Genomic DNA, 57,671 nt, shown 5'->3' with positions numbered 1-57,671 from the left:
CGTGCGCACACTGGAAGAGTGTTTGCTCGAGGGGTTAGCCGACCTCACTGTCGCCACCAATATGATTGAGTCACGCTTGATTTGCGGTGATGTAGCCCTGTTTTTACAGATGCAGAAGCACATTTTCAGCGACAATTTCTGGCCCTCTCCGCAATTTTTCCATGCCAAAATCACCGAACAACAAGAACGGCATAAACGCTACCATGGCACCAGTTATAACCTAGAGCCTGATATTAAAAGTAGCCCTGGTGGGTTACGGGATATCCACACCCTACAATGGGTAGCCCGCCGCCATTTTGGTGCCACATCCTTAAGTGAGATGGTTGATTTCGGTTTTCTGACCAAAGCTGAGCGCAATGAGCTGATTGAAAGCCAGAGTTTTCTGTGGCGCATCCGTTTCGCGCTGCATTTGGTATTAACTCGCTACGATAACCGCCTGCTGTTTGACCGCCAACTGAGTGTGGCTCAGCTTTTGCAATATCAGGGCGAAGGCAATGAACCGGTCGAACGGATGATGAAAGATTTTTATCGTATGACGCGCCGGGTCAGCGAACTGAACAACATGCTGCTACAACTGTTTGACGAAGCCATATTGGCGCTGGGTACCAATGAAAAACCACGTCCACTGGATGATGAATTTCAGTTACGCGGGGATTTGATAGATCTGCGTGATGAGAACTTATTTATCCAGCAGCCTGAAGCTATTATGCGCATGTTCTATCTGATGGTGCGCAATCAGGATATCAAAGGCATATATTCCACCACAGTACGCCGCTTACGCCATGCCCGGCGGCATCTGAAACAGCCTTTATGTAACATTCCTGAAGCCCGCAAGCTATTCATGGCCATTTTGCGCCACCCAGGTGCGGTTTCCCGAGCATTATTACCGATGCATCGCCACAGCGTGCTGTGGGCCTATATGCCACAATGGGGCAGTATCGTTGGCCAGATGCAGTTTGACCTGTTTCACGCCTACACCGTAGATGAGCACACTATCCGCGTGTTACTTAAACTCGAAAGCTTTGCCGATGAAAAAACCCGGCCACGCCATCCTCTCTGCGTCGAGCTTTACCCACGCCTGCCTCAACCTGAATTATTGTTGCTAGCAGCGCTGTTCCACGATATTGCCAAAGGGCGTGGGGGCGACCATTCAATACTGGGCGCTCACGACGTATTGGAATTTGCCGAGCAGCACGGCCTTAACTCGCGCGAAGCTCAACTTGTGGCTTGGTTAGTTCGTTGCCATCTCTTGATGTCAGTGACAGCTCAGCGTCGGGATATTCAGGACCCTGCGGTTATTCAGCAATTCTCCGCCGAAGTACAAAGCGAAACTCGCTTGCGCTATTTAGTCAGTCTGACGGTGGCTGATATTTGCGCCACCAATGAAAATTTGTGGAATAGCTGGAAACAGAGCCTGTTACGCGAACTTTATTTCGCTACAGAAAAACAGTTACGCCGTGGTATGCAAAACAGCCCGGATTTGCGCGAACGTGTCCGTCACCACCGGCTACAAGCTCTGGCGCTGCTGCGGATGGATAATATCGATGAAGAAGCATTGCACCGCATCTGGAGCCGCTGCCGGGCTGATTATTTCCTGCGTCATTCACCCAATCAATTAGCCTGGCATGCCCGCCACTTATTAGAGCATGACTCAACCAAGCCACTGGTGTTAGTTAGCCGTCAGGCAACACGGGGGGGAACCGAAATATTCATCTGGAGCCCTGACCGCCCATCACTGTTTGCTGCGGTGGTCGGTGAGCTGGATCGCCGCAATCTGAGTGTTCATGATGCACAGATTTTCACCAACCGTGATGGTATGGCGATGGATACCTTTATCGTATTGGAGCCAGATGGCAGTCCACTGGCTCAAGATAGACATCCCATCATTAGTCATGCCTTAGAACAAGCGATGACCCAGCCGAATTATCAACATCCGCGCGTCAGGCGGTTATCACCTAAATTACGGCATTTCAGTGTACCGACTGAAACCAATTTCTTGCCAACCCATAACGAGCGCCGTACTTATCTGGAGCTAATTGCACTGGACCAGCCGGGCTTACTGGCTCGGGTAGGTGGGATATTTGCAGATTTAGGGTTATCGCTGCATAGCGCACGTATCACAACTATTGGCGAGCGGGTGGAGGATTTATTTGTATTAGCAGACAAAGATCGCCGCGCTTTAAGTATTGAAACCCGCCGCGAATTAGCACAACGGTTGACAGATACCCTCAATCCGAACGATAAACTGTGATACAAATAACTTTTTAGTCATTAATTTTTCTTACAACCCATTTTGAAGGGAACAGGATGCAGCAACTACAGAACGTTATTGAAACCGCCTTCGAACGCCGTGCAGATATCACGCCGGCCAACGTTGATACCGTAACCCGCGAAGCGATTAACCACGTGATTGATCTGCTTGATACCGGTGCACTACGGGTGGCAGAAAAGATTGACGGCCAGTGGGTTACCCATCAATGGCTGAAGAAAGCGGTACTGCTGTCTTTCCGTATCAATGATAATCAGGTCATGGAAGGCGCAGAAACGCGTTACTACGACAAAGTACCAATGAAATTCGCCGGTTACGATGAAGCGCGGTTCCAACGTGAAGGCTTCCGTGTCGTACCACCAGCAACCGTACGTAAAGGCGCATTTATCGCTCGTAATACCGTACTGATGCCTTCTTATGTGAATATTGGCGCTTTCGTTGATGAAGGCACCATGGTCGATACCTGGGCAACTGTCGGTTCTTGCGCGCAAATTGGTAAGAATGTGCACTTGTCCGGTGGTGTCGGCATTGGTGGCGTGCTTGAGCCACTGCAAGCCAACCCAACCATCATTGAAGATAACTGCTTTGTCGGTGCGCGTTCAGAAGTGGTTGAAGGGGTTATCGTCGAAGAAGGTTCCGTTATCTCTATGGGCGTATTTATTGGGCAAAGCACCCGTATTTACGATCGTGAAACTGGTGAAATTCACTATGGCCGCGTTCCGGCCGGGTCTGTTGTCGTTTCCGGTAACCTGCCCTCGAAAGACGGTAGCTACAGCCTGTACTGTGCAGTTATCGTGAAGAAAGTTGACGCGAAAACCCGTGGAAAAGTCGGTATTAATGAGTTATTACGCACCATCGACTAAGATGAATATAGCGGGCTAATCACCCGCTATTTTTTTGCTTTGTGAAGTTATCGCCTGCAATCACATACTTTGGCGAAATTTACCGTCATAATCATAAACTGTGGAATATAAAATCAAAAAGGTGGCGCTATGTATGACAATCTGAAAAGCTTAGGAATCACACAACCAGAAGATGTCGATCGCTATAGCCTGCGTCAGGAGGCCAATAACGACATTCTGAAAATTTATTTCCGCAAAGATAAAGGCGAGTTTTTTGCTAAGAGTGTGAAATTCAAATATCCACGCCAACGCAAAACTGTAGTGGCGGATAACGCTGGACATGGTTACAAAGAAATCAATGAAATCAATCCTAATCTCCGTTACGTCATTGATGAGTTGGATCAACTGTGTAAGCGCGATCAGATTGAAGTGGATTTGAAACGCAAAATCCTGGATGACTTACGCCATTTAGAAAGCGTTGTCGCCAATAAGATTTCAGAAATTGAATCAGATTTAGAAAAGCTGACCAACGGCCGCTAAATCTAGCTGAACACGTATTGTGGCAGCACACTGCACGCCACAATACGTCATTGAGCAGAAGCTATGTTACTTAAGCAAGCGGCCCCATTTTTCTACCCACAACGCTGAAACCACTTCTGGCTCAGGGTGTTCCATCGCGTCAATATCCAGTCGTTCACCAATCCGGGTCGCCCCTTGCTCTTGCAGCAGTTCATCAAATGCTCGCCCTGCGCCGCAGAAATTATCATAACTGCTGTCACCTAGTGCAATGACGCCATAACGTAGCTCTGGCTGAAACCCTACCTGATCACGAACAGCGACGAACAGTGCTGCTATGCTGTCAGGGAAGTCGCCTTGTCCGGTAGTAGATGTGATAACCAGTGCATAATGTTGACGATAATACTGCCAGGCTTCTAAAGTCCCCTCTTCAAACAGTGTTACCTCATGCCCCTGCTCTTTCAGTATGTTTTCAGCTTCTTCCGCCACTAACAACGCATTACCGTAGACAGTGCCGACAAAAATCCCGACCTGAGCCATAAAAGATATTCCCTTTTAACCAGAAAAAATTATTCACTATCCTGACCTTCGGTCGCCGGAAACTCAACCCTTTCAAGATAAGGGGTAATACCCAACCAGCCAAAGTGTGACATCAAGCCTTGCCAGGATTCATCCCAACGCGCCGTAAGCGAAAGCACCTCACCAGTAACTGGATGATTCAATTGTAAATGGCTAGCGTGCAACATGAGCCGTGAGCAATCAAAGTGTTGGGCAATGCCTCTATTCTGACGCAAATCACCGTGGGCACTATCACCAATAATTGGGTGGCGTATATGTGCCATATGTCGCCGTAACTGATGCTTACGCCCTGTTTCCGGTTTCAGCTCCAATAAACTGAAGCGTGATGTGTCATAGCGCCCAATAGCAACAGGAACTTCCACTTGAGCCAAAGGCTGATAGTGGGTAACTGACGGTTGTGGTGCTTTATCTTGTTTGGAATGTTTATCCGCGATTTTATCCAGTTCTTCGCTCATCGCGTAATCAACCGTACCACCTTCCAGCACATAGCCACGAACCACCGCATGGTATATTTTCTGAATCTGGTGCTGTTCAAACTGCGCCGAAAGAGCACGGGCAACATCACTGGATAACGCCATCAGCAGCACACCTGATGTTGGGCGATCCAGACGGTGGACGGTATAAACATGCTGGCCAATCTGGTCGCGCACCGTTTGCATCACAAATACGGTTTCATTACTGTCCAACCAACTACGGTGAACCAGCCAACCGGCGGGTTTATTCACCGCAACTATATATTCATCTTGGTAAATTATTTCCAGCATTAGTTACTTTCTTTATTCAACAGATCATCGAGACACTGTAATTGTGCCAGCAGTATGGTGCAATCTGGCCGACTATCACCACTTAATGCCTCTTCAAAGTATGGCGTAATGGCGAAACGTGTCGGAAGTGGGTTATTCGATTCCAGCAATGCATACATTCGGGGAATCAGTACCCATTGCAACCACTGCTCGGCATCCATGGTATCGATACTGAAAGGCTCATTACTTTCGAAGGCTGCCGCTGGCGGTGGAACAACTTGCCAAAGATCAATTGCTCGCATGGCAAGCTCAATATCCCGTAAGTTCTGACGCACCTGATTTTCTATACTCATGATTATGCTCTCAACCAAAAAACAGCCATTCGCCGGGCTGGTCCAACGGCGGCCAAGCATACCATTGAAGAAGGCGATGCCCAAACTCACGCCATAGACAACAGAAGGATATTGGGCAAAATAAGCATAAAAAAAGGGGTACTGTTTTACCAGTACCCCTCAATTCGTTTCATAGCTATCCCGCTAAAAGTGATGCTCCCTGCTCAATCCATGAAAACTTTTCCGTGTGGTTATCCTAACCAGCAATCCGTCGCAGTGTCCTACACCATCCCGATGCTAATCCTGAGGTTATCCTAACCCACCATTCATCCTGAACCGGCTCTCAATCTCCATCCTGGAGGTGTCCTTTGTTCCATCCTGAAACATCCCTTCACTCGTCCTAAGCAGTCCCAGTGTTCTTCATCCTGAAGTGGTAGCATCCAGATACCGTCCTTCTCCGCCAGATCCTATCCGGCGATTAGAAGGATCGCTTAATCGACAAAGGGTGGCAAGGCACTGTAAGAATAATGATGCTGATACTTTTACATATAAAAAATGAACGTTTATAACAAAATGATTTTATTGAAGATAAATTTGACACAAAAACTTTACAGTTAAAGAATAGAAGTTATGTCTCACAGCCGGTGTGAGAGATCTCGCACACCGACTTGACTAGAATAAACAATAACCACTCGCTTATTCAGGTAATACTGGACGCAATGCATCAAGAAAATGTATGAGAGTCGATGCCAGCAGGGTGCGCTTACTACTACCAAATTGCTCTAACACCACATTACCTGTGACATTGCACAATGAAGCCATTGTCATCTCTGACTCGGTGGTTGCTAAAAACAGCGTTGGCGAGAGTTTCAGCCTTTTTTGCGTGACCAGATGACCAATTAGATTCTCCTGTAAACGGATAAAATCATCTTCGCTCCACACTTGTAGCAGCGTAAAACGGTGATCACCTAAATCAGCCATCATGTCGCCAGCATATTGGCAGGTGTAAAACGCATGAATATCCGGGTGAAGCTGAATCTCCAACGCCCGTTCAATATTAGCCAATGTGGCATCGGCAACCGCTGGCTGTGGCAACCAAAATACCTGGCTGTCCTGAGTTTCCACGATGCAAGGTGAAGGAACACCATAAAGTTCTTCACTGGCGGGCAGATGCCCGGTCTGCTGCTGCCATAGATTGATATAACGTTGGGTAAAGCTATTCAGTGCCGTTGAAACATTCTGGTCCATTCTCGATTCTCAGTATCGCGGCGGCTTGCGCTGCATTTCTGAGTGTTACCCCCACTCAGAAATGCAGTTAAACGCGGCATAAATTGATAAACTAAAGCTATTGTACCTTTCTCTCATCATGGGAACAGCATGTCTTCATATCAAGACCATAAGGCTCTGGCGGAACTGACGCTGGGCAAACCAACCGCTTATCGCGATCACTATGACGTCACCTTGTTGCAAGCTGTGCCACGCAGCATGAACCGTGAACCTCTCGGTTTATATCCAGATAACCTGCCCTTTCATGGTGCAGATATCTGGACGCTCTATGAATTGTCTTGGCTAAACAGTAATGGCCTGCCACAAGTTGCCGTGGGTGAAATCAGCCTGAATGCGGATAGTACTAATCTGATTGAATCCAAAAGCTTTAAACTCTATCTCAACAGTTTTAACCAAACCGTGTTTGCTGATTGGGAAAGTGTTCGCGCCACATTGCAACGCGATTTGGCGGCCTGCGCTCAAGGTGATGTCAGTGTCACGCTATATCAACTCAATGAAATAACACATCAACCCATTGCCGATTTCTCGGGCGAATGTCTCGACCAACAGGATATTCGTATCAATAGCTATGAATTTAGCGCCGATTATCTGCAAGGGGCTACCACGGCCAACAGAGTAGAAGAGAGCCTGGTTAGCCATCTGCTCAAATCCAACTGCCTGATTACCCACCAGCCAGATTGGGGATCAGTACAAATCAGCTACAGTGGCCCACAGATTAACCGAGAGGCACTGCTACGCTATCTGGTCTCTTTCCGGCACCATAATGAATTTCACGAACAGTGTGTAGAGCGTATCTTCAACGACATAATGCGTTTTTGTCAGCCTGAAACACTGTCGGTCTATGCTCGTTATACCCGCCGTGGCGGACTGGATATCAACCCTTGGCGCTCCAATACTGATTTTGTTCCATCAACTGGCCGTATGGCCCGGCAATAAATATATGCGTACATGTACGCAACATTTAAACACAACGCACGTTAGTATTGGCAAAAACCGAGGGACAACGTTAAGGTTAATTACCGTATCTTCACGCTATTTTTCAGTAGAGAAATCAGGGATAGATACTTAAATATCTCTATGATATTCCACGGCAAAATAGAAAGCAGCATTCTGATATACCCAAAGTAATTGGTGTTGCTGGTAGGCAGCCAACACCCAGCAACGTTAAGTACGAAGGGTATACACGGACACTACCACCCTCCGGGGTGTAAAGGAGTAACTTTGATTACACATGTCAGCCCACTCGGCTCAATGGATCTGTTATCACAGCTCGAAGTGGATATGCTCAAACGTACAGCCAGCAGTGATCTGTACCGTTTATTCCGTAACTGCTCCTTGGCAGTTCTCAATTCAGGCAGCCTAACCGATAACAGCAAAGAGCTTTTATCGCGTTATGAAACTTTTGATATCAATGTATTGCGCCGTGAACGAGGTGTAAAACTCGAACTGGTAAATCCACCAGAACATGCTTTTGTTGATGGCAAAATTATTCGTTCATTACAGGCAAATCTGTTTGCGGTGTTACGCGATATTTTGTTTGTGAATGGTCAAATTGTTAGCGCTGGGCGTTTTCAACATCTCGATATGGAAAGCTCCAGCCATTTGACCAATCTGGTCTTTTCTATTTTACGTAATGCCCGAGCCCTCCATCTTGATGAAGACCCCAATATGATTGTGTGCTGGGGCGGCCATTCAATCAATGAAACTGAATACTTGTATGCCCGTAAAGTGGGGAGCCAACTGGGTTTACGAGAGTTAAATATTTGCACTGGCTGTGGGCCAGGAGCGATGGAAGCACCGATGAAGGGTGCCGCCGTTGGCCATGCCCAACAACGTTACAGAAATGGCCGTTTTATTGGTATGACTGAGCCTTCCATCATTGCAGCAGAGCCACCTAATCCGCTGGTCAATGAATTGATTATCATGCCGGATATTGAGAAACGGCTTGAAGCGTTCGTCCGCATCGCGCATGGCATCATTATTTTCCCAGGTGGCGTAGGGACAGCGGAAGAGTTGCTCTATCTGCTAGGCATATTAATGGATCCAGAGAACAGTGAGCAGGTACTGCCACTTATCTTAACCGGGCCAAAAGAGAGCGCGGATTATTTCCGAGTGGTGGATGAGTTCATCATGAACACTCTGGGTGATGGCGCGCGCAAATACTACAAGATAATTATCGATGACCCGGCTGAAGTCGCCCGTCAAATGAAGAAAGCGATGCCACTGGTGAAAGAAAACCGCCGTAATACGGGGGATGCTTATAGCTTCAACTGGTCTATCCGTATCAAGCCAGATTTACAGCATCCGTTTGAACCGAGTCATGAAAATATGGCGAATCTCAATCTGTCTCATAACCAGCCCCCTGAAGAACTGGCTGCGGCACTACGCCGTGCATTCTCAGGCATCGTTGCGGGTAACGTAAAAGAAGTGGGAATTCATGCCATCGAAGCCTATGGGCCTTATAAATTGCATGGCGATCCACAATTGATGAAACAAATGGATAGCTTACTGCAAGGATTTATTGCACAGCATCGAATGAAACTGCCTGGCACTGCTTATACCCCTTGCTACGAAATTTGCAGCTAAGCCTTAAATAGTAATACCTCACCGGGCAGCGCCAGCACTTAGTCGTGTGGCTGCCCGACATTAATCTGGCTTAATGACTATATAAGACAGGCTATGCAAATCCATCTTCTTATCGTTGATGCACTTAATCTGATTCGTCGCATCCATGCAGTACAAGGTTCACCTTGCATTAATGCCTGCCAGCATGCGTTGCAACAGCTTATTTCACATAGTTTACCCACCCACGCTGTCGCCGTGTTTGATGAGGATGATCGTTCCGATAGTTGGCGTCATCAATGCTTGCCTGATTACAAAGCTGGCCGCTCACCGATGCCGGACAACCTGCAACAAGAAATGCCGCAGATCCGTGAGGCGTTTAGTTCACTCGGGGTCGCTTGCTGGCATTCTCCTGGCAATGAAGCCGATGATCTGGCGGCAACTTTGGCGACCAAAATTGGTGGAGCCGGCCATCAAGTGACGATCGTTTCCACCGACAAAGGTTACTGCCAACTGTTAGCGCCAAATGTACAGATTCGCGATTACTTCCAAAAACGCTGGCTGGATATGCCATTTGTAAAACAAGAGTTTGGTGTATTGCCACACCAACTGCCTGACTATTGGGGGCTTGCGGGCATCAGCAGCAGCAAAATTCCAGGCGTCGCGGGGATAGGTGCCAAAACTGCCGCACTGCTATTGCAGCATGCCAGCAACCTTGAAGTGCTTTATCAAGATCTGGAATCAGTGCCGGAGAAATGGCGGAAGAAATTGCAGCAACACCAAGATATGGCATTTATCTGTAAGCAAATCGCTACACTGAAAACCGATTTGACATTAAGCGGTAATTTGCAACAACTTAGGTTACCTTAAAATTAAGGGGCCAAATGGCCCCTTGCGGATAACACGATACTCATATTCCAGTAATTGGAGCCACCGCTAAACCACTGCGGCTGCAAGTACCAAATATATATGACTATTGACGCTCATCCCGACGCCCCGGAACACCGGACCAAATACGACGCACATGCACCGTCACTTCTTCACGGTCATGATAGAGCTGTTTAGCTTGAATATGGGCATTGATACCGTTTTCTTTCAACTGTTCATCCATCATTTCCATATTTTCCAAAACGATTTCAAAACGTTTTTTCATCGGTAATTTCAAGTTGAAAATTGCCTCACGACACCAACCGTTTACCAACCACTTGATGATAAGTTGCGTCACTTTAGCCGGCTTTTCTACCATATCGCATACTAACCAATAGATATTGCTACGCGTTGGCTCATATTTAAAACCATCGACGCGATGATGGGTTACCTGTCCGGTATCCATCAGGCTTTGTGCCATCGCACCATTATCAATAGCCTGAACCATCATGCTGCGCTGCACTAATTGGTAGGTCCAACCACCGGGGCAAGCACCTAGATCAACTGCATGCATACCACTGGCCAAACGCTCCTCCCATTCATCCGCAGGGATAAACACATGAAAAGCTTCTTCCAGTTTTAAGGTTGAACGGCTTGGTGCGTCAGATGGGAACTTAAGACGGGGGATACCCATATAGAACGGCGAGTTATTATTGCTGTAAGAGTAGCCAACATAACAGCAGCCAGACGCGATAAAGAACACGTGTACTACTGGCCGATGAGGATTTTCACGGGCAGAAAGAATTTTTTGTTCCCGCATTGCGCTGCGTAAAGGTACCGTTAACTTACGGCAAAACTTAAGCAACTCTTTGCTTTCATTGGTATCAGGAACTTCAACACGTAACTCACCGGCTTTTTCAATAACACCGACTAACATCCCCACAATCGGTGAAACACGGTCTTCCGGCGGCAAATCTTTTAATAACTCACCCACCACCATCATCTGGCGGGCAAAAATCAACTCACGAAAAGGCACTTCACGAATCAAGCGATCGGCATCTTCCAACTGATAGCACTCAAACAGCACATAACCGCTGTTTTCTTTTACTCGAGCGAAACCAAAGATTTCAAGCTGTGCCGCTTTCGCGGTAATTTCTGCCGCACACTCTTTCTCAAAGCCAGAGCGGCAATATAAAGCAATTTTATTATTCATGGCGTTCTGCCCTTTTTCTTAGACGCAGCGCGCCAATCAACATCAAAATCCATCCCGCCAGAAAACATACGCCGCCGATTGGCGTGATATATACCCACAGTTTCAGGTGCGATAGAGCCAGGCAATATAAACTGCCGCTAAAGAGTAGCGTTCCGAGCGCTAACAAGGCACCACTCCAGTAAAACCAAATACTTACTTGCCGTTGCATCGCAACAGCTAACGCCAGAATCGCCAGCGTATGGAACCCTTGGTACTCCAGCCCAGTACGAACCCAGGCCATCTCATTCGGCCCCAGTGAGGCGCTCAATACATGAGCACCAAAGGCACCAAAAGCGACATAGAAAAAACCGCTCAGTGCGGCAAATATCAGCATTAAACGACCATTCATCGTCATTAACCTTAAATTAGATAGAGTTATACCCTTCGTACTCGACATTGCAGAAGTGCTAGCTGCGATTCCAATGACGTGGGTATATCGTTATATCGCCCGACAATAGCCCATTTTATCGTAGCGGGTTACCATCGTGAATGGGTTGTCATTACTACGCAGAATAGGGTGATTAATCAGTTCTCATAGCGAAAGCGTAACTTTTCTTGCTCGCTGGCAGCTCTTGCCAATATCCACTGACGAAAGGCGGCTATTTTACCTAGTTCTGCCTGACTGTCATGACAAACCAGATAAAAAGCATTTTTACTCACCAAAACATCATTAAACGGGCACACCAAGCGCCCTGCTTCAATCTCTGCCTGAGCCATGACGTTATTCACTAACGCAATACCTTGGCCGTGAACGGCAGCCTGAACCACCATCGCACTATGGCTGAATATCGGACCTTGTTGCACATTAATTTGAGGAACACCCAGTTGACGGGTATAGGCCATCCAATCCCGGCGGGAAGTATCATGCAACAACGTATGATTAGCCAGATCTGCCGGTACTTTTAATCCATGCTCACCCGTTAATAAAGTAGGCGCACAAACAGGAAGTAAGAATTCTGCATACAAACGCTCAGTACGCAAACCAGTCCAATTACCCCGGCCATAGAAAATAGCCACATCAACGTCATCAGCAAGTTTGTCCTCCTCCCGATCTACCGCCTGAATCCTGACATCGATCCCCGGATAAGCCGCATTAAATCCAGATAGACGAGGGACCAGCCATTGAATAGCAAAGCTAGGAGGGAGGCTTACAGTGAGCGCGCCTTTCGCGCTACGCGCCTGCAATTTACGAGTTGCTTCATTGATGGAGGTAAAAATCTCTTTAATATCGAGGTAGTAGCTTTGCCCCTCCTCAGTCAGTAACAGCGAGCGGTTACGACGGCGGAACAGTTTTAGCCCGAGAAAATCCTCCAGGGACTTTATCTGGTGACTAACAGCCGCTTGCGTGACAAATAATTCATCAGCAGCTTTAGTAAAACTCAAGTGGCGTGCGGCCGCATCGAAAACCCGCAAGGCGTTCAGGGGTGGTAATCGTTTTGACATGAATTGGATACTTTTTTTATAACGGCTCATCCTTAGATGAAACCCTTTGTTTACTTATTAGTTTTTATAATCCGAGACATTATAAATTGTCCGTTGATGATGCGCCAGCAAATACCTATAGTGGCGGCACTTCCCAAGCCGGAACGAAAAGTAGGTTTAGTATCCAGGTACTGAAATGCTTTTGGCTTTGTGGTTGTGATGTTGTGTTTGCAAATGGTCTGGTAGTCCAGACATAGTAGCTAAGCTACTGTTTTTTTTCACTTCCTGTACATTTACCCTGTCTGTCCATAGTGATTTTATGCAGCACCGCTATTTTAGCGGTGCTTTTTTTTACCCTATTTTCAGCGCTTAAATTTAAACGCGACTTTGCATTGCACATAGTCAGAGCTTAAATTTAAGTTGTTGCAGAGGGTTTGATTGCCGTATTAGGCATCTTTTGAACGGTGACTTCGCGTTAAACTACTTACCCTCAGCCATTTCTTTTACTTCTGAACGGTTAATTTGCTGCTCGGTGCCGTTGGCATCGGTGTAGCTTATCATCCCAGTTTCATCATCTACTTTAGGTTTACCATCAGCAACGATAGTGCGACCATCATTGGTATGCATAACATAGTTGCTTGAACAGGCTGCTAAGGTAAAAGTGAGCATAAGTGCAGAAATTACGGCAGCTGTCTTTTTCATGGGTGACTCCTTGCAGATTAAAATGCTAAAAAACTCATTTTCATTACCAGACAAATGGTTATGTCCGTTACTATTTAGCATAACTCACTTATGACATATTTCCAGTGAACCGAGCCATTAGCGGGCAAATTATGAACAAAATGAGTCAAAATGAGACAGTTCCGAAGTAACCCAAAGGATGAGAACAACAGTATGAAAGCTTTTAATCCCACGGATTTTCGTCAGGAATTCCCGGCTATTAGTGATGAGATAACCTATCTGGACAGTGCGGCAACTGCGCTGAAACCCCGCGCCATGATTGAGGCGACACAACAGTTTTATCAGCAGGACTCCGCAACAGTACATCGCAGCCAACATCAATCAGCATTGTCATTGACGGTTCGTTTTGAGGAAACCCGCCAACAAGTGGCTGACTTTATCAATGCACCCGCAGCAGAAAATATCATTTGGACCAAAGGCACTACCGAAGCCATTAATTTAGTAGCACAAAGCTATGCCCGCCCTCGTCTGCAAACGGGTGATGAAATTATTGTCAGTGAAGCTGAACATCATGCCAACTTAATCCCCTGGCTTATGGTTGCAGAGCAGACAGGGGCCAGAATGGTTAAATTACCCATCGGCCTTGATCATCTCCCCGATTTACAGCAATTACCGCAATTGCTTAATGATAAAACACGCATATTGGCGCTGGGCCAAATGTCTAACGTCACGGGTGGTAGCCCCGAGTTAGCTCAGGCAATCGAACTTGCCCATCAATATAACTGTGTAGTGATGGTAGATGGGGCGCAAGGTGTTGTGCATAACCCGGCAGACGTTCAAGTGCTAGATATTGATTTTTACGCTTTCTCAGCCCACAAGCTTTATGGGCCGACCGGCATAGGCGTGCTGTACGGCAAGTCTGAATTACTCGACGAGATGCCAGCCTGGCACGGTGGCGGTAAAATGCTCACTCATGCTTCCTTCGGTGGATTTACGTCCCATGAGGTGCCATACCGTTTTGAGGCTGGTACGCCAAATATTGCTGGCGTCATTGGTTTCTCTGCCGTTCTTAGTTGGCTCGAACATATTGATCTGACAGAAGCAGAAACCTATAGCCAAGATTTAGCCACATTGGCAGAGAATAAACTGGCTAAATTACCGGGTTTTCGCAGCTTCCGTTGCCAGCAATCCAGTTTATTGGCGTTTACTTTCGATGGTGTGCACCATAGCGATTTAGTAACGTTATTGGCCGAACAGGGCATCGCACTGCGCGCCGGGCAACATTGCGCACAACCACTCATGGCAGCATTAGGGGTGAGTGGCAGCCTGCGTGCCTCATTCGCACCGTACAATACCGCGAACGATGTTGATATATTGTGTAACGCGATAGCTAAGGCTCTGGAACTATTGCAAGATTAAGAACTAACAGATAATAATTTCGCCCAATAACCACCGGTCTAATTGAGAAGATGATGATTGCCCCACACCCTTTTGGTCACGATATTACTGCTGCTAAACTGCTGGAGACATTCAGCGTTCATAAACAGTGGGAAGATCGTTATCGTCAGTTGATTTTGCTGGCAAAACAGCTTCCGTCATTACCGGAGCCACTAAAACAGAATGAACTGGAGCTAACTGGATGTGAAAATCGAGTGTGGCTGGGGCATCAACGCCTGCCGGATGGTAGCTTACATTTTTATGGTGATAGCGAAGGCCGCATTGTTCGTGGATTACTGGCGGTTATTTTAACTGCGGTGGAGGGGAAAACCCCACAGCAGGTATTAGCAGAAGACCCATTGGCGCTGTTTGAGCAGTTAGGGCTACGCCAGCAGCTAAGCACCTCGCGCGCCAGCGGTTTACTGGCGCTGGCACAAGGTGTAAAGGCTATCGCCGCCCAATATATAGAGTAGGGGTTATTTCACCTGACGGGCTGCTTTCGCCATCATTTTTTTCAATGCATGGGACACAGCAACAAAACCAAAGGTCGCAGTAACCATGGTTACCGAGCCAAAACCTGAAGTACAGTCCATTTTTTTAGGTCCTTCCGCTGTACTGCGCGAAGCACAAACTGATCCATCAGCCTGGGGATAAACCAGTGGTTCGCTGGAAAAAACACAATCGATCCCCAGTTTACCTTTGCTGTTTTTCACCACATTAAAGTCACTTTTCAACCTTTCACGTAGCTTAGCCGCCAGCGGATCCTGAATGGTTTTTGCCAGATCTACTACCTCAATACGTGTTGGATCGAACTGCCCACCTGCACCACCGGTGGTGACTACTGGGATTTTATAGCGGCGACAATAAGAGAGTAGTGCCGCCTTAGGCCGTACACTATCAATTGCATCAATGACATAGCTAAAATTGTTATTTAAAAGCTCCGCGACATTATCCGCAGTAATAAAATCATCAATACACGTCACGCGGCATTCAGGATTGATAGCCAGAATACGTTCCGCCATCACTTCGGTTTTAGCTTGGCCGACATTGTGCCGTAAGGCATGGATCTGACGATTAGTATTGGTTACGCAAACATCATCCATATCAATCAACGTAATCGCGCCGATACCAGTGCGCGCCAGCGCTTCCGCTGCCCATGAGCCGACACCGCCAATACCAATGACACAGATATGCGCCTGCGAAAACAGTTCCAGCGCCTGCTGACCATATAGACGCGCTATGCCACCAAACCGCTGTTGGTAAGCTTCGGAAAAGGCTGTGTTCATCAATGTGTTACCTTAATTGCTTCGAAATGACGTTAATAATATCGATGATATGAAGACAAAAGCGGCCAATTGGCCGCCTGATAAAGAGTGAAACCGACCGTATACCGGCAATTGCAGGTAATAAGGAAACTTACTGACCCTGATTATTTACCAGTAATGATGAACCATTACCCGCTGGCGCGACTGTTTTGCCACCTTGATAAGCGGTAAATAGCGGTCCGCTGCTTTGGGCATTTTTCAGTACCCAAACCCGACCATAATGATTGTAGTACCCAGCAGCCTGCCCAGCTTCATGGCCAATCCCCTGATAGATATCAAAGTGCTGACCTTTAATCGCACCACCAACATCCAATGCCACCATCAGGCGCATCTGATATTGACCCGTGAATTTGCCCTGATTATCCAGCAAAGGCACTTCAGCTAGTAATGTGGTGCCTGGCGGAATCAAGGAACGATCAGATGCAACTGACGCTTTGGCAATCAATGGAACCGCACTGGCCCCTTTCACCGGCGCGTACATTTCTGGTTTAAAGAACACAAAGGACGGATTCTGCTCTAAAAGCTCTCTGACCTCAGCTTCACTATGGGTTTCAGCCCAGTGGCGGATGGCTTGCATCGACATATCTGCTTTAGCGACTTCGCCACGATCAATCAGCACTTTGCCAATACTACGGTAAGCATGGCCATTTTTACCTGCATAACCGAAGAAGGTCAGTGGTCGCCCATCGCCATAATCAACATAGCCGCTGCCCTGCACTTCCATCATAAAGTTATCCACCAGCGAATTGGTGTATGCGATAACTAAACTGCGGTTATCCAATGCACCTGCATAGATAGCAGCGCGATCGGGTAAACGGCGCTTTCCTTTAGCAGGCATCCGATAAAGTGGGTGGCGGAATTCACCTTGTGGCGTATAACGGGCCTGAAGCACCGGAGTGTAGTAGCCAGTAAACTGTACGTTACCGAAATTATCGACCCCCTCCATCTGATAGGCATTCAAACCAAATAAACTTAGCTTGCTGGTATCGGCCCCTGCCAACATCCAGTTTTCGACCGCATTGAATGTATTACTATTGCGGTTATAGAGACCCGGTGAAGATTGGTTAATCACTTTCACCTGATCAGAATAATCTTTTGCGTTAACTGGCTTACCTGTTGCATTTGGTTCATTCACCAGTTCCAGTGATTGCTCCAGACGCCCATCCTTATATTGCTGCCCACGATCGGTTGGCCGCGATTGGCACCCCGCCAGAACAGCAATCATTATTCCACTTAGTAGGTATTTGCCCCAACGACTTGTCATTTCACGCCTTCTTTTACTCATTTTATCTACTGGCGAACGATAACAAACGCCTATAGATAAAGGAATCGGCAGGTGGAAAAAAATCCTCCTGACCCCGTTATGGGGAAAAAGGAAACAGATAGTTGATAAATTAATCGAAAAAACCTATTTACCCTAATTAAGTGGCAAAAATACTTGCAACAGATCTCATCCAGAGTATAGTGCGCTCAATCGGACGCGGGGTGGAGCAGCCTGGTAGCTCGTCGGGCTCATAACCCGAAGGTCGTCGGTTCAAATCCGGCCCCCGCAACCAACCGATACTGGCTACCAGCAGTATCAAATGTCGTTCGATAGTCTTGAAAGTTAAGACGAATTAGGTAGAATAGTAGTGAGAAGCAAATAAAGTGTAGTGACGGACGCGGGGTGGAGCAGCCTGGTAGCTCGTCGGGCTCATAACCCGAAGGTCGTCGGTTCAAATCCGGCCCCCGCAACCAATTACACGACTAAGTAGTAAGATAGAAAATAGTATTAAGACGGACGCGGGGTGGAGCAGCCTGGTAGCTCGTCGGGCTCATAACCCGAAGGTCGTCGGTTCAAATCCGGCCCCCGCAACCAATTCTTAATCATTTTCATATCAACATCAGACACCCTCAAGGGTGTTTTTTTGTTTCTGGCTTTATACCCGTCATACTTCAAACCGCATGTGTGTTGGTTGCTTTCGTTCACCCGAATAATTGACTAACGTCAACTCAGCGGGATTATCTCAGTTGCCGCCTTCCTGCAACTCGAATTATTTAGGGTATATATCTCAATCAATAACAATGCCCTACGCGTTAAAGTCGGGCCATCGCCCCACCATTAGCAAAATAGGCTTTGATGCCAGCAAAAATAGATTCTGCGACTTGTTGCTGAAAACGGCTGGTACGTAGTTTGCGCTCTTCTTCCAGATTACTGATAAATGCTGTTTCAACCAAAATTGAAGGAATATCAGGTGCTTTCAATACAGCAAACCCCGCCTGATCGACACGGTTCTTATGCAGCGTATTAATCTTCCCCATGCGATTCAGCACTTCTTTACCAAACTTCAGGCTGTCATTAATCGTCGCCGTTTGCAGTAAATCAATCATGGTATGGTCCAGATAGCGATCACCACTTTTGCTAACCCCCCCAATCTGGTCGGCCTCATTCTGTGTCTGGGCCAGGAAACGCGCGGCGGTACTGGTTGCGCCCTTGGTTGATAGCGCAAAAACGGAGGAACCTCTGGCCGCCTGACTGGTAAATGCATCCGCATGAATTGAAATGAATAAATCTGCTCGCAGTTTGCGCGCCTTCGCTACCCGCACTTTCAACGGGATAAAAACATCTTCATTACGGGTCATAAACACCCGCATATTGGCTTCTTTTTGAATTAACGCCCGTAACCGACGGGCAATTTGTAGCACGATGTCTTTTTCACGGGTTTTATTTCTACCAATAGCACCGGGATCTTCTCCGCCGTGACCAGGATCCAGCATGATAACTATCGGTCTATCGCGCCCTGCTTTGCCTGCTTTTGGTGTCTCTGCGGGTAAGCTACGCTCCACGTCGCCTTTATTATAATCTTCCAATAATGCCAACAATGGATCGTCCTCAGCAGAGTTGTTGCCCTGAGCGGGATATAAATCCACCACTAAACGATTTCGAAATTCAGCAAAAGGTTTTAGAGTAAATAGCTGGGGGCTGATGCTCTGCTTCAACTCCAAAACCAAACGGACGGTATTTTTATCAAAATGCCCTACTCGGGCTTGCTTCAGATAAGGGTCACCGGACTGAACCTGATTAGTTATCTGTTTCAGGACGCTATTTAAATGTACCCCTTCAATATCAACCACAATACGATCAGGATTGGTAAGAGCGAACTGACGATACTTCAGCGGAGTATTGGATTCCAGCGTGACTCGGGTATAGGTTGAAGAGGGCCAAACCCGGACTGCAATAATATGTGAGGAAGCAGCAAATCCAACTCGACTAACACTCAGCATCCAGGCGCTCGCAGCACCTTGCAACAGACGACGACGCCCAGGATTATGATTTGAATCTGCCATGTAACTCCAAAGTAACTACCAAAATATGAATAAAAAGCGCACAAAAAAATTTATGTGCAAAAACTTTAACGAATCAATCCCACGCTGTCATTAGAAAAACATTTTTATGTTATTCAATTTATTAATACAGATACGCCATACATATGCATTTGATAGTAATTTGGTGCTTGCCATCTTGGTCAAAAAAGAATAAAAATACAAAAATACCGAATAAAAATTCAAAGAGGGTCTGCCGTGAAGGAACGTAGTACTGAACTGGTCCAGGGATTTCGCCACTCAGTTCCCTATATCAACGCGCACCGTGGCAAGACATTCGTTGTCATGTTGGGTGGCGAGGCGATTGAGCATGAAAACTTCGCGAATATCGTCAATGATATCGGTTTGTTGCATAGCCTTGGGATCAGGTTGGTCGTGGTATACGGTGCGCGCCCACAGATCGACAGCAATTTGGCACAGCATCATTACGAACCTATTTATCACAAGCATACCAGGGTAACAGATGCCCGAACTCTGGAAATGGTGAAACAAGCAGCCGGCCTATTGCAGTTGGATATCACTGCAAGACTATCAATGAGTCTCAATAATACCCCGCTACAAGGCGCGCATATTAATGTAGTCAGTGGCAACTTCATTATTGCTCAGCCGCTGGGGGTGGATGATGGTGTGGATTATTGTCATAGCGGGCGTATTCGTCGTATCGATGAAGAGGCAATTCACCGTCAATTAGATAATGGCGCAATCGTGTTACTAGGCCCGGTTGCTGTATCGGTGACCGGCGAGAGCTTTAATCTCACATCAGAAGAAGTTGCCACCCAGTTAGCTATCAAACTGAAAGCAGAAAAGATGATCGGTTTCTGTTCATCCCAAGGGGTGACTGACAGTGAAGGTGACATTATTTCAGAGCTGTTCCCAAATGATGCTCAAAAACGGATTGAAGATCTGGAACAAGAGGGTGATTACAACTCCGGTACGGTACGCTTCCTACGTGGTGCAGTGAAAGCTTGCCGTAGCGGTGTGCGCCGGAGCCATTTACTGAGTTATCAGGAGGATGGAGCGCTAGTCCAAGAGCTATTCTCCCGCGATGGTATCGGTACACAGATTGTTATGGAGAGTGCTGAACAAGTGCGCCGCGCTACCATCAATGATATTGGTGGCATACTTGAATTGATTCGCCCGCTGGAACAACAAGGCATTCTGGTGCGTCGTTCGCGGGAACAGCTTGAAATGGAAATCGACAAATTCACGATTATTGAACGGGATAATTTGACGATTGCCTGTGCAGCGCTCTATCCGTTCCCTGAAGAACAAATAGGTGAGATGGCCTGCGTGGCAGTACATCCTGACTATCGCAGCTCTTCTCGGGGAGAAATGCTATTAAAGCGCGTTGCTAATCAAGCGCGACAGATGGGGCTTAAAAAATTGTTTGTACTCACCACCCGCAGTATTCACTGGTTCCAAGAACGCGGTTTTACACCTGCCGAAGTAGAGGTTTTACCGATTCAGAAGCAGGAACTGTATAACTATCAGCGGCGCTCAAAGATTCTGTTGGCTGATTTGTAGCCGTATTGATTATAAATATTGCGACCAAATGCTTTATCAGGGTTTTATTTAATTTATTCCCAACATAATTAGCGTTATAGGGAGGCCGCAAGCAGCGGCCCCCCTTGCCAGACCAAGGAATGGTCCGTGTAACGTGTTCCTTGTGGCTTCAAGCAGCAGCGTATAACTCACGTCAATGCATTCAAACGATCCACTAACCCACTCAGACGAAGAGTCGGTGTGCGTATCGCATTGCCCAATATCGTATCGCTACAATACAGAGTTAAACGCTGGCGGGCGCGAGTGATCGCGGTATAAACCAATTCGCGCGTTAATACCGGCATAAAAGTATTCGGTAATACCAGGGCGGTATGTTCAAACTCTGATCCTTGCGACTTATGAACTGTCATGGCATAAGCCGTTTCATGGCTGGGAAGACGGCTGGGTTGCACCGATTTTATGTTGCCATCCGGCAACTGGAAATGCACCCGTAGCTCTCCTTCATCGTCATATAACGCGATACCAATATCGCCATTAAAGAGACCTAACGCACTGTCATTAAGCCCGATCATCACCGGCCGACCGGCATACCAACGCCCAGATGGGCTAGGTGCACGCTCAATTAACCTCTTGCGATGCAACAACTGCTCAATCCGTTCATTCAAGCCACTGACACCAAATGGCCCACTTCGCAATGCACACAACAATTGATAACGACCAAATGCCGCCAGCACATCCACAGCATGCGCACCTGTAGCTGCCAATTGGAGGTAATGCTGATAGCCCGCAACGCAATCCTCCAGCAACCGTTGGTAGTCATCTGAATCCGTCAGAGAAAAATGTTCAACATCTGAATAGGCCCCCTTTAATACTGATAATGCATCCCGATACTTGCCTGCATTAACCGCTAAAGCGAGCTGCCCGATACCCGATTTCTCATCAAACCGATAGCTCTTACGCAATAAACACAGGCTATCACGCACATTGACCGTATCCGTAGAGACTGATCCAATCGGTATATTTCCGGCCAATGTGCATCCTGTCAGCCGTGCTAACTGTTCTGCACGAGCCTTGCTATAACCCAACTCAGCAAAGCGACAAATATCCCCTAATACCGCCCCGGCCTCAACCGAAGCTAACTGATCTCGGTCCCCGAGGAAAATGACTTGAGCTTTAGCGGGCAAAGCGGCAATTAGCCGCGCCATCATGGGTAAATCCACCATAGACGCTTCATCTACCACCAGCACATCAAGATTTAGTGGATTACCTCGGTGATAACGCAAACGTTGACTATTTGGTTGAGCACCTAATAAACGGTGCAGAGTGGATGCTTGATCTGGGAATAACTTGCGCTCGGCGTCTGTAAGTGTGAGTTGGCGGATGGCATTCCCCAATGACTCAGTCAGCCGCGCAGCGGCTTTACCCGTTGGGGCAGCAAGCTGGATACGTAAACGCTGCCCTTGGCTAAGCTGTATCAGCGCAGTTAATAGCTTGGCTACTGTGGTGGTTTTCCCCGTTCCCGGCCCACCAGAAATCACCGAGATACGGCGAGTAGCGGCTACTGCGGCGGCCACCTTTTGCCAGTCAATCTCCGTGTCTGATCGACCAAATAGGCGGTCCAGTGTCTCTGTTAATAGGCTTTCGTTAATCCCCCTGGCCTCATTAACGAATAAAGCGGTATTGTCACTGGCAATAAACCGCACCACATCACCCTCGTACTGCCACATCCGTTGGAGATACAAACGTTCATTTTGCAACACCAACGGCGTTGGTAATGAGCCATCACTGACCGCTGGGGAATTATTTAATCCTTGTATCCAACGCGACAGCTCTGGAGCACCAGCAGCCAGCCATAATGCTTGAGATAACCCAGCCTGCCGCCCACCAAACAGTTGTTCTGGTTGCAGATAACTTAATGGCAGGCACACATGCCCGGCTCCCGCCTCGGCGCTGAGAATAGCCGCCGCCAATTGCAGCATAGGCTCATCATCCCCTGCAATCATGCGAGAAAATTGAACATCCAGAGGGCGTAGTAAGTGGTCACGAACCGCTTGGTCCAGTAGAACCATCATCTTGATGAATCCTCATCTGCCTGAGCTGTACCACTTTCATGACCTGAAAGTAGAACGACCTCATTGCCACTGAATAAACAATCCATTCCTTCAATCAGCTCCTGTTCAGGGCGACAACTAAAGATACCATTACCCGGATGTTGTTTATCGACACCACGCAAGAAGAGATAAATGACACCCCCGAAGTCCCGTTGATAGTCATAATCGCCCAAGCGATGACGTAAATAACGGTGTAAAGCCAAGGTATAAAGCTGATATTGCAGATCATAACGATGCTCAGCCATCGCTTGGGCCATCAATTGTACGGTATAAGCACTACTGTCTTCTCCCAGCCAGTTAGATTTGTAATCTAATAAGTAATACTTACCCTGCCAGCAGAAAACCAAGTCAATAAAGCCCTTAAGCATCCCTCTGACTTGCTGAAAATCTAACACCGGACACTGACGTGAGAGCGGGTCATAATGCTTGATTAAGGCATCTAATTGATTAGCGCGTAACAAAGTATCGATAGGCAAATAAAACTGTAGTTCCGCCTGCTTACTCTCCGGCGTCAATCCCGCCAGAGTTACGCCCGCATCGTTAAGGGGGACTTGCATAATGTCACTTAGCCATTGATACAACATTGGCGACCATTGTTCACCAAAGCCCTGTTGCTGTAGTTGCTGCGCCAGCCAGTCTGGCTCAATAGGTTGGCTAAAATCTAATGGCTCAAGTAAATCATGCAGGAAAGTCCCCGGTGCAGCCCCCCGCGGGAAGGTATGGGGCGTTAAATCAGCTGCGGTGATGAGTGCCTGCTCACCGACGGCATCACTATCTAGCCGTGGCAATAGCTCCTGTAAAGGGAGATTCAGAACCTGCGATTTGGCACCATGCTGCTGTAGGCCGGAATAACTGGTAACCCGCCAAAAGTCGTGCATTTGTCGGTTAAACTGGCGCGCGGCGAGTTCTGGCAAAACTTCAGGCCGTGGCTGCCAAGCTGTAGCGTCAGGACGTTCCGCCAGTGAGACCGAAATATCACCGCCCGAAAATGTGGTTAGCTCCGCCAACTTATCCGCCAGATATTGCGCGTCGCCAGCTTGTCCATGTTGAACCAAATAGCCTAAAGCGCTAAGGTGCATGTCGCTTTCGCCCTGTTTTTTCCGCCCGCCTTTAATCAGCGGCGCAATACCGATACTGCAATGATAAACCGCGCGGGTCAGCGCAACGTAGAGTAACCGTAAGTCTTCTGCCAACCGCTCTTCTTCCGCCAAAGCCTGGCTCTCTTCATCAGCATTCAGATCAAGCAGAGCCTCAAAGCTATGACGATCGTGATATAGCACGTCCTGCTGCTGACGGAAATTGCCGACAAAAGGGAGCCAAACCAACGGATACTCCAACCCTTTTGATTTATGAATTGTAATCACCTGAACCAAATGGCGATCACTTTCCAAACGCAATTGTTGATTATCTGACTGATGATTTGGTTGTGCTATTTGTTGTGCCAGCCAACGGATTAGTGCGTGCTCACTATCAAGCTGTGATGCGGCCTCTTGTAATAACTCTCCCAAATGCAGTAAGTCTGTCAGCCGACGCTCCCCACCAGGGGTCGCCAACAAGTTTTCAGCTAAATGACGCTGTGCCATTATTTCTCGCAGCATAGGAAGCACACCACGGCGCTGCCAATGTTGGCGATAGCCATCGAATTCATCGACCAGAGAATCCCAAGCCCGTTCATCGTGATTCAATGCATCCAGCATCTGTGCATCCAACCCTAGCATCCCGGTAGCCATCGCACTGCGTAAGGCTCTTTCCTGCTCAGGGGCCAATGCAGCTTGCAATAACCACAATAGATCTTTGGCTTCTGCAGTATCAAAAACACTGTCGCGATTGGATAAGTAAACCGATGGAATAGCTAAGGCACTCAGTGCATCTCGAACCAGCGCAGCCTCTGCCCGGCTACGAACCAAAATAGTAATATCAGATGCCTGAACCGGCCTTGAGCCTGTCGTTGTCACTAATTGCGCCAGCCCATTCTGCCCATCCACCAGCCAGTCACGGATTTGACTGGCGCACTGCCTGGCCATCAATTGCTGGTATTCACTAACCCCAACCCCTTCACCCGGTTGCAGCCAAAAAGAGATGGCTGGCTGTTTTTTCCCTTTAATTTCAAAAGATAGACAGCTATTTTTTTCAGCCGCCGCCACCTTGATAAAAGGGATTTGTTCAAACAGAAAGGGAACCTCAACCGAACTAAAAAGCCTGTTTACTGATTGAACCATCGGGAAAGAGGAACGCCAATTGGTCTCTAACGTGTAGTGGGCACTTACTTCTGAACGAGCACGAATATAGGTAAAGATATCTGCGCCACGGAAAGCATAAATAGCCTGTTTAGGGTCGCCAATCAGTAATAAACCACACTCACCTTGGTTACCATAAAGCGTGTGGAAAATACGGTATTGCTGAGGATCGGTATCCTGAAACTCATCAATCATTGCAACTGGATAACGGGTACGAATAGATTGAGCTAACAACTCACCACCTGGCTGCTGTAATGCCACATCCAATTTACTGAGCAAGTCATCAAAACCCAATTCTGCCCGCTGCCGTTTCTCCTGCTGGACGGAAGTTCGTATCTCGCTAATTGCGCGGGCTAAAATCAAATCTCTTAGTGTCAAAGGTTGTTCGAAGATGCGGTCTATCGCACTGAACACCGAGTGTTGGGGGATCGCACCTTTTTTGGTTTTCTCAGATAATATCGATTGGCGAAACTTTTCTAGCTCTTTAGGTAACTGATAATCACCGGTTTCCTGCTCTGCCCATATAGCGACCTTTTCTAGCCAGTTAGGTAAATATCGGCTGCTATAGCTGCGCTTATCAACGCCAGATGCACTAATTAAAGCTTCCAACTCATGAGCCACCGCACGCCATTGCGCTTTGACAGCATCAATTTGCACAACTATTTGCTGATGCCGGCTGAGTATCGTTTCATCATCACCTGGTGCTTGCCGAAATTTTGGTGTTTCACCTTGTAAATAAGCAGCAAGGTCTTTGAGCAATGCCTCCGGCCCGCTCCATTCCTGGCTGACTGCGCGTGCAACAGCCAACGGAAGCGGATAGCAATGACGCCGCCAAAAATCGGCACAAGCCTGTCTGCGTAAGGGCTGTTCATCCTGAACCAATGTTTGTTCAAACAAGATGCCAGATTCAAAAGCATTGTTCGTCAGCATTCTCTGACAAAAACCGTGAATAGTATAAATTGCGGCTTCATCCATCTGACGCTCAGCAGTAAGTAACTGTGCTGCGGCCTCGCCCAGATCACTAATTTCAGTTAATAAAGCCTTATGCATTAGGTCATCACTGACTCCCCGTACGCAAGCAATACGCAACCCATGGATATTGTCGCGAATTCGCCCCCTCAACTCTTCAGTTGCCGCCTCAGTAAAGGTCACCACCAGGATTTCCTCTACTGTCAGGGGACGACTGAATGCTGCCTCCCCTCCCAAACCAAGCAGCAATCGCAGATAAAGAACCCCAATGGTAAAAGTCTTACCAGTACCGGCAGAGGCTTCAATCAGCCTCTCACCGTATAAGGGGAGCGTCAGCGGCTCCAGCCGCTGGGGAGTCATTGATGTCATGGAGCTAATACCTTCTGCGGCAGGGTAGCCTGCAAGGCAGATGTTGTCGGATAGGTCGTCCATCCTTTAAGCACCGCATATCCGCCAGCCGTTTGCCCCTGACCTTTAACTTGAGAAAGCAGTGCCAGACCTTGCGGTTTAATAACCGCTTGCTGGAAGAAATCAGCTAATACAGTGCTATTAAGTTGCTTCACCTGAGCAATCATTTTTTCGCGACTATCAAACGCAAAATTATTACGATTGAAATCATTACTGTAACGACTAGCCTCTTCATCCAGAGTTTGTGGTCGTTGCAGTAATTGGTTAATTAGCCCTTGTTTATATTGTTCAAAATCAGCAGGTTTCATTTCACGCAGGCGCTTTTCTGCCTGTGGATAGAAGGCAAGATAGCGTTGATAAAGGTAATCAGGTTGCTTGCTGTTACTTTGCAGCAAGAACCCCAAGCCCCACTGTCGGCCAACCGACATCGGGAAGGCAAATACTGCATAGCCGAGTTGCTCTTCGGTTCGTAATTGATCATAGAACCACGGTTGAACAATTTGCCCCAGCAAAGCACTACGCGCCATACCATCAATTTCCGTATAACCGGTTGGAACATAGACTGCCGCCAGCGCAGCATCAGAACTGCTGCCAAGCCGCTCCATATTGGCCAGTTGTGCCTTATCAACAACAACATCCTCGCCGGTCCACCAAGTAGTTCCCGTCAAAGCCAATTGTTTTTTCAACGATTCCGCCAGAGTGGTAACTTGCTGGGTAGTCATATTACCCACTGCCAATACTTCCAGCGCAGATTGCTTCAGCAAGCTATCACGATAAGTCAGCACATCTTGCACGCTGATAGTATCAAGCAATTTGCGCCGTTCGCTGCGTTCAGAATAAGGAACATGAGACAGCAATTTCGCTGGCTGAATCGCCAGTTCATAAGCTTTGCCTTTCTCAGCCACGTCCAACTGCTCGCGATACCAAGATTTAGCCTGCACTAATTGATCTTCTGTTGGCGTAAAACTGGAATAACCTTCAACCAGCGTGGTTAGCAATTGTGGCATCCGCTGTGTGAAGCCATTAGCACTGACATATAAACCGTTGTTAGGGGCGGTTGAGAAGCTGATTCCGCCGATCGAAGCCTGATAGCTCAGTTCATCCAGTGAAAGGCCGGCCAGATAATCAGTCAGGGCGAATAGTACCTGATGGCGGGCGGTATCCAACGCATGAGGATTGCGGAAAGCCAGCGCGATATCGGCTTTCGGTTCATCAGCAAAATACTGACTTGGCATGTAAAACACCCGTAACCCCGGTTGTTCCGCAACATTCTGTGGCCGGGTGATATTTTTATCTGCTTTGATCAGCGTAAAGTCATCTGGGATATAGGGGTTAAGTGCCGGTAGGCTCAGAGTGATATTCTCCCCAAGTTGTTGCCAGTCTTTCATCTCTTGTGGGCTAATTTTATTGACCTGATAAGGGGCATCAACAAAATAGGCCACTTTATTGTGAGGCTCTTCAGGGCTGACAAACCAGATCCGCGCATTCTCTGGCGTCATTTCAGCCAACCGGGCAGCAATGGCCTTGGGATCATAATGATCCGCCAGATAGGGCGCATCAAGCACATGTGCGACAGGTACTCGCAACATCATATCCACCAGCCACTCGATGTAATCCATATCTCGCGTGATTGAGGGATAACGGAAATCCAGATTTAAAACATGGGCTATCTCATCGAAATAGCTCTGTTTAATGCCGTCTTTTTGCAACATTTTGATGTAATCAAAGATAGCGGCCACCACGACGTCACGTTTGGCCAAACCTTTATCCGTAAGTGATACCGAAATAGAGAACACCCCACCATTACGGTCTACCATTGGATCGGCACCAGCATTAATAGCATCTGCCAGCCCCTGTTTTTGTAGCCAGTCGGACAACGTATCTTTACTGCGATTACCAATCAAATAGCTAACATAGGTATCTGTTTTTCTGCGAAATTCTTCGCTATTGTTCTCAATGCGAAAGTCTATTTTTAACTGTTTACGCGGTTGGGCTGGAACATAATGAATAATAATACCGGTTTGGTCCGGTGTTACAGCAGGTACCGTAATTGGAGGGACTTTTGCCTCCCGATTCGGAATCTGGCCAAAGGTATCAGCCGCTAATTGTGCCAACTGCTCCAGAGACTGATTGCTATACAGCACCCCCACCATCAAATTGGCAGAATAGTAACGATGATAAAAACTCAGCAGCTCATCATGTAATTTGCCATCAGGCTTGTCTTTCAGCGTATCAAGATTACCCCCCGAAAAACGCGCACTAGGGTGTGCTGGATTAAGCGTTTCAGCATTAACCTGCGCCATGCGCATCCCATCGCGCGAGCGGGCCATCGTCAATTCAGCATTGACCGCATTACGTTCACGATCAGCATTGATAGGGTCTAACAAAGGCTGTGCAATAGCATCGGCTAAACGCTCAACTGCCGGAGCTAATGCATCATTTTCAATTTCAAAATAAAAAGCGGTTCGATAAGAAGCCGTACTCGCATTATGGCTACCGCCATGCTTTTTCAGAAACTCGGCAAAACTGCCTGGTTCAGGAAAACGCGTAGAACCCATCAATAACATGTGTTCCAGATAATGAGCTAAACCCAACTGGTTATTGGGATCTTCCAATGATCCGACAGGCAACGCCAGTGCTGCCAAGGATTTAGGTGCTTGCGCATCAGAAACTAGCAATACCGTCATACCATTAGGCAACTTTATTGCCTGGTATTTACGCAGGTCATGTTCACTTTTGTGAATGGCTTCTGCCAGAGGTTGCCACGCAGGCGCAGCAGCCCAACTGAGAGGTGCCAGCAAACCTAATAAGAAAAATATACCCATGATGCGAGCAAACTGTTTATGCATTCCGTTTCTCCCCTAACCCCTTAAAAATTACCGCTTAAAGCCGCAGCCAACTTTCTGGTATTGATATGTATGAAAGCCTGGTTTGGCCATCAGCAGTTCTCACGCCTTATTATGGCGGGCAATCGGTAATAAATAACGTTCCGTTTCATGTAATATCTTGTCGAGATGTGGATTATCCATCAGGCGGAACACCCTTTGCACATAGCTATCCTCACCTTCACCTGCAACTCGCTGATCACCCTGCCAAACTTGTAAAAGTTTCATGCGGGCTTTAGTTTGTGTTTCTTCATCCCACAAAATCTGACCTGACTCGCGTTCAAAGCACTGGCTCAGCCATGCCCAACCACTTTTGCTCAGCAATAACAGTGGTTCACACATTCCTTGCTGATACCCACTGATTAACTGTTGTAAATAGTGATGAGCCTCATCACGGCCCAAAGAATCATAGCGCCATGCAGTTCCTTTGCGACCATACATCCGGCTTTGCCCATCACCTCCACCAGCACAATAGACCAGATGTTCAATCCATAATAAAAGCCCGTCTATCGCCGTTAATGCCGCGGGACGCCAACGAATTAATCCATCTTCCTGAACCTGATGAATCCAACCTGTAAGGGTGATGTCACCCAATTCGATATTTAGCTCAATGCTATGATGCTCAAGGCGCTCGCTACGAATCTGTTCAGCTAATGGCACCATTTCCTCTTGCTGGCTTTCCCAATAAAGCTCACCGAACGATCCATAAGGCAGGCTACCGGCCGCTCGAGCTCGGGTAAACACGCTATTGATGTCTCCCTCATCTATCAATGCATTCAGTAACTGAGTATTAAACTGATAGCGGTTGAGGTTATCTAAAGTAAATGGCTCTTCATCAGGTAATTCTGTTTCTTCAATAACAAAATTCACTCCTAGCCGGAGTTGGAAGAATGCCCTCACAGGGTGGCGATAGAAGCGGATTAACTCATCCAATGTAATTTCAGATAAAGGTTCAGGCGATAATGGCTGATTAAACTCTGGATGCGGTCGCCCTTTGGACTCAGCAGAGGGTAGCCATTCAGCAGCGTAACTCTGTAACTCGCTATGCTGAATAAAATTTTCTGCCGCAAACGGCATCCGCGCATGCCAGCAGAGTAAGTGCTGAATCACCCGCTGAGCGCTCTCATCAGCATTGAGCATTTCGTCACCCGGTAAATGATAACTTTGTGAGATATATTCAATCAGTTCACTGACCAACACTGATGGATAACGCTTACTGTTATCCTGGATAGAGCGCCCGATATAGCTGATATAGAGCTGTTGCTGAGCCGAAAGTAGCGCTTCGAGGAACAGATAGCGGTCATCGTCACGGCGGCTACGGTCACCACGGCGAACCTGCTTTGCCATCAAATCAAATCCCAGCGGCGGCAGCGTTCGTGGGTAAACGCCATCGTTCATCCCCAATAAGCAAACAACTTTAAATGGGATCGAGCGCATAGGCATTAGAGTACAGAAGTTGATTGGCCCGGCAAGGAAACGCTGGCTGATGCGCTCATTATCCAAGCGCGAAGCCAGTTCATCCCGTAACAGATTAAGTGGCACCACATCGGGATATTGGGCAGCAATACCATAGCTGATAACCTTCTGCCACTGTTGTTCAATCAGCACCAACACCGCTTCAGTGTCATTATCGGGTTCAAAGAAGGTATCCAATAATTGGCGGCACAGGGGTAACCATTCGCTGAGTGCTCGGGGTTCACTTAATTGCTGCCGCCATTGGCTTAGTTGCATCAACATATCTGCCAATTGCCCAGCGAGTTCAGCAGCTAAGCCACTCGACTCATCATATGGCAGAACACCCTGCCAATCTCCGGCGGTGCTATCCATGGCATAACCCAGCAACATGCGGGTGATACCAAAGTGCCAGGTATGCTGACCCGTTGCGGGTAAGGAGAGTTCCCGTACATTGTCATCATCCAGCCCCCAACGAATACCCGATTCCCCCACCCATTGCCGTAAGCGGCGCAAGCCATCTTCAGTAATACCAAACTTACTGGCTAAAGCAGGTACCTCCAACAGCGCCAACACTTGTTCAGAGGTGAAACGGCTTTGGGGGAGATCAAGTAAGGTAATAAAAGCCTGTAGCGCCGGATGGGCCTGACTGGCTTTACGGTCAGAAATCGCAAACGGCAGATAGCGGTCCCCTGTCGCATTACCAAATGTGGCCTGAATATAAGGGGTATAGCTGTCAATATCGGCAACCATCACAATGACATCGCGTGGAGTAAGTTCAGGATTAGTTGAGAATAAATTCAATAGGTTATCTTGCAAAACCTCAACTTCTCGCTGAGGACTATGGCAAACATGCAGGCTAAGAGATCGATCACTGAGATCTAATCGACGCTTTTGGTCGCTACGCGCTAAGGATTCCGCCGTGATGCCAATAATTGCGTGGTCTTCCAGCTCCAACATATCGTGCTGAATACCATGTAGTAGATTGTCAGGGTCAATATCAACAAAAGCGTGGACCTCTTGAATATCATCAACCTGAGATAATAAATACATATGATCCCGCCCGAGCCGCCCCCACGAGGCTAATAATGGGTTACTGAGTTCTTGTTCACCATTCGCATTAAAGAGCTGTTCAGCCTGCTCTGGCTGGCGGAACAGATTGACTTCAATTGATTCGCGATAATGTCTACGTTTGCGGCTTTGCAATTTAGCCAAAAAAGCATAATCCTGAATATCGCCCCAAAAATAGCGGCAAGGATTCGTAAACATCAGATGAATATCAATATGTTTACCCAGCGCTTGTAGAGCTTGTAAATAGATAGGAGGTAATGCCGATATGCCGCAAATAAATACCCGCTTGGGTAACCCAACGGGGCAGACATTCGCTTCAAGCAGGGTGCGGATAAACCGCTGGTAGAGATTGGCACGGTGCCATTCGGGCTGTTCCAATTGGCGGGTATAATTGGTCAGTTCCACCCACAACTTGGCTTGCCACAGTTGAGCATCGTCCAGATTGTCAATGAGTTGGCCCCGTTCCCAACTGGCAAGCCATTCAGGACGATACACTAAATATTGGTCGAAAAGGTCAGCAACCCGTGCTGCAAGTTGATGGATTTTGCGCTTATCATTATCGTCACTTAAATAGCGTTTCATGGGAGAAAATACCGGGCTTTCCAGTAAATCTGGCAGCAACCACATAAGTTTCCATGTCATGGCGTCTTTGCTAAATGCGCTTTCTTTTGGGATTCCGGGCAAAACACGGGTAAACATATCCCAGATAAAGGTTGCGGGCAGCGGAAACTCAATATTAGCTGCAATACTAAATTGTTGTGCCAGTTGCATTTGTAACCATTGTGCCATTCCTGGGCTTTGAACTAGCACCACTTCTTGCTGGAAAGGGTTATCCAACGGCTCTCGTTCTATCAGCGCAGTCGTTAGCGCTTTGAGTAAATCTAATTGATTAGAATGATAAACCGTGAACATGATTACTCCCTTAAGGCACTATGGAAAATAGCCATAAGTGATTAAACCAGTTTATTATCACTTGTGGGTAAATCCTGAGGCTTAATACTCTAACTTGATAATGAATGAGCGCAATAGGTTATCTCTATTATAAGACCGATATAGTCGCTCATCTGTATACCTCGGCGGTTCATCAATCAGGATCCCCTTGTTTGCCGCCTCAGCAACGTCGTATCTATGGGGGATAACTATGCCGTTAGCCACTTCCATTCGTAGAGCAAAACCAACGGGTTAACTCTGCTGACAGGTTTTTCCGTACCGCAAGAGTGAAATTAAGCTCGGCGCATTCCCCTTCAATTCGGCTAATGGACTGACGATATAACCAGTTAGGTTTCATTCCCGATATGAATCCCCTATCAGGTCTAGCCTCCCCTGCACTGTCAATATGTTGATGAAGCAGAAACCAAGCCTGACGCTGTTGCCACACAGAAGAGAAACCCTGTAAAAGAGTCTGATGGTATTGCAACAACCCCAGTAACGAGACAGAGAAAAACAGTGCCGCAATTAAGGCTTCAGGCAGGCTAAACCCTCGTTGGTTGCGAGGATCGCATTGGTCACTCCGTTTCATCAACAAGCACCTATTGCAGCATTTTAGTAATCGCAAAACTGTGCATCCTTATCAGGACAGAAATCCAACCAGCCATGAGCTGCCTTAACCAGTTGATAGTGACCCACAGACCCTTTGCCAATATTCAGCATGACCCGTTGATATAGCATCAAGGGTGGCTGTGAACCGAGGAGGTAACTCTCCCCTCTGAGAATAAAAAAACCGCTTAGTGATGCTGGTTTAACACAGGCCTTTAAGCCATATTGCTGCTGCTGAATGCAATACCATGTTGAACCTGTCCGCCATGGCAAACTGAACGACCAATCCTGACGTATCCCCCAGTTCAGTGATGATGTTGCCTGATTAAAAGCACGTAAATAGTGCTGTTCTTCAGATGTAATCTGTTGAATATTATCCAATTGACGGTGTAGTGCTGACAGCAGAAATAAACCAAGAGCGAAAAGTGTAGCGACGGCTGCCAATGTACTGGTCCCCCGTTGATGATTCAGCTTCATAGATTGTTCCCGCGTATCGTATAAGTAAGCTGATGATGGATTACCGGATTACCTGTTTTTTGCCCCGCTAATTGCACCCGATAAACCTGATTTGATGTTTGCTGAGGTAACCGACTAATAGAAAAATGGGTTATCGTTATCTCTTGTGGATCAAGCAGCTTTTCCCACCCACTGCCAGCGCAATTCAGTTCACCACGTTGGACCTCTAATGCTTTATTACGCAGGCGGTAGCCAAAGTATTCGGACTCCTGATGTTTCTCCCCTTCCCATCGACCATTTCGATTGAGATCGTAAGCAACTATCAGACACGAATTTGTCGCTTCTGCGGGATAATGATGGGTTGTAACCGCTTTTCCCTGACACTCGCCATGGCAAAATCCTGCACGCCGCAGATCTTTTTCTAGCACAACCATAACCTGACTCAGTGCCAACTCCAGATAATAGCGCTGCTGCAAAATTGATATTTGTTTGCGTAGCTTAGGGAAAACCTCTGCGGCACCAAGCATAATCAAACTACCAATGCTCAATGCCAACATCATTTCCGGTAGCGTAAAACCTGTTATACGTTTCCGCCCAGAACAGACCGATGCTGGCATATTTTTGACCATTATTAGCATATATGAATACCTGACATTGGCTGGCCCTCACTACACAGTCTTAAGCGCCCTCGACTGGAAATAACTAACCGGATAGACCCTGCCGGGTTACTGAGCATGATATTTCCTGCCTGTGCCGTATTCCTCACACCAAAGAAGCCCATCTCTTTTTGCAATGAAGTCGCAATAGCGACATCTGGGTAAGGTGGAATAAACACGCCGTCGGTAAGTGCCGAACAGCGAGCCGTAGGTTTATCACCACTTCCCAGGCACCCCTGGCCATTCTGCTGTATCCACAGCAATTCTGTGTCATTGCGACGATTAGCCTGTGCTTGTAAGTGTGTTAAGAAGGCGAGTAACTGACGAGCACTGTCTGCGAGCCGTTCCCGCTGCCGGTAATGATGCCAACTTTGCGCCCCCCAAAGTGCTGTTATACCCACTAATACAATCACCAGCAGCAATTCAATCAGGCTGATACCTTTTTGTTTTTTAAGAGAATTCCTACGAGTCAGGTAAGTTTTCGTTAATCTTATATTGGTGTCCATGGCGTAAGTTTACGTGGCTGAAATTTGAGGTCGAGTGACGAATTATCAGGGCTGGAAACGGTGCGCAAAATTTTATCTACGACGACATAAATGCAGAAAAGAGTGCGGCGCAGCTCGCATTTTTATTGCAGGAAGGATGCTGGTAGCAAAGAAAAGGGTTTGACGAAAATATACCCAATAGCTTTCCAGATGCAGGGAGGCAACAAGCAGAGGCAAGAGCTGGATATGGGAATGGGAATGGGAATGGACCGAGTAAACAGGAGCAGCCCCCTGAAACTTGAAAGGTGACGGGTATAAAACCGGAGCCATTGCGGCTCCGGTCTAAAGATTAGATAGCAATCGGCGCTTTAATTCCTGGGTGAGGATCGTACCCCTCAATTTCAAAATCCTCAAAACGGTAATCAAACAAAGAGTCAGGTTTCCGTTTGATAATCAGTTTCGGCAATGCACGTGGCTCACGGCTTAATTGCAGATTTGTCTGCTCAATATGGTTGCTGTACAAGTGTGTATCCCCCCCTGTCCAGACAAAATCACCCACTTCCAAATCGCATTGCTGCGCCATCATATGTACCAGTAAAGCATAGCTGGCAATGTTAAATGGCAAGCCGAGGAATACATCACAAGAGCGCTGATACAGTTGACAAGAAAGCTTGCCATCTGCCACGTAGAACTGGAAGAAAGCATGGCACGGCGCCAGTGCCATTTGCTCCAGTTCACCCACATTCCATGCTGAGACGATGATACGGCGTGAATCGGGATCCTGCTTAAGCTGTTTTACCACGTTGCTGAGTTGGTCAATCTTACGACCATCTGCAGCCCCCCAAGCCCGCCATTGCTTGCCGTAAACCGGGCCAAGGTCGCCGTTTTCGTCAGCCCATTCATCCCAGATTGAGACATTATTTTCCTTCAAATAGCCAATATTAGTATCGCCATTGAGGAACCATAACAGCTCATGGATGATGGAGCGCAAATGGCAGCGCTTAGTGGTTACCAGTGGGAAACCGTCTTGTAAATTGAAACGCATCTGATGCCCGAAAATCGACACAGTACCGGTACCGGTACGGTCAGCTTTTGGAGTGCCTTCTTCCAGCACTTTTTTCATCAAATCCAGATACTGTTTCATGTTACCTCACGAAAGTTGTTGCGCAGGACGGCGATACGCCCAAATCATCATAATGATACCGGCCAGAATCATAGGTACAGAGAGTATCTGCCCCATGCTGATCACGCCATCGAACAAGCCGAGTTGAGCATCTGGCTGGCGGAAACACTCCACAATAATACGGAACGCACCATAACCAATCAGGAATAGGCCAGAAACACTGCCCATAGGACGCGGCTTACGGATAAATAGGTTCAGGATGATAAATAACACCACCCCTTCAAGAATCATTTCATACAGTTGCGAAGGATGACGCGGCAGTACACCGTATTGATTGAATATCGCCTGCCATTTCGCCGGGTCAGCAGCAACGATGGCGATATCTTCGCCACGAGAGGTTGGGAATAACATCGCCCACGGGGTATCGGTAGTCACACGGCCCCACAACTCGCCGTTGATAAAATTACCGAGCCGGCCCGCGCCTAAACCAAATGGAATAAGGGGAGCAATAAAGTCAGCGACCTGGAAGAAATTGCGTTTAGTGCGGCGGGCAAACCACAACATCACGCAGATGACACCAATCAAACCGCCATGGAATGACATACCGCCATCCCATACCTTAAACAGGTACAGTGGATTATCGAGGAACATCGGCAGGTTATAAAACAGCACATAACCGACACGGCCACCGACAAATACCCCGAGGAACCCCGCATACAGCAGGTTTTCGACTTCTTCTTTGGTCCAGCCACTACCCGGTTTATTTGCCCGACGAACCGCCAACCACATGGCGAAGACAAAACCCACCAGATACATTAAACCGTACCAATGAAGGGAAACCGGGCCAATGGAAAAAATGACCGGATCAAATTTAGGAAACGCCAGATAGCTATTGCTCATCTATCACCACGAAATGTCTCATATTTTGAGAAAATTAATGTTCTTGCCCGGTTAGGGCTACAGGTTGCGCATAATAGCATAGGCTTAGGCCGGTCTGGGCTGCACCAAACAGAAAAGTTCTGTAAACAACACAACCCCAGAAAGTGAATGTCACTCGCAAACAAACCAAAAAGCCTTGGAATAGTCGCCAGTGACTGGCACTAACAACGCTATAGCGCCAAGGGCCAAGAGCCAACGGGATACGCTTACTTCCCGCCGCGGATCAAGCCGCCTAAGCCCCTGCGTTCCATAAACGCTGCTGTTAAATGACGCACATCAGTGGTCATTTGGGCGCTCAATACTCGTTCGGCCAATGCTGCCGCATCTGCTAAATCGATATTGCGCAGCAGGTATTTAATTCGTGCCACACTGCGACCGTTCATACTGAGATTGCGATAACCCAGCCCGACCAGCAACAATGCGCCCATCGGGTCACCCGCCATTTCACCACAAAGGCTCACCTGCAAACCCGCTTGTGTCGCCTGCGTCAAAATATGGCTAAGCACCTGTAGCATCGCCGGATGCAGGCTGTCATACAGCGACGCAACGCGAGTATTATTGCGATCTACTGCCAGCAAATATTGGGTCAGATCATTGGTGCCAACTGAGATAAAATCTACTCGCGACTTGAGGTAGGGCAGCATAAAGATCATCGCGGGTACTTCTATCATTACCCCCAATTTAGGCTGTGGCAATTTATAGCCCAAGACTTCTTGAACCTCACGCCCAGCACGATCGATCAGGCGTTTAGCTTCATCGACTTCTTCCAGGCTGGTGATCATTGGCAATAGAATACCCAAATTACCGGTTCCGGCATTGGCACGCAGCATCGCTCGAACCTGGATCAAGAAGATCTCTGGCTGATCGAGCGTTACACGGATCCCGCGCCAACCCAGGCATGGGTTTTCTTCGCTGATGGGCATGTAGGGCAACTGTTTATCGGCACCGATATCCAAGGTACGTAACGTGACGGGTTTGTTGGGATAAAGCTGTAACATGCCTTGATATTGCGCAACTTGTTCCTCTTCCGATGGGAAGCCGCTTTGCAACATAAAAGGGATTTCAGTGCGGTATAGACCAACACCATCAACCCGCCCACCCAGCAATTGCTCATGTTCCGGGCTAAGACCCGCATTCAGCATCACCTGAATCCGCTCACCACTTTTCAGGGCCGCAGGTTGTTCGACATCGTCTTCAGCCAGCTTGCTGAGCTCAATCTCTTCAGTAACCAGCCGCTGATACTCTTTGACCAGTACCGGTTCGGGATCAACCAGCACCTCACCACGGTAGCCATCAACAATCAATAGCCGCTGGTTCAGCAAAGCAGGCTGGATATCAGCGCCCATCACCGTTGGGATGCCCATGGCGCGCACTAAAATCGCGGCATGCGAGTTAGCGGCACCATCACGCACCACCACCCCCGCCAGACGATCTTGTGGCACCTCGGCTAATAGAGTGGCGGTTAACTCATCGGCAACCAGGATAAAACGCTCAGGCCATTGGCTGGCCCCAGAGGTGCTATCATCGAGGTGGAACAACAAGCGCTGACCTAATGCCCGCAGGTCACTGGCTCGCTCACGCATATAGGTGTCTTGCAGGCTGGCAAATTGGGCGGCAAATTGTTCAACCACTTGTTTAACGGCCCATTCAGCCACCGAACCGGCGTCAATTTGCGCGAAAAGCTCACGCTTCAGGCGAGCATCATTTAACAGGTGCGAATAGAGATCGAAAATTGCCGCGCTCTCTTTTTGTGAGCTGGCAGCAAAACGCTTACTGAAGCGACGGAATTCTGCCGCAGCCTCTTCCAATGCCTGAGTCAGGCGTTCACGCTCCTGAACAGTATCGAGCGTTGAGGCCTCATAAACCAAATCAAGGGACGGTTGTGAAGTATCCTGCCAACCTTCCGCCACTGCCACGCCAGGAGCCGCCGCCAGCGCGCGGATTCGTGTTTGACGATATTGGCCAAAAATCGCATTCAGTTGCGATTGGGAGAGGATCCCCGCCAGTTGTGTGGCCAGCGTAACCATGAACGACTCTTCGCTCTCATCAAACTGGCGATGCTCGCGCTGCTGTACCACCAATACACCCAGCAACTGTCGACGATAAATAATAGGTACCCCGAGAAACGCCCGGAAGCGATCCTCTTTAACTTGTGGTACATATTTAAAACTGGGATGACTCTGAGCATCGGCCAGGTTAATGGGTTCGGCCAAACGCCCCACCAGCCCGACGATACCTTCGTCAAAAGCCAGCGTAATGGTGCGACCACGGGGCTTTTTCAAACCCCGTGTCGCCATCAGGTAGTAACAACGGCGGTCATTATCTGCCAGATATATCGAGCAGACTTCCGTGTCCATCGCCAGACAGGTTTCATTGACCAACAGCTCTAACGCATCCGTCAGGCTGGTTGCCATCGCCACTTTCTCAACTATTTCTCGCAAACGCATGAGCATGATCGGCTTAACTTAACCTCTTTTACGGCGATAAGCGGGCGGTACCCGTGGTGGAATAACCTCCTGCACAGGCATTACGGTTGCAGCAAATTCTTTCATCACACGACGATAAACATCACGTTTAAAAGAGACCACCTGACGCACCGGATACCAATAACTGACCCAGCGCCAGCCATCAAACTCCGGGGTACTGCTACGTTGCATGTTGATATCGGCTTCATTACACATTAACTGTAGTAGAAACCATCGTTGTTTTTGGCCGATGCACACCGGCTTTGTATCCCAACGCACCAAACGCTTTGGTAATTTGTAACGTAACCAGTTACGGGTTGAAGCCAGAATTCGGACATCCTTTTTGTTAAGTCCTACCTCTTCAAAAAGTTCGCGATACATTGCCTGCTCTGGTGTTTCACCGGGGTTTATTCCCCCTTGTGGGAACTGCCAAGAGTGCTGACCGTAACGCCTGGCCCACAACACTTCTCCCTGCCGATTACAAATTACGATACCCACGTTCGGGCGGTAGCCATCATCATCGATCACCGGACTACCTCGATAAGCTTAAAACTCAAAGATGCTCTGATTGTTTCACACTAGCAACAGGCGGTAAACCACTGCTTATCAGCCAGCTAAACCTGATAACTCGGGGATAACTCACAGATATAAGCAAAGTTATGAACACCCTCAGGGCTACGCACGACATTTTATTCACTTTTTCTGTGGATATAGGTGTGTAGAACTCTAGGGAAAAGTAGGTACAACTCATTTTAACGCAATTATACGACAAAAATATCTAAAAAAATAAATGATTAATTTCAACAAAATAACAGGTTTCCCACAGGTTTTCACGGCAGTAATATGTGATCTATCTCCGTTTTGGATCTGTAGCTGGCTAAAGATCCATCAATGTAGTTTTTATCCACAGATAATGCGTCAAAGTTATGCAAAAAAGAGTAAAACTCGCAAAAAAAGCCGTCGTCAAGGCTGTAAATTGAACCAGTGATCGGGATTTATTGGGGTTATCCCATAAATCTGTGGATAAATAGGTGTAAGATCCTGTTCATTATCGCTGTCAGTAGGTGCACAAGATAATTAGAATAAAAGTATTTCATCCATGAGAGGAAAGAAAACTTCCGTTAAATCATGCTATTATTCATTCCATCCACAATGCATAACAATACATCTAGCGTCACTTTTAATTCAGCTTGTTTTTTAACCGACTTTAGCAGGTTTATCCCCATGTCTGTTTATTCACTGCCACCGGCACCACCCACTGATGAACATCAACTTTTTCAACGTGCTCAAGCTTTGTCAGGTTTTACCCTTGGCGAATTGGCAGCGCGTGCTCAATGGGTTATTCCGGCGGACTTAAAGCGGGTAAAAGGTTGGGTTGGTATGTTGCTGGAGTTTTATTTGGGGGCCAGTGCTGGCAGTAAACCTGAACAGGACTTTGCCGACATCGGCATTGAGCTGAAAACCATACCTATCAGCGCTCAGGGCAAACCATTGGAGACCACCTTTGTTTGTGTCGCCCCCCTGACCGGCAACAGTGGCATCACTTGGGAAAGCAGTCATGTGCGGCATAAACTGGCCCGAGTATTGTGGGTACCCGTAGAAGGAGAGCGGCAGATCCCGCTCGCGGAACGTAGAGTCGGCGCGCCTTTATTATGGAGCCCGAATGCGCAAGAAGAAGAACTACTGCGGCGTGACTGGGAAGAGTTAATGGACCTTATCGTTCTTGGCAAAGTAGAAACCATCACCGCTCGCCACGGTGAGGTACTCCAATTGCGCCCGAAGGCCGCCAATAGCCGTGCGTTAACTGAAGCCATCGGTGAAAAAGGGCAACCGATCATGACACTACCCCGTGGTTTTTATCTGAAAAAGACCTTTACTGGCCCGATGCTGGCCCGTCATTTCTTGTTGTAACCAGTGCGCTAGACTCCCTACTGCAACACCAATTACTTTGACTCTGTTCCGATTAATAAATAAAAGCGTATAATTGTATTTTTGTGTTTCCGTAAGGTGTATAGGCGCAATGTTTGAATGGGTTGCCGATCCAAATGCCTGGTTGGCGCTAGGCACGCTGACTATCCTGGAGATTGTTCTTGGGATAGACAATATTATTTTCCTCTCTTTGGTGGTCGCAAAATTACCTAAAGCGCAACAAAACAGAGCCCGCCGTATTGGCTTGGCTGGGGCCATGTTAATGCGTCTCGCATTACTTGCTTCTATTGCCTGGGTTATCCGCCTGACCGAACCTCTGTTTACAGTGGCAGGCCACGGTGTCTCTATGCGGGACTTGATCCTGTTGTTAGGGGGGCTGTTCCTTATCTGGAAAGCCAGCAAGGAAATTCATGAAACCATTGAGGGGAGCGATACTGAACACACCAGTAATGTCAGCTCTTTCTTTGCGGCTATCGTGCAAATTATGCTGTTGGATATCATCTTTAGTCTGGATTCAGTGATAACAGCAGTTGGGCTGTCAGATCATCTGTTTATTATGATGGCTGCCGTGGTTATTTCTGTTGGCGTGATGATGTTTGCTGCCAGACCAATTGGTGAGTTTGTTAATCGCCATCCATCAGTCAAAATGCTGGCGCTCTCTTTCCTGATATTGGTCGGCTTCACGCTGATGTTGGAAAGTTTCCAGATCCACATTCCAAAAGGCTACATTTACTTCGCTATGTTCTTCTCAATGGGGGTTGAAACCCTGAATTTGATGCGCGGAAAAAAGAGTAAGCCAACTGATAAAAAAACATCTACTCAATAGATTTAAAGGTGCGAGAAGGCTGCTTGCAATAGAGAGGCCCAAGGATGGGCCGAGCAATACACTTGCAAGATAGCGGGTTCAACACCTTCCAGGAGCAGTTCACGGCCCCGTTTCCCACTTTTTTCTGTACTTTTCCCTTACACGCTTCCCCCAACTGCGGTGCTTCGATATAGTCGAATAAGGCAAGTTTTACTTATACCCAAAAAATTGGTGTTTCAGTAAGGCCAAACGAACACATCCTGAAGCAGTTATTCAAATAGAAAATTCGGGTGCGTGGGCGTAGCTAACGACGCTGCAATACCAACTACCAAAGGTATGGCCTGATAATTTCAGACATTAAGGAAGGTCGGCAATGCAATATCATCGTATCCCCCACAGTTCATTAGAAGTCAGCCTGCTGGGTCTGGGCACCATGACATTTGGTGAACAAAATAGTGAAGCCGATGCCCATGCGCAACTGGATTACGCCGTTGCGGCCGGTATTAACTTGATCGATACCGCAGAAATGTACCCAGTGCCCCCAAGGCCAGCAACCCAAGGGTTAACTGAGCAATACATTGGTAACTGGATAAAAGCACGCGGTGAGCGTGACAAAATCATTTTAGCCAGTAAAGTCTCCGGGCCATCACGCGGCAGCGATCAACCGATTCGCCCCAATATGGCACTGGACCGGAAAAATATCCGCATCGCGTTGGAAGATAGCCTTAGACGCCTCAATACTGATTATCTCGATATTTATCAGTTACATTGGCCACAACGTGAAACCAACTGTTTTGGTAAATTGAATTATCGCTACAGCGAACATACTGCAGTGGTCACCTTGCTTGAAACACTGGAAGCCCTGAACGAGCAGGTGCGGGCAGGGAAAATCCGTTATATCGGTGTATCAAATGAGACCCCATGGGGGGTGATGCGCTATCTGCAACTGGCAGAAAAACATGATTTACCGCGTATTGTCTCAATACAGAACCCCTACAGCCTGCTTAACCGCAGCTTTGAAGTTGGTTTGGCCGAGATAAGCCAACATGAAGGCATTGAGCTATTGGCTTATTCCAGCCTGGCCTTCGGCACCCTGAGCGGCAAATACCTTAATGGCGCAAAACCTACCGGCGCACGGAATACATTGTTCAGCCGTTTTACACGTTATACCGGGCCACAATCCGAGTTAGCGGTAGCGGAATATGTGGCACTGGCAAAACGTCATGGGCTGGACCCCGCACAGATGGCGCTGGCTTTCGTTCGCCAGCAACCGTTTGTGGCCAGTACACTGTTAGGTGCAACCACACTGGAACAACTGAAAAGTAATATTGATAGCCAGAATGTCGTTCTGGAGCAGGAGGTGCTTAATGCATTGGAAGAAATCCACACCCGCTTTACCTTCCCTGCACCTTAAATTCAGTTGAGTTCAAATAGCAAAAAGGCCGCTAATGCGGCCTTAGACTACTGACAATAAATAATGCCGCACTCGGTGGCATTGATATTGACTATTATTCCATCATTTAGCCGCTTTACGGCGCAGTTGCTGCCACTGCCAGCCCCATAGCAACGCAATCGCCAGCGCGAAGAGCACACCGAAACCAACGCCAACCGCGACGACCGGCGCACCCAGCTTTACTACCACCGAGTACAGCCCCAGCATCAACAACATTGCGGTATTCTCACCCAGATTTTGCACTGCAATGGCATTCCCGGCGCCCACACTTTGTTTGCCGCGCTCTTGTAACAAGGCATTGAGCGGTACGACAAAGAAACCGCCTAAGATCCCGATAATAATCAACAGTAAATAGGCCATTGGCATACTGTGTTGCAGTGAGAATGCCGCCACCACCACACCAATTAATACCCCCGCCGGTAAACAGCGTTTTACTGTTTTAAGTGTCACGAAACGTGCCGCAGCACCCGCGCCAATCACAATCCCAATCGCCACCATGGCATTTAACAGCGTCGGGGTGCCGTTATCGGCAATCCCCAATGCTACCGGCACCCATAGCACCAGCAGGAAGCGCAACGTGACCCCTGCGCCCCAGAACAGGCTGGTCCCCGCCAGTGAGAAGCGAGTTTCGCCATCCCGCCACAGAATGCGGCATGCGGCAAAAAAACTGCCGGTCATGGCCCGTGGCCGCCATGAGCTGCCGGTTCGGGCAGCAGCCAGATGTGGGATAAATAGATTAGCCACCACCGCAATGGCATACACCAGCGCACAGACACTCAATGCCGCGATCAGATGCCAATCAGCCAGCACCCCACCGGCGACTGAACCGAGTAAAATAGCCGCAATAGTTGATGCCTCCATCATACCGTTGGCTTTAACCAACTGCTCGCCGGAAGTGATTTCTCCCAAGATGCCATATTTAGCTGGTGAATAAGCCGCGGCCCCGACGCCAACCAGGCTGTAACCAAGAAATGGATTCAGACCAAAACAGATAACTAATGCACCAGCCAACTTCAGGCCATTCGCGACCATCATCACACGCCCTTTGGCAAAGCTATCAGCCACTTGCCCGACAAACGGAGCCAGGATGATATAAGTGGCCACAAAGGCCATTTGCAAGATAGGCTGGCTCCAGTCGGGATATAACTGCTGCTTAATTAATGCCAAGGTGGCAAAAAGCAGTGCATTATCACCAAAAGCTGAGAAAAACTGAGCGCCAAGTACAGCGATCATTCCTCTGGAGAGCAAAGGCTTATCTGACAATGCTTGCTGACTCATTCGCTCATCTCCGCATCTTGTGCCATTTTAGTTAACGTAACAAAGTCAGGTTTACCACTCCCCAGTAGGGGTAATGCTTTCACCACTCTGATATCACGTGGAACTGCCAGTTCTGGCACCCCACCCTCACGTGCGGCTTTAATCAGCCGTTCGCGGGTAATTTCACTGTCAGTGGTAAACAGCACCAGTGCTTCTCCTTTGGCGCTGTCGGTTTTAGCCGCTGCGGCATGTTGCCCCTCGGGCGAGATACGTAATGCCAGTTGTTCGACACTCTCCAGTGATACCATTTCACCAGCTAATTTGGCAAAACGCTTCACCCGCCCGCGAATGGCGCAGAACCCCCGCTCATCGAGGGTGACAATATCACCGGTATCGTACCAACCCTCCTCACGCTCACCCTGAGCATTCTCCGCCGCCGGTTGTTCCAACACCCCCGGATGCTCTACGCGCAGATAACCGCGCATAATATTGGGGCCGCGCAATTGCAAACGCCCACCTTGCTCGATTCCCGGCACAGTTATCAAGCGCGCCTCCATACCAGGAAGAATGCGCCCAACGGTATTCACTTTCGCTGCCATCGGCACGTTAATCGCCACTACCGGCGCACATTCGGTGACGCCATACCCTTCCAGAATACGAATACCGAATTTGTCCTGCCAAATCTGTTTGGTGCTATCAGCCAGTTTTTCAGCCCCAGCCACCACATAACGCAACCGAGCAAAATCATAAGGATGAGCAAAGCGAGCATAGTTGCCCAAGAAAGTTGACGTGCCAAACAGCACGGTGCAGTTACGGTCATACACCAATTCTGGCACCACCCGATAATGCAGCGGGCTGGGATAAAGGAATACTCGGCTACCGGTCATCAGCGGAGTGAATAACCCCACCGTCAGGCCGAAAGCATGGAACAGCGGCAGCGAAGACATAAAGCGATCACGCGGGGTGAAATCAGCAATGGTGCGGATCTGCTCAACGTTAGCCAATATACTTGCATGAGAATGTACTACGCCTTTTGGGTTCCCCTCCGAGCCGGAAGTGAACAAAATCAGTGCGCTATCATCCGCCTGTTGTGGCAACATCGCCCGGCGCGGACAACATAAATGGAATAAAATCCACAATTTGTCGGTCAGCGTAACCGTGTCTTTTAAATCTTCCAGATAGACCCAATTTGCCTCAGTAACCTGTTCGGGCAAATGTGTCAGTTTGCCTTTTTCCAAAAACTGGCGCGAGGTGACGATGGTTTTCAACGACGCCGCAGTAATTGCACTCTTCAACCCTTTGGCACCCGAAGTGTAATTAAGCATTGCCGGAATACGGCCACGCAGAGAAGCACCAAAGATCGCCGCCGCAGTAATCGTCGCATTCGGTAATAACATCCCAACATGCTCGCCCTGCGCGGTGAAGCGTTGCAGGATACGGCTGACACCGAGGATTTTTTTCAGTAGCGTTTGATAACTGTCTTCTTTAAATGAAACATCCTCAATACAGGGTTTAAAACGCCCATAACGAGTTTGTGCCGATAACAACGCTTCAAACAGCGTTTCCCGTGGCACGATAGCCATACGCGCGGCCATCATAATGGCGTGTAAGTGTTCACCCGCCAACACCCGACGGTCACGGGCACGCGGCGCTTGCGGCATGGGTAACGTGGTCGCAGGCAAAACATGAATGCTGATTTTTGGGAACCAGCGGAGTTTGAGCACATCACCCAAACGCCCAAAATGAGTAAATTCTGGCCCTTCCAAACGGATTGGGACGACCGTAGCGCCTGATTTGGCGGCAATAAATGCAGCACCATCATAGATTTTCATCAATGAGCCGGTCACGGTAATACGCCCTTCAGGGAACACCACGACTGGCCTGCCTTGTTCCACCATCCTGACCAAATGTTTGATAGCCATTGGCTTGGTAGGATCAAGTGCGACAAAATCGATATAAGGTTTTAGCCAGCGCATATACCAGCTCTCAGAAACACTGGTATAGACCGCAAAAACCGGCTTGATCGGCAGAAATAATGCGAGCAAAGCCCCATCAAGGAAAGAGACATGATTCGGCGTAATTATCAGTTTTTGATGAGTAAACTGATCCGTCACACCATCAATGGTGACACGAAATAATCGACGAAAAAGAGCACGCAATAAGCGATAACCCATGTTTATTTCCCTATAAGACAATGAATATGAAAAAGAGAGAATACTATAATAGTGGCTAAAATATTGCTAAGAGGGGGCTGATAATCGCAACAGCAGGAAGAAATAAAAAAAAACCTACGCATCTGCGTAGGTTGGTGCAAATAAAAAACTGGCTTTTAACACACAGCGTATGTTGATTACTCACCAATTAATACCTCTGGGATGAACACTGTATCCGTTTCAGTGAAGCCACAGCCAGCAAGCAATCGCAACATTTACGTGCAAAGTGTAACCAGTAGTGAACATTGTCAGAAAGACGAAATAGGTTTGTAATTCATTGAGGTGCATTGCCAAAATAATGGGTGCTGCCGCTATCCCACCGGCAACACCCTAAGCCTGGCTAAGATAAAATTAGTACCGCGCCACCTCAACCAGACAACTCATTGCATTCGGGCCTTGAGTTAAACGCGAGGTACCAATGTCTAGCGTCAGAACGTTGGGGTTACCTGATTGTTCAACTTTATGCTGCTTGCCGCCGAAACCGGGATCAAACCAGGCCCCTGTTGCCATTAACACTACCCCTTGAGTAACACCATCAGTAATACGCACTCCCGCCAGACAATGACCCCGTAAGTTGCTGACCTGAACCTGACTGCCCTCAGTAATGTCACGTTTGGCTGCATCTTGTGGGTGCATATACAGCGTTTCACGGCCGGCAGTTTTATTCCCTTGCGCCAATGGTGCAGGATCAAGTTGGCTATGCAGACGATCCTCGGGTTGAATAGAGATCAGATGCAGCGGCCACTGCTCAGCTTGTGGTGCCCCTAACCACTCAACCGGTGGTTGCCACTCGGCATGAGGCGCAAAATCCTCATAGTGATAGCTGGCGATTTTCTCACTGAACAGCTCAATTTTGCCACTTGGCGTTTGCAGCGGATTAGTCTGTGGGTTTTCGCGAAAAGCATCAAAGAACACGAACTCCTTTGGCGGAGCAGGTAAATCAACATGGCCCCGTTGCCAGAAAGATTCAAAATCAGGCCATTCCACCCCGTGTGGCTGTTGTGCCACTCCGCACTCCTGGTAGATATGCCGAATCCAGGCCATTTCATCTCTATTTTCGGTAAATTCACTGCGATAACCCAGTCGTTCGGCCAGATCAGCGAAAATATCAAAATCGTTACGGGCCTGATGTTGTGGCGCAATCGCCTGATGCATCGCCAATACATAGCGATCCCGTGACGAGCCACCAATATCATTACGTTCCAGCGAACTGGTCACTGGCAGCACGATATCGGCCATTTTAGCCGCAGGTGTCCACCAGATATCCTGCACAATCACGGTGTCCGGCTTTTGCCACCCCTCCACCAGCCGATTCAATTGCTGATGATGGTGGAATGGATTGCCGCCAGCCCAATGCACTAAATGAATATCGGGGTAGGTATGGGTTTCCCCTTGGAACTGATACGGCTGCCCCGGTTGCAGCAACATGTCACAAATGCGGGCCACTGGAATAGCCAATCCAGAGGGGTTCTTACCCACTGGCATGCTTGGCCCCGGCGTGTCTATCCGCGGGTTACCCACACCGTTCATCGATCCATGACCAAATGAGAAGCCACCGCCGGGCAGCCCCACTTGCCCCAGCATGGCTGATAAGGCAATCACCATCCAGTAAGGTTGCTCACCACGGTGCGCGCGCTGTACTGAATAGGAACAGGTCATAAAGCTGCGAACACCGATAAGTTGCTGGGCTAACAGGGTAATTCTTGGTGCGGGAATACCGGTAATCTCGCTGGCCCACTCAGGGGTTTTAGCAATACCGTCATTCACCCCACGAATGTAATCAGCTAATTGCTCATAGCCCACGCAATGAGTAGCCAGAAAAGCCTCATCCTGCCCGTCAACACGTTGGATTTCATAAGCCAGCGCCAGCATCAGTGCTACATCTGTATTGGGACGAATCGGTATCCATTCGGCATTCACAAATGCCGGGCAATCATCCCGCATCGGGCTGATGTTAATCACTGGCGTGCCTTTTTGTGCCAGTTTTTCCAACCAGGGTTTTAATGAATGTTCCGCCGAGCCACCGGAAGAGACCTGAGCGTTTTTCAGTGCCAACCCGCCGAACGCAATAAACAGTTCACAATGCTCAACCACACTCGGCCATGATGTCACCCTGCCGGTCAACGGGCTAAAAGTACCAATCACATAAGGCAGAAAAAACTGTGCCGAGCCCCAACTGTAGTTGCCCAGTTGATCAACCCCGCCGCCGCCGCTGAAATAGAAACGCCGGACTAATGAACGCGCGTGATGTAAACGCCCGGCAGAAGACCAACCATAGGAGCCGGTAAATATCCCTGACGGGCCATAACGGTCCCTGACCCGGCGATTCTCTTGCGCCACTAAATCCAGCGCGACATCCCACTCCACCTCAACAAAGTCTTCCCGACCACGCAAAGTTCGATCACTTTTCTCTCGCTGCTGTAACCACGATCGGCGTATCGCCGGTTTGCGAATACGTTTATCGGAATAAACCATGGGTGTAATGGATTCCAACAACCGAGAAGGGTTGGGATCATTGGCAAATGGCTCGCAACGGATCAGTTTGCCATCTTCAACAACAGCGGTAAAAGCGCCCCAGTGGGCAAGCTGGGGGTAACGGATGATGGACATGGCTATCTCAGGCAATTAAATAGATCATAAAAATAACATTCAGCGGGCAGTAAGACCAAAGCACAATTTAGACTAAACATAATCGTTTTGTACTAACCGTTTCATTTGATGCGCTGGGTTAACCAAGGCAAGTCAAATCGAAACCTGTGGCTTGCGAAAACCACAGGTAATCGTGCTAATTGCTGTTTCTGTGATTTTTTCTCACCAAGTTGCGATCTTCCCCCCTTGCGGGCAACACCGTTTTCCGCAAAACTGAGGGATGTAAGCGATTACCCTGAAAATCTCTGGAAGAAAAATGGCCACTATTAAGGATGTTGCCAAGCTGGCGGGTGTTTCCGTCGCGACGGTATCTCGTGTTATCAATAATTCTCCCAAGGCCAGTGAGACATCACGTATGGCGGTCTGTAACGCCATGGAACAACTGCAATATCACCCAAACGCCAATGCGCGGGCGCTGGCCCAGCAATCAACTGAAACGGTAGGCATGATTGTTTCTGATGTGTCAGATCCATTCTTTGGATCGATGGTCAAAGCTGTCGAACAAGTGGCCTATGCCACCGGAAATTTCTTGCTGATTGGTAACGGTTACCATGACGAAGAGAAAGAGCGTCAGGCCATCGAACAACTGATTCGCCATCGTTGTGCCGCCCTGGTGGTTCATGCCAAAAAACTGTCCGATGAAGAATTGACATCATTAATGGAACAGATCCCCGGTATGGTGTTGATTAACCGCACATTACCGGGTTTCGAAACCCGCTGTGTCGCATTAGATGACCGTTATGGTGCCTGGTTGGCAACCCGCCATCTGATTCAGCAAGGGCATAAACGCATCGCTATTATTTGCTCTAATCACCAAATTTCCGATGCCATTGATCGCCTACAAGGCTATTTGGACGCACTAAAAGAGTTTGAGATTCCGGTTGATGACCGCTTAATATCCTACGGTACGCCAGATGAGATTGGCGGCGAACAGGCCATGACCGACCTGCTCGGCCGTGGTAGACACTTCACGGCAGTTACCTGTTATAACGACTCCATGGCTGCTGGCGCATTGTCTGTTCTCAGCGACAACAGCATCGAAGTGCCGCAAGAGATCTCACTGATTGGTTTTGATGATGTATTAATTTCTCGTTATCTGCGCCCCCGGCTGACCACCATCCGCTACCCGGTCGTTGCGATGGCGACACAGGCCGCAGAATTGGCGCTGGCGCTGGCCAACCATACCCCGTTGCCAGAAATCACCAATATGTTCAGCCCAACGCTGGTCCGCCGCCATTCTGTCGCCAGCCCGCAAACGCCCGCAGATGACTGAGAACTGTCGATAACAAAGAGCTGCAACCCGCCTGCGCTATGCTAAACTGCCGCGATATCCGGCAGTTATGCCACAAAAATCGCCCACTACGCCGCACCCAACGAGAGTGCCACGCCCGGCAGTTATCGTGTTATGACACGGGCCGACTGGGGCAATAGCTACCCAGCCAAGAGGTTTACGATTGATGATTACCATGTTGGATGTCTCTTTGCGCGCCGGTGTTTCCAAGGCCACTGTCTCCCGGGTATTAAACGGCACCGGGCAGGTGAAGGAAAGCACCCGTGAGGCGGTGTTTAAGGCGATGGACGAACTGGGTTACCGCCCTAATTTTCTAGCACAATCACTGGCCAACAGAAGCTCCAACAGCATCGGGTTAGTGGTTTCGAACTTTGAAGGCCCCTACTTTGGCCGTTTACTCCAGCAGGCTGCGAAACTGATTGAAGCCAGTGGTAAGCATTTGATCGTGACAGATGGCCACGATACGCCACAAGGCGAACAGCAGGCAGTTCAGTTACTGGCTGACCGTTGCTGTGATGCCATTATTCTTTACACTCGCTCAATGTCTGAAGCTGATTTAATGCAATTGCTTGCCAACGTTGCCGCCCCCTTGATGGTTATTAATCGTGATTTACCCCAGGCCCGTGAGCGCTGTGTGTTCTTCGAACAGCAACAAGCTGCATTTAATGCGGTTAATTATCTGATACAGCAAGGGCATCGTGATATTGCCTATATTACCGGGCCAATCACCACCTCCACGGCCCAATCCCGCCTTGCCGGTTATCAGCAAGCGCTGGAGGCGCACGGAATCGCGCTGAATGAAGATCTGATTATCCATGGCGATAGTGGCGTACCTGACGGTTATCAAGGATGTCAGGCGCTATTGGCACGCGATATTAGCTTCAGCGCGCTGTTTATCTACAATGATGATATGACTATCGGGGCGATGAAAGCCCTTAATCAGGCGGGGAAAAAGCTACCACAAGATGTTTCGTTATTTGGTTTTGATGACGAACCTACCGCACCTTACCTGCAACCGGCACTCTCAACTGTGTATCTGCCGATTGATGCGATGATTGAAGCCGCCATTACTCAGGCGTTGAAGCTGATTGCGGGCAAACCGGTGCTACCGCTGCCCCCTTTCATCGGTGAGTTAAAATTACGTGATTCGGTGGTACCAGGGCCCTATTACCGCTGAGGACGTTTGTATCAAATGCAAATAGGATCAAATCCAGGTAACCGATAGCCTTGAGTTATGTCTCTGGCTATCGGCTGAGGACTTTTTTGTATAAGCTAATTCAACCTATCCTTTTGATAACAAAGTCGTTAAATCTGCTCTAATGCAATAAGTTCTTCAATGGTTTGCCGACGGCGAATTAAGCGTGGCTGCCCCTGTTCGAACAGCACTTCCGGCAATAATGGGCGGCTGTTGTAGTTCGAAGACATCGACGCACCATAAGCCCCGGTATCGTGGAATACCAAATAATCACCAATTTTAGCGGCTGGCAATGCGCGAGTTTCCAATCCACCACCCGCTTCCTGGGTGAATACATCACCTGACTCGCACAGCGGGCCGCCAACTACCGTATCAATCAACGGTGCCGATGTGAGGTCGCGCTCATCAGCAGGCAGCAACGAAATATGGTGATAACTGCCATACATTGCTGGCCGCATCAAATCGTTAAATCCGGCATCCACCAACACATAGTGGCGACGGCCCATATTTTTAACAGCCCGCACCTGCGCCACCAAAACACCTGACTCTGCCACCAGAAAGCGGCCGGGCTCAATTTCCAGACTAACCGGATGACCGAGATAGGCAGCAATTTGCTCTCTGGCTTTATTCCATAAGCCATAATAATGTTCGGTATCAATCTCATCATCACCAAATTGATAAGGGATCGATAACCCACCACCGGCAGAGATAGCGCTGATATCCTGCCCCAGTGCAATCACCTGCTGAACCATGGCATCACAAACTTGCTCCAGATGTTGATAATCAACACCAGAACCAATATGCATATGAACACCCACCAGCGTTAAACCATATTTTTTAATTTTCTCAATAGCTTGTGGTAAATCTTGATGCCAGATACCGTGTTTGCTGTTCTCACCGCCAGTATTGGTTTTTTGGCTATGACCATGGCCAAAACCCGGATTTATCCGCAACCAAACGGGGTGCCCTGGGGCATGTTGCCCCAGTTGATCTAGCATGTCGATTGAACCGGCATTGACCGGAATGTTTAATTCAGTCACCCGTAATAACGTGGCCTGATCCAGCAGATCTGCGGTAAATACGATCTCGGCCGGTTCCTGCCCCGGCTGGAAGCCAGCATGTATCGCACGTTCTATCTCACCCAACGAGACTGAATCGACTTTGACACCCTGCTCACGCATCAAACCGAGAATATGAATATTCGAACAGGCTTTCTGGGCAAAACGAATAACATCAAAGTTTCGTAATTGGTTGATTCGCTTAACAATAATCTCACCATCATACGCCCACACCGGGCAGCCAAATTGCTCAGGCAGAGCCAGCAGATTGTGGGCAGTCAGTGCCGAAGTGGTGTCATAAAGTGTGCGCGGCATAGGTTTTTCCTAATAATTGTTCATCAATATGTTGGGCGAAAAAAATGATTTCGCTGATACCTCATTATTAGCAACTGAATACCTGTTAGGAAAATATCTATTTACCGTGAGTCTATTCATTTATGATATGGCTTTCAGTAAACCGTCGCCACTTCAGGAGTGTTGTGATGCCCACCATTTCCCTACGACAAATCGAGATTTTTCATGGTGTCATGACCACCGGTAACCTGACTGAAGCCGCCTTATTACTCCAGACATCCCAACCCACCGTTAGCCGTGAACTGGCCCGCTTTGAGCAATTAGTCCAATTAACACTCTTCGAGCGTGTACGTGGCCGCCTCTATCCCACAGTACAAGGCTTGCGGCTATTTGAAGAGGTACAACGCTCTTATTACGGTCTTGATCGCATCCGACAAGCTGCTGAGGGTATTCGTCAATTCCAACAGGCGCAGCTTTCTATTGCCTGCCTACCGGTCTTTTCTCAATCGCTGCTACCCGCCGTGTGCAAACCCTTTATTGACCGCTACCCGGAAGTCAGTCTGAGCATCATCCCGCAGGAATCGCCCCTACTGGAAGAGTGGCTTTCAGCTCAGCGTCATGACCTTGGTCTGACAGAAAACACCCAGACTCCTGCCGGTACGTTGCGCCATCCTCTGATGACCGTGAATGAGATTTGCGTATTGCCCAGTGACCATCCGTTGCGGGATAAATCACTACTGACACCACAAGACTTCCAGGGTGAAAACTTTATCAGCTTGTCCGTTACCGACAGTTATCGCCAATTATTGGATAAACTATTTATTGAACAAAGCGTTAGCCGAAGGTTAGTGCTGGAAACCCACAGTGCTGCATCGGTCTGCGCCATGGTACGGGAAGGGGTGGGGGTATCGATTGTCAATCCACTCACGGCATTAGACTATATTAGCAAAGGGGGCGCTGAAGGTGTGTGCGTGCGGCCATTCAGCGTCGAAATCCCTTTTACTATCAGTTTGATACAACCGAAACATCGCCCATCATCTACTTTGGTAGATACGTTTATCGAGCATTTAAAGCAGCAGGCCATCACTTTCCAGCAGCGCCTAACCCAAGTGATTACCCAACAATATTAAGTTTTCGCAACGGGCCTAAACAGCTTTCACCTTACCGGCCCGCGCCCGGGAGAAGGTAAACAGACACAGTAGCAGCCCCATCACCGCCAGTGCTGCGGCGGCAAAGGGCACTGCGGTTAAACCTAACCCACGAGCAATCACCACACCACCAACCCATGCCCCTAAAGCATTGCCGACATTAAAGGCGGCAATATTCAGGGTCGACACCAGATTAGGTGCTTTTTTACCATAGGTAACCACATTGATTTGTAGTGCAGGTACTGCTGAGAAAGCTGCCGCTGACCATAGAAACAGCGTCACTTCTGCTGCCAATAATGAATAGCTGGTCCAACTGAACAAGGCAGAAAACAGCGCGATTAACAGGAAAGTCATCGTCAGACTGACGGAAAGGTGCCAATCGGCCAGCCGCCCCCCGACAATATTGCCCAATGTCAGACCAACCCCCATCAGCAACAATGTCCAACTGACACCATGTTCTGAAACCTGCGTCACTTCTGTCAGAATGGGGGCGATGTAAGTAAAGAGAGCAAACATAGCGGCGGCAAAAAAGACCGTCATCAATAAAGATAGCCAGATTCCCCCTCCGCGCAATGCGGCTATCTCTTTACGCAGTTCGGTCGGGGCCTCCTCCTGAGAAGAAGGTAATTTGCTGTAAAGGGCGGCCAGTGAGAATAAACCGATGACTGAAACCACCCAGAATGTTGAGCGCCAACCGAAGGCCTGCCCCAGCGCGGTCCCTAGGGGCACGCCCAACACATTGGCCAGCGTCAGGCCAGTAAACATCAGTGCCACCGCCGAAGCTCGTCGATTCGGCGCCACCAGATTGGCGGCAACCACGGCACCAATCCCAAAGAAAGCACCATGACACAGCGCCGTTATCACTCTGGCCAGCATCAGGAAATCATAGTTGTATGCCAGAGCACACATCAGGTTACCGATAATAAAGATCACCATTAATAGTAATAATGTCTTTTTACGAGGCAACTTTGCGGTCAGAACTGCCATGATAGGTGCGCCAATTGCCACTCCCAGCGCATAACCACTGATTAACCAACCGGCAGTTGGAATCGAGATATGTAAGTCACCCGCCACCTGAGGTAGCAGCCCCATAATGACAAATTCGGTGGTACCAATAGCAAAAGCACTCAGTGCCAATGCCAGCAGCGCAACAGGCATAATACCAGCTCCCAGTCAGACAATATCAGCTCGCAGTAGATAGCGGGCAAAACAAATTGTTGCCGATAATGGTTAATTAACCGGCACCATGTAGTGAGTCACAGAAGAGGCGAAACCGTGAGCATCGCCAAAAAGGCAGTAATAACCTTATAAATTATAATTGTTTATTTTCTTAACTAACTAAATAGAAATAGCATGAGTTGAGGAATACTGACTAGTAGTGAACAAGGTTATAAATAGCGGAGTAACTAAAAAGGCAGCATTTGCTACGTATAATGCTATGAAATAAAAAGTAATTTATAGGCATCACCGATCACAAAAATATGTTTGAGAATGTAACTCACCGCTATAGCGTCAAGAAAGCAGAGTTAAGCCAATGGCGATTGGTTGCAAACCACTCCACGAGAAAATCTAGCATTGTCCTTAATGTTGCTGGCATGTGCCGCCGTGAAGTATAGATACCGTAAATACCCATTGCTTGCGGCTGATAACCCGGTAATAAGCTGACCAAATCGCCTCGGGCGATATAGGGGGCGGCAGAATAACTGGGTTGCAGAGTAATCCCGGCCCCTTCCAACGCACCACTTAGCAAAACTACTGACTCATTGGCACTCAAATTGCCACTGACTGCAACGGCTGATTTTTCGCCCTGTAAATCAAAATGCCACAAACTTTTGCCAAAATATGAGTATGTCAGGCAGTTATGTACTGCCAAATCATAGGGTGTTTTGGGTATTCCGTTGGCTGACAGGTAGGCCGGAGAGGCACAGACAACGGAATGGCACATGGAAAGTGGCCGTGCAATTAAATTCGGGTCTAACTCATTGGTTATACGCAATGCTAAATCAATGCGTTCTTCTACCAGATTGACTGCCCGGTTATTGATTTGTAAATCAACCGCGACCTGGGGATAACGGCGTAAATAGTCAGTGACAGCAATCACCAAAGCACTCTGCCCAAGAGACTGAGAACAACTGATTCGCAATAAACCGCGCAATTCATCACTGCCTTGCCCTGCAATCACATCCATCTCTTGGGCAAACTCAAGCATACGTCGGCAACGTTCAAGGGTGGTTTCGCCAGCATGGGTCAGGCTCAGTTTTCGTGTTGTCCGATGTAACAGCCGCGCCCCCGCCCACTGCTCCATCTCAGCCAGATAGCGTGTCACCATCGCCCGTGACATCTCTAATGCTTCGGCGGCAGCAATCATACTGCCACGCTCGACAATCGCGACAAAAACCTCAGCAGCAGTGATCCTATCCATTATTAGCTCGATTTAAGCAACAAACAGTTGCTCATTATCAGGTTTTTCTATCGAACGATGCAATCTATTATCTAACCCATACCCCAGTCATCCTCAGGAAAACCGATATGTTTAACAAAACGCTATTACAAATGACCTTTGCCGGCCTGGCAACCTTCGCAGCCGTAGCAAACGCAAGTGCTGT

General features: G+C 48.3%; 45 protein-coding genes and 3 tRNA genes (2 of these 48 only partly in view). 19 read left to right on the top strand and 29 right to left on the bottom strand.

Annotated features, from left to right (window positions below; genetic code table 11):
- The 3 genes from glnD to V2A84_RS23575 form a co-directional block, all read left to right on the top strand.
- On the top strand, positions 1-2,251 hold the 3' portion of the coding sequence (glnD, locus tag V2A84_RS23585; protein WP_083162915.1) for a bifunctional uridylyltransferase/uridylyl-removing protein GlnD. 428 nt of this gene lie to the left of the window's left edge; the window shows 2,251 of its 2,679 coding nt (coding positions 429-2,679); its start codon lies beyond the left edge, outside the window; the stop codon is at positions 2,249-2,251.
- A gap of 56 nt (positions 2,252-2,307) precedes the next feature.
- On the top strand, positions 2,308-3,132 hold the full coding sequence (dapD, locus tag V2A84_RS23580; RefSeq protein ID WP_004391708.1) for a 2,3,4,5-tetrahydropyridine-2,6-dicarboxylate N-succinyltransferase: 825 nt from the start codon (positions 2,308-2,310) through the stop codon (positions 3,130-3,132).
- Between the two features lie 129 nt (positions 3,133-3,261).
- Entirely contained in the window at positions 3,262-3,651 is a 390-nt protein-coding gene (locus V2A84_RS23575; protein ID WP_004706707.1) for a DUF3461 family protein, read from the top strand.
- A 66-nt stretch (positions 3,652-3,717) separates the two neighbouring features.
- Here the strand turns inward: V2A84_RS23575 and V2A84_RS23570 are convergent, their stop codons facing one another.
- From V2A84_RS23570 to syd, 4 genes are all read right to left on the bottom strand, one after another.
- Positions 3,718-4,167 carry a flavodoxin gene (locus tag V2A84_RS23570; protein WP_083162913.1) on the bottom strand — a complete coding sequence of 150 codons (450 nt, stop codon included), beginning with the start codon at positions 4,165-4,167 and terminating at the stop codon, positions 3,718-3,720.
- A 29-nt stretch (positions 4,168-4,196) separates the two neighbouring features.
- Complete coding sequence (truC, locus tag V2A84_RS23565) at positions 4,197-4,970, bottom strand: tRNA pseudouridine(65) synthase TruC (protein WP_083162910.1); 774 nt, start codon at positions 4,968-4,970, stop codon at positions 4,197-4,199.
- Positions 4,970-5,302 carry a YqcC family protein gene (locus tag V2A84_RS23560; RefSeq protein WP_083164106.1) on the bottom strand — a complete coding sequence of 111 codons (333 nt, stop codon included), beginning with the start codon at positions 5,300-5,302 and terminating at the stop codon, positions 4,970-4,972. Before V2A84_RS23560 ends, truC begins: the two co-directional genes overlap by 1 nt.
- A 675-nt stretch (positions 5,303-5,977) precedes the next feature.
- Positions 5,978-6,529 carry a SecY-interacting protein gene (gene syd / locus V2A84_RS23555; RefSeq protein ID WP_083162908.1) on the bottom strand — a complete coding sequence of 184 codons (552 nt, stop codon included), beginning with the start codon at positions 6,527-6,529 and terminating at the stop codon, positions 5,978-5,980.
- Between the two features lie 129 nt (positions 6,530-6,658).
- On the opposite strand from syd, the gene queF reads away from it, so the two are divergent.
- The 3 genes from queF (at position 6,659) to xni (ending at position 10,000) form a co-directional block, all read left to right on the top strand.
- A complete protein-coding gene (gene queF, locus V2A84_RS23550; protein WP_083162906.1) occupies positions 6,659-7,504 on the top strand; it encodes an NADPH-dependent 7-cyano-7-deazaguanine reductase QueF in 846 nt (281 codons plus the stop codon).
- Between the two features lie 285 nt (positions 7,505-7,789).
- Positions 7,790-9,154: a nucleotide 5'-monophosphate nucleosidase PpnN gene (gene ppnN, locus V2A84_RS23545; protein ID WP_083162904.1), complete on the top strand. Its 1,365-nt coding sequence runs from the start codon at positions 7,790-7,792 to the stop codon at positions 9,152-9,154.
- 93 nt (positions 9,155-9,247) lie between these two features.
- Complete coding sequence (gene xni, locus V2A84_RS23540; RefSeq protein WP_083162902.1) at positions 9,248-10,000, top strand: flap endonuclease Xni; 753 nt, start codon at positions 9,248-9,250, stop codon at positions 9,998-10,000.
- A 103-nt stretch (positions 10,001-10,103) separates the two neighbouring features.
- Here the strand turns inward: xni and rlmM are convergent, their stop codons facing one another.
- The 4 genes from rlmM to V2A84_RS23520 form a co-directional block, all read right to left on the bottom strand.
- The gene (rlmM, locus tag V2A84_RS23535; protein WP_083162900.1) at positions 10,104-11,210 is read right to left on the bottom strand and encodes a 23S rRNA (cytidine(2498)-2'-O)-methyltransferase RlmM; all 1,107 of its coding nucleotides are present in this window, start codon (positions 11,208-11,210) and stop codon (positions 10,104-10,106) included.
- The gene (locus tag V2A84_RS23530; RefSeq protein WP_083162898.1) at positions 11,203-11,598 is read right to left on the bottom strand and encodes a DUF423 domain-containing protein; all 396 of its coding nucleotides are present in this window, start codon (positions 11,596-11,598) and stop codon (positions 11,203-11,205) included. Before V2A84_RS23530 ends, rlmM begins: the two co-directional genes overlap by 8 nt.
- Positions 11,599-11,774: 176 nt before the next feature.
- Complete coding sequence (locus tag V2A84_RS23525) at positions 11,775-12,692, bottom strand: transcriptional regulator GcvA (RefSeq protein WP_083162896.1); 918 nt, start codon at positions 12,690-12,692, stop codon at positions 11,775-11,777.
- A gap of 459 nt (positions 12,693-13,151) precedes the next feature.
- Positions 13,152-13,373, bottom strand: a complete 222-nt coding sequence (locus V2A84_RS23520) for a YgdI/YgdR family lipoprotein (protein WP_005166349.1) — start codon at positions 13,371-13,373, stop codon at positions 13,152-13,154.
- Between the two features lie 192 nt (positions 13,374-13,565).
- On the opposite strand from V2A84_RS23520, the gene csdA reads away from it, so the two are divergent.
- Both csdA and csdE read left to right on the top strand, forming a co-directional pair.
- The gene (csdA, locus tag V2A84_RS23515) at positions 13,566-14,771 is read left to right on the top strand and encodes a cysteine desulfurase CsdA (protein WP_193784868.1); all 1,206 of its coding nucleotides are present in this window, start codon (positions 13,566-13,568) and stop codon (positions 14,769-14,771) included.
- 50 nt (positions 14,772-14,821) lie between these two features.
- On the top strand, positions 14,822-15,262 hold the full coding sequence (gene csdE / locus V2A84_RS23510; RefSeq protein WP_083162892.1) for a cysteine desulfurase sulfur acceptor subunit CsdE: 441 nt from the start codon (positions 14,822-14,824) through the stop codon (positions 15,260-15,262).
- A gap of 3 nt (positions 15,263-15,265) precedes the next feature.
- Here the strand turns inward: csdE and tcdA are convergent, their stop codons facing one another.
- Both tcdA and mltA read right to left on the bottom strand, forming a co-directional pair.
- Complete coding sequence (tcdA, locus tag V2A84_RS23505) at positions 15,266-16,075, bottom strand: tRNA cyclic N6-threonylcarbamoyladenosine(37) synthase TcdA (protein ID WP_442820574.1); 810 nt, start codon at positions 16,073-16,075, stop codon at positions 15,266-15,268.
- A 130-nt stretch (positions 16,076-16,205) separates the two neighbouring features.
- On the bottom strand, positions 16,206-17,378 hold the full coding sequence (mltA, locus tag V2A84_RS23500; protein ID WP_083162888.1) for a murein transglycosylase A: 1,173 nt from the start codon (positions 17,376-17,378) through the stop codon (positions 16,206-16,208).
- Positions 17,379-17,593: 215 nt separating this feature from the next.
- Between mltA and V2A84_RS23495 the strand changes: the two genes are divergently transcribed.
- From V2A84_RS23495 to V2A84_RS23485, 3 genes are all read left to right on the top strand, one after another.
- Positions 17,594-17,670, top strand: a tRNA-Met gene (locus V2A84_RS23495).
- Between the two features lie 104 nt (positions 17,671-17,774).
- Positions 17,775-17,851 (top strand) — tRNA-Met (locus tag V2A84_RS23490).
- A 44-nt stretch (positions 17,852-17,895) separates the two neighbouring features.
- A tRNA-Met gene (locus V2A84_RS23485) sits at positions 17,896-17,972 on the top strand.
- A gap of 218 nt (positions 17,973-18,190) precedes the next feature.
- On the opposite strand, the gene amiC is transcribed toward V2A84_RS23485, so the two are convergent.
- A complete protein-coding gene (amiC, locus tag V2A84_RS23480; RefSeq protein ID WP_442849103.1) occupies positions 18,191-19,441 on the bottom strand; it encodes an N-acetylmuramoyl-L-alanine amidase AmiC in 1,251 nt (416 codons plus the stop codon).
- Positions 19,442-19,675: 234 nt separating this feature from the next.
- Here amiC and argA point away from each other — a divergent pair, with 234 nt between their 5' ends.
- Complete coding sequence (gene argA / locus V2A84_RS23475) at positions 19,676-21,001, top strand: amino-acid N-acetyltransferase (RefSeq protein ID WP_083162886.1); 1,326 nt, start codon at positions 19,676-19,678, stop codon at positions 20,999-21,001.
- 167 nt (positions 21,002-21,168) lie between these two features.
- Here argA and recD read toward each other — a convergent pair whose 3' ends face one another.
- The 12 genes from recD to rppH form a co-directional block, all read right to left on the bottom strand.
- Complete coding sequence (gene recD, locus V2A84_RS23470) at positions 21,169-23,049, bottom strand: exodeoxyribonuclease V subunit alpha (protein ID WP_442849149.1); 1,881 nt, start codon at positions 23,047-23,049, stop codon at positions 21,169-21,171.
- Positions 23,049-26,666, bottom strand: a complete 3,618-nt coding sequence (gene recB / locus V2A84_RS23465) for an exodeoxyribonuclease V subunit beta (RefSeq protein WP_083162882.1) — start codon at positions 26,664-26,666, stop codon at positions 23,049-23,051. The genes recD and recB overlap by 1 nt, the downstream gene beginning before the upstream one ends.
- Positions 26,663-29,554, bottom strand: a complete 2,892-nt coding sequence (gene ptrA / locus V2A84_RS23460) for a pitrilysin (protein WP_083162880.1) — start codon at positions 29,552-29,554, stop codon at positions 26,663-26,665. The genes recB and ptrA overlap by 4 nt, the downstream gene beginning before the upstream one ends.
- Before the next feature lie 99 nt (positions 29,555-29,653).
- The gene (gene recC / locus V2A84_RS23455) at positions 29,654-33,025 is read right to left on the bottom strand and encodes an exodeoxyribonuclease V subunit gamma (protein ID WP_083162878.1); all 3,372 of its coding nucleotides are present in this window, start codon (positions 33,023-33,025) and stop codon (positions 29,654-29,656) included.
- 235 nt (positions 33,026-33,260) lie between these two features.
- Positions 33,261-33,632, bottom strand: a complete 372-nt coding sequence (locus tag V2A84_RS23450) for a prepilin-type N-terminal cleavage/methylation domain-containing protein (RefSeq protein WP_083162876.1) — start codon at positions 33,630-33,632, stop codon at positions 33,261-33,263.
- 23 nt (positions 33,633-33,655) lie between these two features.
- Complete coding sequence (locus V2A84_RS23445; protein ID WP_083162874.1) at positions 33,656-34,126, bottom strand: YgdB family protein; 471 nt, start codon at positions 34,124-34,126, stop codon at positions 33,656-33,658.
- Complete coding sequence (locus V2A84_RS23440; RefSeq protein WP_193784789.1) at positions 34,123-34,743, bottom strand: prepilin peptidase-dependent protein; 621 nt, start codon at positions 34,741-34,743, stop codon at positions 34,123-34,125. The genes V2A84_RS23445 and V2A84_RS23440 overlap by 4 nt, the downstream gene beginning before the upstream one ends.
- Complete coding sequence (locus V2A84_RS23435) at positions 34,737-35,267, bottom strand: prepilin peptidase-dependent protein (RefSeq protein ID WP_083162872.1); 531 nt, start codon at positions 35,265-35,267, stop codon at positions 34,737-34,739. The genes V2A84_RS23440 and V2A84_RS23435 overlap by 7 nt, the downstream gene beginning before the upstream one ends.
- 328 nt (positions 35,268-35,595) lie before the next feature.
- The gene (gene thyA, locus V2A84_RS23430; protein ID WP_083162868.1) at positions 35,596-36,390 is read right to left on the bottom strand and encodes a thymidylate synthase; all 795 of its coding nucleotides are present in this window, start codon (positions 36,388-36,390) and stop codon (positions 35,596-35,598) included.
- 6 nt (positions 36,391-36,396) lie between these two features.
- On the bottom strand, positions 36,397-37,269 hold the full coding sequence (lgt, locus tag V2A84_RS23425) for a prolipoprotein diacylglyceryl transferase (protein WP_083162866.1): 873 nt from the start codon (positions 37,267-37,269) through the stop codon (positions 36,397-36,399).
- Positions 37,270-37,514: 245 nt separating this feature from the next.
- Positions 37,515-39,761 carry a phosphoenolpyruvate--protein phosphotransferase gene (gene ptsP / locus V2A84_RS23420; RefSeq protein WP_083162864.1) on the bottom strand — a complete coding sequence of 749 codons (2,247 nt, stop codon included), beginning with the start codon at positions 39,759-39,761 and terminating at the stop codon, positions 37,515-37,517.
- A 12-nt stretch (positions 39,762-39,773) separates the two neighbouring features.
- Positions 39,774-40,301, bottom strand: coding sequence for an RNA pyrophosphohydrolase (gene rppH, locus V2A84_RS23415; RefSeq protein ID WP_083162862.1), 528 nt, complete (start codon positions 40,299-40,301; stop codon positions 39,774-39,776).
- A gap of 696 nt (positions 40,302-40,997) precedes the next feature.
- On the opposite strand from rppH, the gene mutH reads away from it, so the two are divergent.
- The 3 genes from mutH to V2A84_RS23400 all read left to right on the top strand — a co-directional run bounded on the left by mutH (position 40,998) and on the right by V2A84_RS23400 (position 43,921).
- Complete coding sequence (mutH, locus tag V2A84_RS23410; protein ID WP_050073625.1) at positions 40,998-41,684, top strand: DNA mismatch repair endonuclease MutH; 687 nt, start codon at positions 40,998-41,000, stop codon at positions 41,682-41,684.
- A gap of 109 nt (positions 41,685-41,793) precedes the next feature.
- A complete protein-coding gene (locus V2A84_RS23405) occupies positions 41,794-42,528 on the top strand; it encodes a TerC family protein (protein ID WP_083162858.1) in 735 nt (244 codons plus the stop codon).
- A 352-nt stretch (positions 42,529-42,880) separates the two neighbouring features.
- On the top strand, positions 42,881-43,921 hold the full coding sequence (locus V2A84_RS23400) for an NADP(H)-dependent aldo-keto reductase (protein ID WP_083162856.1): 1,041 nt from the start codon (positions 42,881-42,883) through the stop codon (positions 43,919-43,921).
- 102 nt (positions 43,922-44,023) lie between these two features.
- Here V2A84_RS23400 and lplT read toward each other — a convergent pair whose 3' ends face one another.
- The 3 genes from lplT to V2A84_RS23385 all read right to left on the bottom strand — a co-directional run bounded on the left by lplT (position 44,024) and on the right by V2A84_RS23385 (position 50,040).
- Positions 44,024-45,238 carry a lysophospholipid transporter LplT gene (gene lplT / locus V2A84_RS23395; protein ID WP_083162854.1) on the bottom strand — a complete coding sequence of 405 codons (1,215 nt, stop codon included), beginning with the start codon at positions 45,236-45,238 and terminating at the stop codon, positions 44,024-44,026.
- On the bottom strand, positions 45,235-47,391 hold the full coding sequence (gene aas / locus V2A84_RS23390; RefSeq protein WP_083162852.1) for a bifunctional acyl-ACP--phospholipid O-acyltransferase/long-chain-fatty-acid--ACP ligase: 2,157 nt from the start codon (positions 47,389-47,391) through the stop codon (positions 45,235-45,237). The genes lplT and aas overlap by 4 nt, the downstream gene beginning before the upstream one ends.
- A gap of 390 nt (positions 47,392-47,781) precedes the next feature.
- Positions 47,782-50,040: a molybdopterin guanine dinucleotide-containing S/N-oxide reductase gene (locus V2A84_RS23385; protein ID WP_083162850.1), complete on the bottom strand. Its 2,259-nt coding sequence runs from the start codon at positions 50,038-50,040 to the stop codon at positions 47,782-47,784.
- A 295-nt stretch (positions 50,041-50,335) separates the two neighbouring features.
- On the opposite strand from V2A84_RS23385, the gene galR reads away from it, so the two are divergent.
- Together galR and V2A84_RS23375 are read left to right on the top strand one after the other, a co-directional pair.
- Positions 50,336-51,352: an HTH-type transcriptional regulator GalR gene (gene galR / locus V2A84_RS23380; protein WP_083162848.1), complete on the top strand. Its 1,017-nt coding sequence runs from the start codon at positions 50,336-50,338 to the stop codon at positions 51,350-51,352.
- A 184-nt stretch (positions 51,353-51,536) separates the two neighbouring features.
- Positions 51,537-52,547, top strand: a complete 1,011-nt coding sequence (locus V2A84_RS23375) for a LacI family DNA-binding transcriptional regulator (RefSeq protein WP_083162846.1) — start codon at positions 51,537-51,539, stop codon at positions 52,545-52,547.
- Positions 52,548-52,675: 128 nt separating this feature from the next.
- Here V2A84_RS23375 and lysA read toward each other — a convergent pair whose 3' ends face one another.
- A complete protein-coding gene (lysA, locus tag V2A84_RS23370; protein WP_083162844.1) occupies positions 52,676-53,938 on the bottom strand; it encodes a diaminopimelate decarboxylase in 1,263 nt (420 codons plus the stop codon).
- A gap of 167 nt (positions 53,939-54,105) precedes the next feature.
- Here lysA and V2A84_RS23365 point away from each other — a divergent pair, with 167 nt between their 5' ends.
- The gene (locus V2A84_RS23365; protein WP_083162840.1) at positions 54,106-55,047 is read left to right on the top strand and encodes a LysR family transcriptional regulator; all 942 of its coding nucleotides are present in this window, start codon (positions 54,106-54,108) and stop codon (positions 55,045-55,047) included.
- A 15-nt stretch (positions 55,048-55,062) separates the two neighbouring features.
- Here V2A84_RS23365 and V2A84_RS23360 read toward each other — a convergent pair whose 3' ends face one another.
- Both V2A84_RS23360 and V2A84_RS23355 read right to left on the bottom strand, forming a co-directional pair.
- Positions 55,063-56,223, bottom strand: coding sequence for an MFS transporter (locus tag V2A84_RS23360; protein WP_083162838.1), 1,161 nt, complete (start codon positions 56,221-56,223; stop codon positions 55,063-55,065).
- 346 nt (positions 56,224-56,569) lie between these two features.
- Positions 56,570-57,487 (bottom strand): LysR family transcriptional regulator, encoded by a 918-nt coding sequence (locus tag V2A84_RS23355; RefSeq protein ID WP_083162836.1) that lies wholly within the window; start codon positions 57,485-57,487, stop codon positions 56,570-56,572.
- A gap of 107 nt (positions 57,488-57,594) precedes the next feature.
- On the opposite strand from V2A84_RS23355, the gene V2A84_RS23350 reads away from it, so the two are divergent.
- On the top strand, positions 57,595-57,671 hold the start of the coding sequence (locus tag V2A84_RS23350; RefSeq protein WP_083162834.1) for an MBL fold metallo-hydrolase. 811 nt of this gene lie beyond the right edge of the window; the window shows 77 of its 888 coding nt (coding positions 1-77); it begins with the start codon at positions 57,595-57,597; its stop codon lies off the right edge, out of view.

The sequence above is a fragment of the Yersinia sp. 2553 StPb PI genome (assembly GCF_052217105.1).
In the GTDB taxonomy this organism is placed as follows: Bacteria; Pseudomonadota; Gammaproteobacteria; order Enterobacterales; family Enterobacteriaceae; genus Yersinia; species Yersinia enterocolitica_E.
Note: the sequence above shows the minus strand (reverse complement) of the source record. Positions and strands in the feature narration are given on the sequence as shown.

Bases quoted from the DNA above. Each gene is read 5' to 3' on its own strand.
- dapD (WP_004391708.1), top strand. From the start codon at position 2,308: ATGCAGCAACTACAGAACGTTATTGAAACCGCCTTCGAACGCCGTGCA.
- V2A84_RS23575 (WP_004706707.1), top strand. From the start codon at position 3,262: ATGTATGACAATCTGAAAAGCTTAGGAATCACACAACCAGAAGATGTC.
- V2A84_RS23570 (WP_083162913.1), bottom strand. From the start codon at position 4,167: ATGGCTCAGGTCGGGATTTTTGTCGGCACTGTCTACGGTAATGCGTTG.
- truC (WP_083162910.1), bottom strand. From the start codon at position 4,970: ATGCTGGAAATAATTTACCAAGATGAATATATAGTTGCGGTGAATAAA.
- V2A84_RS23560 (WP_083164106.1), bottom strand. From the start codon at position 5,302: ATGAGTATAGAAAATCAGGTGCGTCAGAACTTACGGGATATTGAGCTT.
- syd (WP_083162908.1), bottom strand. From the start codon at position 6,529: ATGGACCAGAATGTTTCAACGGCACTGAATAGCTTTACCCAACGTTAT.
- queF (WP_083162906.1), top strand. From the start codon at position 6,659: ATGTCTTCATATCAAGACCATAAGGCTCTGGCGGAACTGACGCTGGGC.
- xni (WP_083162902.1), top strand. From the start codon at position 9,248: ATGCAAATCCATCTTCTTATCGTTGATGCACTTAATCTGATTCGTCGC.
- rlmM (WP_083162900.1), bottom strand. From the start codon at position 11,210: ATGAATAATAAAATTGCTTTATATTGCCGCTCTGGCTTTGAGAAAGAG.
- V2A84_RS23530 (WP_083162898.1), bottom strand. From the start codon at position 11,598: ATGAATGGTCGTTTAATGCTGATATTTGCCGCACTGAGCGGTTTTTTC.
- V2A84_RS23525 (WP_083162896.1), bottom strand. From the start codon at position 12,692: ATGTCAAAACGATTACCACCCCTGAACGCCTTGCGGGTTTTCGATGCG.
- V2A84_RS23520 (WP_005166349.1), bottom strand. From the start codon at position 13,373: ATGAAAAAGACAGCTGCCGTAATTTCTGCACTTATGCTCACTTTTACC.
- csdA (WP_193784868.1), top strand. From the start codon at position 13,566: ATGAAAGCTTTTAATCCCACGGATTTTCGTCAGGAATTCCCGGCTATT.
- csdE (WP_083162892.1), top strand. From the start codon at position 14,822: ATGATGATTGCCCCACACCCTTTTGGTCACGATATTACTGCTGCTAAA.
- tcdA (WP_442820574.1), bottom strand. From the start codon at position 16,075: ATGAACACAGCCTTTTCCGAAGCTTACCAACAGCGGTTTGGTGGCATA.
- mltA (WP_083162888.1), bottom strand. From the start codon at position 17,378: ATGACAAGTCGTTGGGGCAAATACCTACTAAGTGGAATAATGATTGCT.
- amiC (WP_442849103.1), bottom strand. From the start codon at position 19,441: ATGGCAGATTCAAATCATAATCCTGGGCGTCGTCGTCTGTTGCAAGGT.
- recD (WP_442849149.1), bottom strand. From the start codon at position 23,049: ATGGTTCTACTGGACCAAGCGGTTCGTGACCACTTACTACGCCCTCTG.
- recB (WP_083162882.1), bottom strand. From the start codon at position 26,666: ATGACATCAATGACTCCCCAGCGGCTGGAGCCGCTGACGCTCCCCTTA.
- ptrA (WP_083162880.1), bottom strand. From the start codon at position 29,554: ATGCATAAACAGTTTGCTCGCATCATGGGTATATTTTTCTTATTAGGT.
- recC (WP_083162878.1), bottom strand. From the start codon at position 33,025: ATGTTCACGGTTTATCATTCTAATCAATTAGATTTACTCAAAGCGCTA.
- V2A84_RS23450 (WP_083162876.1), bottom strand. From the start codon at position 33,632: ATGAAACGGAGTGACCAATGCGATCCTCGCAACCAACGAGGGTTTAGC.
- V2A84_RS23445 (WP_083162874.1), bottom strand. From the start codon at position 34,126: ATGAAGCTGAATCATCAACGGGGGACCAGTACATTGGCAGCCGTCGCT.
- V2A84_RS23440 (WP_193784789.1), bottom strand. From the start codon at position 34,743: ATGCTAATAATGGTCAAAAATATGCCAGCATCGGTCTGTTCTGGGCGG.
- V2A84_RS23435 (WP_083162872.1), bottom strand. From the start codon at position 35,267: ATGGACACCAATATAAGATTAACGAAAACTTACCTGACTCGTAGGAAT.
- thyA (WP_083162868.1), bottom strand. From the start codon at position 36,390: ATGAAACAGTATCTGGATTTGATGAAAAAAGTGCTGGAAGAAGGCACT.
- lgt (WP_083162866.1), bottom strand. From the start codon at position 37,269: ATGAGCAATAGCTATCTGGCGTTTCCTAAATTTGATCCGGTCATTTTT.
- ptsP (WP_083162864.1), bottom strand. From the start codon at position 39,761: ATGCTCATGCGTTTGCGAGAAATAGTTGAGAAAGTGGCGATGGCAACC.
- mutH (WP_050073625.1), top strand. From the start codon at position 40,998: ATGTCTGTTTATTCACTGCCACCGGCACCACCCACTGATGAACATCAA.
- V2A84_RS23405 (WP_083162858.1), top strand. From the start codon at position 41,794: ATGTTTGAATGGGTTGCCGATCCAAATGCCTGGTTGGCGCTAGGCACG.
- V2A84_RS23400 (WP_083162856.1), top strand. From the start codon at position 42,881: ATGCAATATCATCGTATCCCCCACAGTTCATTAGAAGTCAGCCTGCTG.
- lplT (WP_083162854.1), bottom strand. From the start codon at position 45,238: ATGAGTCAGCAAGCATTGTCAGATAAGCCTTTGCTCTCCAGAGGAATG.
- aas (WP_083162852.1), bottom strand. From the start codon at position 47,391: ATGGGTTATCGCTTATTGCGTGCTCTTTTTCGTCGATTATTTCGTGTC.
- V2A84_RS23385 (WP_083162850.1), bottom strand. From the start codon at position 50,040: ATGTCCATCATCCGTTACCCCCAGCTTGCCCACTGGGGCGCTTTTACC.
- galR (WP_083162848.1), top strand. From the start codon at position 50,336: ATGGCCACTATTAAGGATGTTGCCAAGCTGGCGGGTGTTTCCGTCGCG.
- V2A84_RS23375 (WP_083162846.1), top strand. From the start codon at position 51,537: ATGATTACCATGTTGGATGTCTCTTTGCGCGCCGGTGTTTCCAAGGCC.
- lysA (WP_083162844.1), bottom strand. From the start codon at position 53,938: ATGCCGCGCACACTTTATGACACCACTTCGGCACTGACTGCCCACAAT.
- V2A84_RS23365 (WP_083162840.1), top strand. From the start codon at position 54,106: ATGCCCACCATTTCCCTACGACAAATCGAGATTTTTCATGGTGTCATG.
- V2A84_RS23360 (WP_083162838.1), bottom strand. From the start codon at position 56,223: ATGCCTGTTGCGCTGCTGGCATTGGCACTGAGTGCTTTTGCTATTGGT.
- V2A84_RS23355 (WP_083162836.1), bottom strand. From the start codon at position 57,487: ATGGATAGGATCACTGCTGCTGAGGTTTTTGTCGCGATTGTCGAGCGT.